Below are 57,671 nucleotides of genomic sequence, written 5' to 3' on the forward strand. Positions count from 1 at the left end.
GATCCGTTCGCCGGTATTGGAAGAACCTGTTGCTCTGATGCAGCAACGCAAAAAGACGATTCCATTTGGAATTGTTCGAAACAGACGTCATGCCTGCCTTGATAACATACTCTTTGACGGGCTCTCTATGTCGAATGTCCATCATTATCCTCCAGATCGAATGATACCTTGCCAGGGAAATCTACGCCGCCCTGTCGTGACACGACCCACTAAAACCAGATTGAATCGCCCCCAGTTCCCTAGACACCTCACAGCCTTAAAATGAGGCAACTATTGGAGGTGTTATGACCCGTCAGCGTTATCCAGAAACATTCAAAATAGAAGCCGTTAAACAAATCACCGAGCGCGGGCGGCCGGTGGCTGACGTTGCACGTGCCATCGGGGTATCCAGCCACAGCCTGTATGCATGGCTCAAGCAGTACGGTAAGCCTGCTGACCAGCAGATAGAAGAGTCTGCCTTGCAAGCCGAGATCCGCCGCCTGAAAACTGAACTGCGCCAGGTCACCGAGGAGCGCAATATTCTAAAGGAGGCCGCCGCGTACTTTGCCAGCGAGTCAAGGAAAGGTACGCGTTCATAACCTCCCGACTCGACCGGTACAGTGTCGTTACCCTGTGCCAGACCCTGGGGGTTCACCGAAGTGGCTTCTACGCGTGGTTGAAACAGCCCACATCGCCACGACAGCAGGAGGACGAACGACTGACCGGATTGGTCAAGCAATCCTGGCTGGAAAGTGGTGCTGTCTACGGTTATCGCAAGATCCATCGCGACCTTCGTGACGCAGGGGAAGCCTGCGGCAAGCACCGTGTGGCCAAATTAATGAAGCGGGAGGGACTGCGTTCGCAAACGGGCTATCAACGCCGCAAGGGGCATTATGGAGGCAAGAGCACGCAAGCTGCCCCAAACACGCTGGCACGTCAGTTTAAGGTGCCAGCCCCCAACATCACCTGGGTGACTGACATTACCTACATTCGCACTCAAGAAGGGTGGCTGTACCTGGCGGTGGTGCTCGACCTGTTCTCTCGCCAGATCGTCGGCTGGGCGATGAAGTCACGCATGACGGCAGACTTGGCGGTTGATGCGTTATTGATGGCCGTCTGGCGGCGCAAACCCAAGCAGCCGGTACTGGTGCATTCGGATCAGGGCAGCCAGTTTACCGGTGGTGAATGGCAAGACTTTCTGAAGGCCCACAACCTGAGTTGCAGTATGAGCCGACGGGGTAACTGTCACGACAACGCGGTCGCCGAGAGCTTCTTTCAGTTGCTCAAACGGGAGCGGATCAAGCGCAGGATTTACGCGACAAGAGACGAAGCCCGCAGCGATGTGTTTGATTATATCGAGATGTTTTACAACCCAATCAGGCGTCATGGTTCCAATGATGGGCTGTCGCCGGTAGAGTTTGAAAGGCAGTTTATTTTTCAGCAACAAAGTGTCTAGAAAACCAGGGGCGCTTCACTTTGGCGTCATTAAAAACCGTCAGCCTTATAACAAAAACTACAGCCAGGAATCTTGCTAACACAGACGGTATCTACGATTCGATAACGCCGGGGGATTATGGGTTCCCTCACCCTTGCCCTCTCCCAAGGGGAGAGGGGACAAAGACGCTGGGAGCGGCAACAAGCAGAAAATAGAAAGGGAGCCTATCAGGCTCCCTTTTTGCAGACATGGTCAATGGCATTTGACCAATGCCGCTCCTTATCGATTGGTCGCGGCCTTCATCCCTTCCACAAACTCTTTCAGGCGAGTGAGCATATGCTCCGGGTTCTGGTGGTGGGTCTCGATGATCTTCACCACGGCGGAGCCGGAGATGGCACCGGCGGCGCCAGCCTTGATGGCGTCACGTACCTGAGCCGGTTCGCTGATGCCAAAGCCGAGCAGGGCGGGGGGGGCGTTGAACTCGCGCAAGGTATTGATCAGCCCCTCCACCGGCATGCCGGCCTTGGTCTCGGCACCGGTCACGCCGGCGCGGCTCACCAGATAGGTGTAACCGGAGCCGAGCTCGGCAACGGCCTTGAGGGTCTCGGCATCGCCGTTGGGCGGGGCGATAAAGATGCTGTCGATGCCGAACTTGTCGGCGGCCGCCTTGTAGGGTTCGCACATCTGCACCGGCACGTCCGCCACCAGCACGGAGTCCACCCCTGCCTGCTGGCACTTCTCGTAGAAGCCGTCGATGTGGCGCACATAGACCAGGTTCGCGTAGACCAGGAGGCCAATGGGCAGCTGCGGGTACTTGGCGCGGATGCGGGCGAGCAGGCCGAAGCAGTCGTCCGGGGTGGTGTGGCTGGCAAAGGCACGCAGGGCGGCGCCCTGAATGGTGGGGCCGTCCGCCACCGGATCGGAGAAGGGAATGCCGAGTTCGAGGGCGTCGGCGCCCCCTTCGACCAGGGCATCGACGATGGCCAGGGACAATTCGGGGGTGGGGTCACCCAGCATCACGAAGGGCACGAAGGCGCCCTGATTGGCCTTGTCCAGACGGGAGAAGAGTTGTGCGTAGCGATTCATGACAAGGTTCCTTCTTTTTCAAAGATGTCGGCAACGGTGAAGATGTCTTTGTCGCCACGGCCGGAGAGGTTGACGATGAGCACCTGCTCTTTCTCGGGTTCGCTGCGGGCCATCTTGAGGGCATGGGCTAGGGCGTGGGAGGACTCCAGCGCCGGGATAATGCCTTCGGATTTGGCCAGCTCCTGGAAGGCGTCCAGCGCCTCCTTGTCGGTCACCGAGGGGTACTCGGCGCGGCCGATGGCGGCCAGGTGGGCGTGCTGGGGGCCGACGGAGGGGAAGTCGAGCCCCGCCGAGACGGAGTAGGACTCCTGGATCTGGCCCTGGTTGTCCTGCATCAGGTAGGAGTGCATGCCAAAGAAGACCCCCTTGCTGCCGTGACCGAGCGGTGCGCCGTGCTCGCCGCTCTCGATGCCGTGACCACCGGGCTCGACCCCGATAAGGCGCACGGAAGGCTCATCGATAAAGTCCGCAAACATGCCGATGGCATTGGAGCCGCCGCCAACGCAGGCGATCACCGCATCCGGCAGGCGCTCTTCTTTTTCGAAGCACTGGGCTTTGGCCTCTTCCCCGATCATCTTCTGGAACTCCCGCACGATGGTGGGGAAGGGGTGGGGGCCGGCGGCGGTGCCGAGCAGGTAGTGGGCGGTTTCATAGTTGGCAGCCCAGTCGCGCAGTGCCTCGTTGCAGGCATCTTTGAGGGTGCTGGAGCCGGAGTGCACCGGGATCACGGTGGCCCCCATCAGCTTCATGCGAAACACGTTGGGCTTCTGGCGCTCGCAATCCTTGGCCCCCATGTAGACCCGGCACTTGAGGCCGAGCAGGGCGCAGGCCAGCGCAGTGGCCACACCGTGCTGACCGGCGCCGGTCTCGGCGATGATCTCGTGCTTGCCCATGCGCTTGGCGAGCAGGGCCTGACCCAGCACCTGGTTGGTCTTGTGGGCGCCGCCGTGCAGCAGATCTTCACGCTTGAGGTAGAGGCGGGTCTTGGTGCCCTTGGTCAGATTGCGGGTCAGGGTGAGCTGCGTCGGGCGACCGGCGTACTCGGTCAGGAGCGCCTGAAACTCGGCGACGAAGGCCGGATCATCCTTGGCATCGACGAAGGCCTTCTCCAGCTGGAGCAGGGCGGGGATGAGGATCTGGGGCACATACATGCCGCCAAATTCACCAAAAAACGGATTGAGCAGGGTCATGGTTATCTTCCTTTACATTCTGCAATTGAGATCAGGTATGAGCCTTGTCGGGCTGAGGCGTATGGCTGGGGCACATACATGTCATCGACGACATTCACCGAAAAACGGGTTGAGCAGGGTCATACATTATTCCTTGTGCTTATGGGCAAACGCAGTTCATTAATTCGTTGAATGAGTCACGGGGGCGCTCACAGTTGGCGCAGGGCGCCAAAGGCGGCCGCCAGCTTGTGGGCATCCTTCCTGCCCGGGGCACTCTCCACCCCGGAGTTGAAATCAAGGCCGAGACAGCCCACCCGGGCGGCCTCGAGGGCGTTGTCGGGGTTGAGGCCCCCCGCCAGCATCAGCCGGGCTTTATCGAGGTGGGCCAGCAGGGTCCAGTCGAACGCCTGGCCGGTGCCGCCACTCTGGCTGCCAACTTTGGTATCAAGCAGCAGGCGATCCGCCGGGTAGTCGAGGGCGGGCAGGGGCTCGCCGCTTGTGACACCGATGGCCTTCCAGATCTGGCAGCCCGCCGGCAGCAGGGGGCGCAGGGTCTCGATATAGGCGGCATCTTCATCCCCGTGCAGTTGCACGGCGGCGAGCCCCAGTGCATCCACCGTCTTGGCGATGGTGGCGGGCTGGGCATTGCGAAACACCCCGACGTAAGAGAGCGGCGCGCCCGCCATCACGGCGCGGGCGGCGGGAATGTCCACGTAGCGCGGGCTTTTCGCCACAAAAATCAGGCCGCCGAACACGGCGCCCGCCTGATGGGCAGCAGCGGCGTCCTCGGGACGGGTCAGGCCGCACACCTTGTTCTGGCCGAGCACGAGCTTGCGCACCGCGGCCTCCAGATCCGGCTCCGCCATGAGGGAAGAGCCCACCAGGAAGCCCTTGGCGTGGTGGCGCAGGGCCGCCACCTGGGCGCGGTGGTTGATGCCGGATTCGCTGATCACCACCCGATCCCCCGGGATCCTGGCCGCCAGCTGCCGGGTGCGGGCGAGATCGACGCTCAAATCCCGCAGATCCCGGTTGTTGATGCCAATCACCGGGGCGCCGAGGTCGATGGCGCGGGTCAGCTCCTCCTCGTTGCTCACCTCGGTGAGCACCCCGAGGCCCAATTCTTTTGCGACCGCAAACAGGGCACGATACCCCTCGTCGGTGAGCACCGAGAGCATCAGGAGGATGGCGTCCGCTTGATAGTGGCGGGCCAGATAGACCTGATAGGGGTCAATCATGAAGTCCTTGCAGAGCACCGGCTGCTGGACGCGGCCGCGTACCCGGGGCAGGAAGGCGAAATCCCCCTGGAAGAACTTCTCGTCCGTCAGCACCGAGATGGCGGTGGCGTAGTGGCCATAGATGTCGGCGATGGCCTCCGGGCTGAAGTCATTCCGGATCAAGCCCTTGGAGGGGGAGGCCTTCTTGCACTCCAGAATGAAGCGGGTGGAGCCTTTGCGCAGATCCCCCTCGAAGTCCCGATCGCTCGGGGTCAGCGCGTCCTGGAAGCTCGCCAGGGGCTGGCTCTCCTTGCGGGCGGCGACCCACTCCTGCTTGGCCGCCACGATCTTGCCGAGAATGGTCTGGCTGATGGAGGCCATGTTCAGAAAGGCGTGGGGAGCAATGACATCTGACATCTCGTTATCCTTGCGAAGCTGGCTGTTGCCCGTCGGGCGTTCTGGGTGAGTGCCCCTGGGGCACGCTGTGGTGGTGGCTGACATCATGCCTCCTGATGGCTCAGGGTAGCGAGATCCCGGGCGAGGAGGGCGGCCTGGCCGCTTGCCAGCACCGCCAGCACCCGGGCGGCGGCCTGCCGAAAGTCCGGGGCCTCGCCCGCCATCACCAGGAGCGGCGCCACGTTGGCGGCGATGGCGGCGTTGTGGGCCGGGCTGCCGCGCCCTTCCAGGATGGCGGCGGTGATGGCGCGGTTCTCCTCGGGCTCACCGCCCTGGATGGCGCTGACCGGGTAGGTGTCGAGGCCAAAGTCCGCCGGGGTGAGCAAGTACTCGCGAATTTCGCCGTCGCGGATCTCCGCCACCTGGGTCGGGCCGTGGATGGCAATCTCGTCGAGACCGGCGCCGTGCACCACCATACCGGTTTTCAGGCCGAGTGCCAGCAGGGTTTCGGCGATGGGGCGCACCAGCTCGGGGGCATAGACCCCCATCAGCTGGAAGCTGGGACGAGCGGGGTTGATGAGCGGCCCCAGCACGTTGAACAGGGTGCGGGTCTTGAGGGCCTGGCGCACCGGCATGGCGTGGCGTACCCCGGCGTGGTACTGGGGGGCGAACAGGAAGCAGACCCCGAGCTCGTCCAGGCAGCGGCGGGCCTGGGCCGGGCTCATGTCGAGCTTGATGCCCATTTTGTCGAGCAGATCGCTCGACCCCGACTTGCTCGAGACCGAGCGGTTGCCGTGCTTGGCCACTTTCAGGCCGCAGGCGGCGGCCACCAGGGCCGAGGTGGTGGAGACGTTGATGGTGTTGAGGCCGTCTCCCCCGGTGCCGACGATGTCGCAGAAGGCATAGTCCGGGCGCGGGAAGTCGCGGGCTTCGGCCAAGAGCGCCTCGGCGGCGCCGGCGATCTCCTCCGGGGTCTCCCCCTTGATCTTGAGGGCGGTCAAAAGGCTCGCGAGCACGATGGGATCCACTTCACCACGAACCACCTGGCCGAAGGCGTCGCGGGCGGCGTCGCGGGTGAGAGACTGACCCTGATAGAGGGTGTTGAGATGTTGATGCATGGTCTCTTCCTTACCGCACGTGGCTTTCTGGACGGGTGACATGGGCGAGGGCCTGGGTGAGCAGGCGGGCCCCTTCGCTGGTCATGATGGATTCCGGGTGGAACTGGAAGCCCAGCACCCGCTCGTCACGCTGCTCGATGGCCATGGGCATGCCCTGATAGTGGGCAATCACCTGCAACTCTTGTGGCACATAGGTGGCCACCAGGGAGTGGTAGCGGGCCACCGGCAAGGGGCTCGGCAGCCCCGCGAAGGCGCCATGGCCGTTGTGCTCGATGAGGGAGCGCTTGCCGTGGACGATTTCCCCCGCCGCCCCGACGGTGCCGCCGTAGGCTTCGCACAGGGCCTGATGACCGAGGCAGATGCCGAGGATGGGCACCCGGCCCCGGGCCAGCTTGATGAGATCGATGAGGCAGCCCGCCTCATGGGGTGCGCCCGGCCCCGGGGAGAGCACCAGCACGGCGTCCCCTTCGCAGGCGTCGATCTCCTGCATGATGCGGCTCGCCGGCAGGCTGTTGCGGTAGATGCGCACCGGGTAGCCCAGGGTGCGGAACTGGTCGACGAGGTTGTAGGTAAACGAGTCGAAGTTGTCGAGCAGGAAGATGTTAGTCATGGGACTGCTCCTTCGAAGTGCGGAACTGGTCGGCCAAAGCGTTGTAAGTGAACGAATCGACGTTGTCGAGCAGGAAGATGTTAATCATGGCTCACGTCCTTGTGTTGTTCCTGCTGGGCGCTGAGGGCCTGCAGGGAGGTGCCATGGCTGGCAGCGATGGCGGCCAGCACGGCCGCCGCCTTGGCGCGGGTCTCGTCCGCCTCGGCCTGGGGTTTGGAGTCATAGACCACCCCGGCGCCGGCCTGGACATGGGCGACCCCCTCTTTCACGAAGGCGGAGCGGATGACGATGCAGGTGTCCATCTCCCCTGCGCCGTTCAGGTAACCCACGGCGCCGCCGTAGCTGCCGCGACGCTTGCCTTCCACCATGCGGATAAGCTCGCTGGCGCGCAGCTTGGGGGCACCGGTCAGGGTGCCCATGTTCATGCAGGCCTGGTAGGCGTGCAGGGCGTCAAGGTCGGCGCGAAGGGTGCCCACCACCCGGGAGACCAGGTGCATGACGTGGCTGTAGCGATCCACTTTCAGCAGATCCTTGACGTAGCGGGTACCGGGGGCGGAGATGCGGGCGATGTCGTTGCGGCCCAGATCCACCAGCATCAGGTGCTCGGCCACCTCTTTCTCGTCCTGACGCAGCTCCAGCTCGATGCGACCATCCAGATCCAGGTTGATGCTGCCGTCCGGGTTGAGGCCGCGGCGGCGGGTGCCGGCGATGGGGTACATCTCCACCTGGCGGCTGTTGGCGCAGAACTTGACCGCGCTCTCGGGGGAGGCCCCAAACAGGGTGAAGCCCTCGTCCTGCACGTAGAACATGTAGGGGCTGGGGTTGGTCTGCTTGAGGCGGCGATAGGCGGCGACGGGATCCGGGCAGGGGAGGGAGAAGCTGCGGGACGGCACCACCTGGAAGATGTCACCACGGCGGATGAAGCCCTTGAGCTTCTCGACCTCGGCGCAGAACTGCTTGTCCCCCTTGTCGACGGCCAGGGCGCCGGTCAGTGGCGCCGTGCCCTGCGGCGCAGGCAGCGGCTGCTGACAGGCCTGCTTGAAGGACTCGAGGCGAGCGGTCAGGCGGGCGTAGCGCGCGTCCAGCTGCTCATCCTCTTCGCCGCCGAACAGGCAGGCCACCAACTGGGTGCTCTGCTTGATGTGATCGATGGTGATCAGGGTCTCGGCCACATAGAAGCAGTAGTCAGGGCAGTCGTTGCTCCCCTCTGGCACCTCGGGCAAGTCTTCAAAGGAGGCGATGAGGTCGTAGGCGAAGCTGCCCGCCATGAAGAGGGCCTCTTTGCCCTGCGGGCATTGCAGTTCCCGCTGCAGGGTGCGCAGCACGTCCAGCACGCTGCTGCCCTTGAGGCGGCTGTCTTCGTCAAGTTCCCGATCGGACGCCGGGAAGTCGAGGTGCAGCTCGTCCGCCACCCAGGTCTGGGTGATGACGGCGGGCAGGCGTTGCTCCAGCAGGCGCAGCAGGGCGGCGCCGTTGTCGCCGAGGGGGCGCACCTGCACGGCGCGGCCGCGGCACTCGATGCGCAGGCAGGCGTCCACCAGCAGCAGGCTCTGGGTACCGGCCTTGGAGTCGATCTCCACCGATTCGAGCAGCAGGTTGTTGGGTCTGTCCTGGCAGAGTCGGGTATAGAGTGCCAGGGGGTCTGTCACATAGGGGGCATTGAGCCGGATGGTATCGAATTCGCCCAGGGGCAAACGGGTCTTGTTGCCTGTCATAATGCCTTCCCTTGCATGTGTTGTGTGTCACCGATGGTCATGGCGCTGTCTCTCTTGAAAATGGGTCGGGTTCGGGTCACGTCAGCGAGTTCGCCATCGCCATGTCAGTGTGCTTCTCTGAATTGTCGGTTTCATCACAGGTCCATTTGCCGGATAATAAAAAAGCCCGCTGGGGTCAGCGGGCTTTTTCTTTGGGTTCTTAACTTGCTGTCAGATTACAGGTACAGCAACGACCACACGCCCGCATGTCAGGGAGTGTGCCACCACCAGATGGTCAGGATGGAAGTCGCTTGCATGAGATTGAGTCCTGTAAAAAGATGTTTGCAATGAAGTGCCTACAGAAAACGATAAAGCCGCGGCCAAGTCAAGTCGCTTTTTTGCCGGCCTTTTCCAGGCAGGTCCCAAACAAGAGCGAAACACGCCGATGAGATTCGATCTTCATTGCCACACCACCGCCTCGGACGGGGTGCTGAGCCCCGCCGACCTGGTGCGCCGCGCCGCCGAAAAAGGGGTGGAGGTGTTAGCGGTCACTGACCACGATACCCTCGACGGGCTTGAGGAGGTGCGCCAGACCATCTTGGCCGACCAGTTGCCACTGCGCCTGGTGAGCGGGGTGGAGATCTCCACCGGGTGGGAGCATCACGAGATCCACATCGTGGCCCTTGGGGTGGACGAGAAAAATCCCCAGTTGCTCGCCTTTCTGGCAGGGCAGCGGGCTCGCCGGGAGGCGCGCGCCGAGGAGATCGGGCGTCGTCTGGAGAAGTGCCTCATCCCGGGCACCTATGAAGAGGCCAAGCAGCTCGCCGGTGACGCCGCCGTGACCCGGGCCCACTTTGCCCGGGTGCTGGTGGCGCGCGGGGTGGCCGACAATATGCAGAAGGTGTTCAAGAAGTACCTGAGCCGGGGCAACAAGGGCTATGTGCCCGCCGAGTGGCCCGGGATGGGGGAGGCCATCGAGGCCATCCACGCCGCAGGCGGGCTGGCGGTGCTGGCCCACCCGAGCCGCTACAATCTCACCGCCAAGTGGATCAAGCGGCTGCTGGTGGCCTTCAAGGCCGTCGGGGGGGATGCCATGGAGGTCTCCCTGCCCCAGCAGAGTCCACAGGAGCGGGCGAATCTCGGCCAGTGGGCCAGGGAGCACGATCTCTATATTTCGGTGGGGTCCGATTTTCACTTCCCCTCCAACTGGACCGAGCTTGGCCGCCACCTCTGGCTCCCCAAGGAGGGGATGCCGCTGTGGCTCGGTCACCCCGGTCATTTCGGGCTCACCCCCGAGGAGCATGCGGGCCTGCTGGCCAGCCGCTGACCCCCGGGCCGGCATCTTTGATGCAGGCGAGTCTGCGTCAAACAGGTTAAGGTAGTGTCATGGGCCAAGGGGCCCTTGACCATGAAGCGGGCAACGAGCGTGCCCCCTATCGCGAGAAGAGCATATGAGTCAGCATTTTTACGTACATCCCGACAATCCCCAGGTTCGCCTCATCAGCCAGGCGGTGCAGATCCTGCAAAACGGCGGCGTCATCGTCTATCCCACCGACTCCGGCTACGCCCTGGGCTGCCAGATGGGCAACAAGGATGCCCTGGAGCGCATCTGCCGCATCCGTCGCATCGAGCCGAACCACGACTTCACCCTGGTGTGCCGGGATCTCTCGGAGATCTCCACCTATGCCAAGGTGGACAACACCGCCTTCCGGCTGGTCAAGAACAACACCCCCGGACCCTACACCTTCATCTTCAAGGCCACCAAGGAGGTGCCGCGTCGCCTCATGAACGAGAAGAAGAAGACCATCGGCATCCGGGTCCCGGCCAACAACATCGCGCTGGCCTTGCTCGAGGCCCTCGGTGAGCCGCTGCTCTCCACCACCCTGATCCTGCCGGGCTCCGAGATGGCGGAGTTCGACCCCGAGGAGATTGCCGACAAGCTCGGCAAGCAGCTGGATCTGGTGGTCAACGGCGGGTATCTGGGCGAGCAGCCCACCACTGTGGTGGACTTCTCCGACGACGAGCCCGTGCTGCGTCGCCGCGGTGCCGGGGATCCGACGCCGTTTGAGTGATCTTGCCGACCCCGTGCCCGCGCTGACAACCCCCGCGGGCACGACGGGGGAGGCTTCCCTTCCCCCGCCCATCGCCACCGTGCTGGGGCAGCCCTACCATGAGCTGCCCCAGGACTTGTTCATCCCCCCCGATGCGCTTGAGGTGTTTCTCGACACCTTCGAGGGGCCGCTGGATCTCTTGCTCTACCTCATCCGGCGCCAGCAGCTCGACATCCTCAACCTGCCCATCCTGCAGATCACCGCCCAGTACATGGAGTACGTGGATCTGATGCAGGGTCTCAACCTCGAGCTGGCGGCGGAATACCTGCTGATGGCGGCCTGGCTCGCGGAGATAAAGTCCCGCCTGCTGCTGCCCAAGGCCCCGGAGCTGGAAGACGAGGAGGAGGGGGAAGACCCCCGCGTCACCCTCATTCGTCGCCTGCAGGAGTACGAGCGCTACAAGCTGGGGGCGGAGCGGGTCAATGCCCTGCCGAGGGTGGAGCGGGAGATCTTCGTCGCCGCCGCCATGGCGCCGGATTTTGGTGCCTTGAAGCCATTGGCGCCCGATGTTTCTCTGGTTGAACTCGCCCTTTACATGCAAAGTGTGGTAAAACGCGCGACTCATTTTGAACATCACCAGATCCGCCGCGAGCAGATCCCGACCCGGGTACGGATGGCGGAGATCCTCGCCATGCTCTCCCTGGGCCAGACCCTGCGCCTGGAGCAGGTGCTGCGGGCCGAGGAGGGGCGCATGGGAGTGCTGGTGACCTTCCTGGCCCTGCTGGAGCTGTGCAAGGAGCAATTGATCTGGATCTTGCAGGCGGAGCCCCTGGGCCCCATCCATTTTGCCCTGGCGAGTCAGGGGAAAGGGGAGGAGCATGAGCATCTACACTGAGCGAGGGGCGGCGTCAGGGGCGCGGACCCGGGAGGTCCACCGTGGCGCTGCCTGCTGAACGATTGAAGACCCTGATCGAGGCGGCGATCTTCGTGGCGGGGCGTCCCCTCACGGTGAGCGAAATCAAGGGCAGCGTGCTCTCGGACTACCCGGTCACCGGCCGCTATGTCCAGCTGCTGCTGGCAGAGCTCAGACAGGATTACAGCGAGCGGGGGGTCGAGCTCAAAGAGGTGGCCTCCGGCTGGCGTTTCCAGGCCCGCCAGGAGTATGCCGAGGAGCTGTCGCGCCTGTGGAGCGAGCGGGCTCCCCGTTATTCTCGCGCCGTGATGGAGACGCTGACGCTGATTGCCTATCGTCAGCCCATCACCCGGGCGGAGATAGAAGCCATCCGCGGGGTGGCGGTGTCGAGCCAGATCGTCAACACCCTCAAGGAGCGTGGCTGGGTGCGCAGCATCGGCCACAAGGAGGTGGCGGGTCGCCCCGAGCTGCTCGCCACCACCCGTGAATTTCTGGACTATTTCAACCTGCAGAGTCTGGAGCAGCTCCCCGAGCTGGATCCCGAGCTGCAGGCCCCCTTGTCGCTCATGCCGGGCGAGGGCGGTGACGGTCAGCCTCTGGCAGGCCGTGCTGAGCATGAACATGGTGGGGAGGCCAACGGGGCCGTCCCACAAGAGCCAAGGTTGTCCGCGATGTCGGCGGGCAGCGATCAACAATCAGGTAAACCCGATGAGTGAAAAACTGCAAAAAGTATTGGCCCGCGCGGGTCAAGGCTCCCGTCGTGAGATGGAGGCCCTGATCACCGCAGGTCGGGTCAGCGTGGATGGCAAGGTCGCCACGCTGGGGGATCGCGTCGAAGTGAACGCCGTGATCCGGGTGGATGGCCACCAGGTCAAGACCCGCGCCGCAGAGGAAGTGATCTGCCGCGTGCTGGCCTACCACAAGCCCGAAGGGGAGATGTGCACCCGCCACGATCCGGAAGGACGTCCCACCGTGTTTGATCGTCTGCCCAAGATGGATGGCGCCCGCTGGATTGCGGTGGGTCGTCTCGACGTCAACACCTCCGGTCTCTTGCTGTTCACCACCGACGGCGAGCTGGCGAACCGCCTGATGCACCCGAGCCACGAAGTGGAGCGGGAATACGCGGTGCGGGTCTTTGGCGAGATCACCGAAGCCATGCTGCAGCGCCTGCGCAAGGGCGTGCAGCTGGAAGACGGCATGGCCAAGTTCAACAAGATCAAGCCGGCCGGCGGTGAAGGGCTGAACCAGTGGTTCAACGTCACCCTGACCGAGGGCCGCAACCGGGAAGTGCGCCGCCTGTGGGAATCCCAGGAAGTGCAGGTGAGCCGCCTGATGCGTATCCGCTACGGCGACGTCAAGCTGGATCGCGGCATCCCCCGCGGCGGCTGGCAGGAGCTGAAACTCCCCGAGGTGAACTACCTGCGCGGCCTGGTCAACCTGCCCAACGAGACCGAATCCAAGGTCGATCTGCAGCAGGATGGCAAGAGCACCCGCCACAAGCAGGCCGCCCAGATCCGTCGCGCCGTGAAGCGCCACAAGGAGATGCAGGGCAAGGAGCCGCGCGCCCGTGCCACCACCGCCCGTCGCAAGCCGACCTCCTCCACCCGCAATTCCGGCACCGGCAGCAAGTAAGCCGCCGCCACGGGCCGCTCGCCCCGGATACGCACAAGCCCGCACTCCAAGGTGCGGGCTTTTTTGTGTTCCGGACATGTTCCCGGCCTGGTACGACAAAGAGGGCGGCGCAGGGGGCTTTTTCATTCCTTTTGCTAATGCATTTTTGTTTTCATCAATTTCTCTTTCTTTTTTCGACCCTGCCGAGGGAGCTGTTGCCCTGCCGGGACGGGATTGTTAGCCTTTCGCGCACAAAGACAGGAGAAACCAATGAGCAAGGTACTGGATGAGCTGCTGGCGTTGCTGGCGCTCGAAAAGATCGAGGAGGGCCTGTTTCGGGGCCAGAGCCAGGATCTCGGGTTGCGATCCGTGTTTGGCGGACAGGTGATGGGGCAGGCCTTGTCAGCCGCCAAGCAGACGGTGGCAAGCGACCGCCAGGTCCACAGTTTCCACTCCTACTTCCTGCGCCCCGGGGATGCCAACAAGCCCATCGTCTACGACGTGGAGAACATCCGCGACGGCCAGACAGTCTCCACCCGCCGGGTCAAGGCCATCCAGAATGGCAAGCCCATCTTCTACCTCAACGCCTCCTTCCAGGTGGAGGCCGAGGGCTTCGAGCATCAGACGAAGATGCCGGCCGGCATCACGCCCCCCGAGCAGCTCAAGAGCGAGCTGGAGCTGGTGCGTCCCTACGAGCAGATGATCCCGGCGGCCCTGCGGGACAAGATCCTGTGCGAGAAGCCCATCGAAATTCGCCCCGTGACCCTGGTGGACCCCATCCGCCCGGATGTTCACGAGCCCCTTCGCTACACCTGGTTCAAGGCCAATGGCCCGGTGCCGGACGATCAGCGGGTCCACAACTACCTGCTGGCCTATGCCTCCGACTTCCACTTCCTGTTCGCCGCCCTGCAGCCCCACGGGGTCTCCTACTGGGAGCCGGACATGCAGGTGGCCACCATCGATCACTCCATGTGGTTCCACCGGGAGTTCCGGCTGGACGACTGGCTGCTCTACGTGGTGGACAGCCCGAGCGCCAGCGGCGGTCGGGGTCTGGTGCGCGGCCAGTTCTTCACCCGGGATGGGGTATTGGTGGCGAGCACCATGCAGGAAGGGGTGATCCGTCGCCGGGGCTGAGACGCCCTCTTGCGCCAACGAAAAACGGGAGCCGATGGCTCCCGTTTTTTTATTGCCTGCGCTATCAGGCTGCGTCCTGCTCGGTGCTGAGTGCTGGCTCGCCCCGGGCGAAGCGGTCGGCCCACAGGGCGATGACGCCATCACCGGTGACGTTGCAGGCGGTGCCGAAGCTGTCCTGGGCCAGGTAGAGGGCGATCATCAGGGCGATGGAGGCCTCACCGAAGCCGAGCATGGAAGTGAGCAGGCCGAGCGCGGACATGACACCGCCACCCGGTGCGCCCGGCGCGGCAATCATGATGACGCCCAGCATCATGATGAAGGGCACCATGGTGCCGTAGCCCGGAATGGCCAGGTGTTCGGAGAGGAACATCACCGCCGTGGCGCAGGTCACCAGGGTGATGGTGGAGCCGCACAGGTGGATGGTGGCGCACAGGGGCACGGTGAAGTTGGCGATGCCGTCGCTCACGCCGTTGCGCTTGCTGGCTTGCAGGGCCACCGGAATGGTGGCGGCGCTGGACATGGTGCCAAGGGCGGTGAAGTAGGCGGGCAGCATGTTCTTGATGAGCATGACGGGGGAGCGCCCCTGGGCGAGGCCGGTGCCGACGAACAGGACGCAGAGCCAGATCCAGTGCATGACGATGGCCATCACCAGCACTACCCCGAAGGTCTTGAGGGTGGCGAAGACGGTGCCTTCCACCGTCATCTCGACGAAGACGCCGGCGATGTAGAAGGGGAGCAGGGGAATGATCACGCGTGCCAGCAGGCGGTCGATGATGTCACGGCCCTGATCGGCGACCCGGCGCAGGTCGGTGGCCTGGGTGGCGCTGATGCCGATGCCGAACACGAAGGCGGCGGCCAGGGCCGACATCACCCCGAACAGGGGCGGGATCTCGAGATTGATGTAGGAAGCGAGCTTGGTGGCAGCCTCGGCGGTGGGCTCGGCGGCCGTGGTCAGGTGCGGGATCAGGTGGCTCGCCACGGTGAAGGCGAACAGGCCCGCCAGTATGGTGGAGCAGTAGGAGAGCCCCACCGTCTTGCCCAGCAGCTTGCCGGAGTTCTTCGGCAGGCTGGCGATGCCGCTCATGATGAAAAAGAGGATGATGAGCGGGATGGTGAAGGTGATGAGCTGGCCTATCACCGTCTTGGCGGTGAACAGCACGCGGGCGACCCATTCGGGGGCATAGAGACCGAGCAGCAGGCCGGCGAGGATACCGGCAACCAGATTGAGAACGAGTTTCATGGGGGAATCCAGGTGTTGGTGTCTGATTTGTTATTTAATTTTGAATTTAATGCCGCTTTTTAACACAAACGCCGCATCTTGTCTGCTTTGTGGTGGTTAACTTAGGGTTAAATATTGTTAACGGGCTGAATGCCGTGAGGTGTCACTGTCCCCGGGGGCTTTCGCGGATCAGCGCCGCACCAGCAAGGCGTGCAGCCAGGGGCCGTTCACCTCATCTTCCCCCACCCAGCCATGGTGCAGGGTGAAGGGGAGGGGAGCGATCAGGCGTCGCAGCCCCGCCTCGTCGAGCCGGGTCTGCAGGGGATATTCCCCCGACCGTGGCAGCGGTTCGCCCTCCCCGTGGGGGAAGGAGGCGTAGAGGGGGCCCCCGGCCTTGAGCAGGGTGGCCAGATGACCGAGCGCCGGGGCTATCTCGTGTTCGGGCAGACAGGGGAGGGAGCCGCTGGCCCAGATGCCGTCATAGGGAACGACGCTTTGCATCTGCTCGAAGCGGCAGACCCGCACCGGCTGGCCACACAGGCGCGAGGCGGCGGCGGCCTGCGCCCGGCTCGCATCGAAGGCGGTCACGGTGAGGTCTTGCTGGCGAAAGAGGCGCAGATCCTCTCCTGCCCCGCAACCGGCCTCCAGCAGATGACGGCCGCTGCCCAGCAGGGCCAGGAAGAGGGCATGGGCGCCTGCCACGAGGGCGGGGCGAGGGGCGGCGTCGTGCGCCGGCGCGGGGGCGTGTGGCAAGGGTGTCGGGCTCATCGTGGTGGGGGGCGTTACTCTAGCAGGTTTGCCCCCGGCTGTTGAGCATTGGCGGGGGCGGCGCGTCTTGCAGACTCAGGGGTGGCGGCGAAGGGTGGGGCTCGCGATGAGGGTGAACAGGGTATCGAGGAGAAAGTCCGACTCCTCAATCAGATCGATGCGATCCGGGAAGTGCAGCCAGTTGATGATGTAGCCGTCCAGGGTGCAGTGGAGCAGGGTGGCGGCGCGGCGCAGATCCAGCCCCTCGGGCAGTTGGCCGCGACGCACGGCATTGGCCAGGGTGATCTCCAGATCCCGGAAGAAATTCATGGATTGCAGGTGCATGTGCTCGCGCATGACGGCGGCCTCTCCCTCCATGGATTCCAGATTGAACATGATGGTGAACATCTGCTGGTGGGCGGGCTCGGTGCTGATCTTGAGCATCACCTCCTTGAGAAAGCTGCGCAGCTTGCCCAGGGGATCCGCCTCCGCCTCGTCGACGCAGGCATCGAGCTGGTGGGAGAGGGGGGCACACAGCTCCTCCCACAGGGTGACGAACAGCTCTTCTTTATTCTTGAAGTGCCAGTAGATGGCGCCCCGGGTGAGGTCCGTCGCCTTGGCGATATCGGTCAGGCTGGTGCGTGCCAGCCCCTGTTGGCAGAAGAGATCCAGGGCCGTGCTCATGATGTTGCAGCGGGTTTGCTGCGCCTCTTCTTTGGTGCGTCTGGCCATTGACTCCGGTCCTGTTTAAAAGTGAAAAAAGTTTCTTACATACATTCATGAATGTATGTATATTGCCTCATCTTCGCCGTTTTACCAACAGGGGCCTTATAAACCCTGTGGTTTTGTCACTTCTTTTTGATTGAAACAGAGGTTCAGAGTCTTGATGCATAAACATATTCTCGCACGTTCGGTCGGCCTTGCCTTGCTGGCAAGCGGCCTGCTGGCTGGCTGTGGTGACAAGGACGGGGCCCAGCAGGCCATGGGGGAGATGCCTCCCGCCGCCGTGGACGTGGTCACCCTCCATACGGCCCCCCTGCAACTGTTGTCCGAGCTTACCGGCCGCACCGCCCCCCTGCGGGTGGCCGAGGTGCGTCCCCAGGTGAACGGCATCATCCTCAAGCGCCTGTTCACCGAGGGGAGCGACGTCAAGGCCGGTCAACTGCTCTATCAGATTGATCCCGCCGTCTATCAGGCCGAAGTGGCTTCCGCCAAGGCCAACCTCGCCAAGGCCGAGGCCAACGAGCGCAGCGCCCGCCTCAAGGCCCAGCGCTACGCCGAGCTGGTGAAGGTGAAAGCCATCAGCAGCCAGGAGTATGACGACGCCGACGCGGCCTGGAAACAGCAGCTGGCCGAGATCGGGGCCGCCAAGGCCGCATTGCAGACCGCCAACATCAACCTGGCCTACACCCGCATCACTGCCCCCATCAGCGGCCGCATCGGCAAGTCGGCGGTGACCGAGGGTGCCCTGGTGACCGCCCAGCAGGCGGACAGCCTCACCTCCATCTCCCAGCTCGATCCCATGTACGTGGACGTGCGCCAGTCCACCGCCGACCTGCTGCGCCTCAAGCGCCTGGTGGCCGAGGGCAAGCTGACCCAGGGGGAAAAGGACGGGGCCGGTGTCAGCTTCCAGCTGGAAGATGGCAGCCAGTATGGCGAGAAAGGGGCCCTCCAGTTCTCCGACGTGACCGTGGACGAGGCGACCGGCATGGTGACCCTGCGGGTGATCGTGCCCAACCCGGATCAACTGCTGCTGCCCGGCATGTTCATGCGCGCCACCTTGCAGGAGGGCGAGCGCCCGCAAGGCCTGCTGGTGCCCCAGACTGCCGTGACCCGCACCCCCAAGGGCGGTGCCACCGTCATGGTGGTGACGGCGGACAACAAGGTGGAACTGCGTGAAGTGCAGGTCGGCCGCATGTCCGGCGACAGCTGGGTGGTGGAGTCCGGTCTCAAGGCTGGCGAGAAGGTGATCGTCGCCGGTCTGCAGAAAGTCAAACCCGGGGTCGTGGTGGCGCCCACTGAACGTGCCGGCAACAGCGCACAACAGACCCCGGCAACCAAGCAGTAGGATGGAGTAGTCGCCTCATGGCACGTTTTTTCATAGATAGACCCATTTTCGCCTGGGTGATCGCCCTGGTGATCATGCTGGCCGGGGCCATGGCCATCATCGGCCTGCCGGTGGCCCAGTACCCGACCATCGCCCCGCCGGCGGTTGGCATCTCCGCCAGCTACCCGGGGGCCTCCGCCAAGACGGTGGAAGACTCGGTGACCCAGATCATCGAGCAGAACATGACCGGGCTGGATCACCTGCTCTACATGTCGGCGCAATCCGACTCGTCAGGGAACGTCAGCGTGACCCTCACCTTCAAGCCGGGTACGGATCCCGACATCGCCCAGGTGCAGGTGCAAAACAAGCTGCAACAGGCCATGTCGCTCCTGCCCCAAGAGGTGCAGCAACAGGGCGTGCGGGTCCAGAAGACCTCCAGCAGCTTCCTGATGGTGGCCGCCTTCATCTCCACCGACGGGTCCATGACCAACGATGACCTGGCGGATTACGTGGTGGCCAACATCAAGGAGCCCCTGAGCCGGCTGGATGGTGTGGGTGACATCACCTTGTTCGGCAGCCAGTACTCCATGCGTGTCTGGCTGGATCCTCACAAGCTCAATCGGGTGCAGATGACCCCGGGAGACGTGCAGGCCGCCATCAAGGCCCAGAACGCCCAGGTTGCCTTCGGCAAGCTGGGGGGCACCCCTGCGGTGAGCGATCAGCAATTCACCGCCACCATCATGGGCCAGACCCGTCTCTCCACCGTGGAGGAGTTCAACAACATTCTGCTGCGGGTGAACCAGGATGGCTCCAAGGTGCTGCTCAAGGACGTGGCACGGGTCGAGCTCGCCGGCGAAAGCTACGATGCCTCCGCGCTCTACAACGGCCAGGCCACGGCGGCGGTAGCCATCAAGCTGGCAACCGGTGCCAACGCCCTGGACACCGCCGAGCATGTCCGGACCAAGCTGGGTGAGCTCTCCGACTACTTCCCGGCCAACATGGAGATCGTCTACCCCTACGACACCACGCCCTTCGTGAAGATCTCCATCGAGGAGGTGGTGCAGACGCTGATCGAGGCGATCTTCCTGGTGTTCTGCGTCATGTATCTGTTCCTGCAGAACTTCCGGGCGACCCTGATCCCGACCATAGCGGTGCCCGTGGTGCTGCTCGGTACCTTTGGTGTCATGGCGGCCTTCGGCTTCTCCATCAACACCCTGACCATGTTCGGTCTGGTGCTCGCCATCGGCCTGCTGGTGGATGACGCCATCGTAGTGGTGGAGAACGTGGAGCGGCTGATGAGCGAGGAGGGGCTCTCCCCGCTTGAAGCGACCCGCAAGTCCATGACCCAGATCACCGGCGCCCTGGTGGGCATCGCCCTGGTGCTGTCTGCCGTGTTCGTGCCCATGGCCTTCTTCGGCGGCTCGACCGGCGCCATCTATCGCCAGTTCTCCCTCACCATCGTCTCGGCCATGGTGCTCTCTGTGCTGGTGGCCCTGATCCTGACCCCGGCGCTCTGTGCCACCCTGCTCAAACCCATGAAACACGGGGAGTTCGGTGCCCAGCGCGGCTTCTTCGGCTGGTTCAACCGCTTCTTCGACACCAATGCCAACCGTTACCAGAACGGCGTGCGCAAGGTGATCAAGCAGGGGACCCGTTACAGCATCATCTACCTGGCCATGCTGGCGGTGCTGGCGGTGCTCTTCATGCGCCTGCCCACCTCCTTCCTGCCGGAAGAGGATCAGGGGGTCATCATGTCCATGGTGCAGCTGCCGGTGGGGGCCACCAAGGAGCGTACCGAGGTGGTGCTGGCCGACATGCGCGACTACTTCCTCGAGAACGAGAAGGACAACGTCGATTCGGTGCTGACGGTGGCGGGCTTCAGCTTCGCCGGTAGCGGCCAGAACAGCGGCATGGCCTTCATCAAGTTGAAGGACTGGAGCGAGCGTCAAGGGGAGGAGCGCAGCGCCAACGCCATCATAGGCCGCGCCATGGGCTATCTGTTCAGCATCAAGGAGGCGCAGGTGTTCGCCTTCAACCTGCCTCCCATCCCGGAACTCGGCACGGCCACCGGCTTCGACTTCTTCCTGCAGGACCGCGGTGGTCTGGGGCACGAGAAGCTGATGCAGGCCCGTAACCAGCTGCTCGGCATGGCGGCGCAGGATCCCAACCTGGTGCGGGTACGCCCGAACGGGATGGAAGACACCCCCCAGCTCGACATCAAGATAGATTACGAGAAGGCGCTGGCCCAGGGGCTCTCCATCAGCGACATCAACAACACCCTGTCGGCGGCCTGGGGCTCCTCCTATGTGAACGACTTCGTCGACAGAGGCCGGGTCAAGAAGGTCTATCTGCAGGCGGATGCCCCCTTCCGGATGAACCCGGAGGATCTGAAGCTCTGGTACGTGCGCAACAGCGCGGGCCAGATGGTGCCCTTCTCCGCCTTCGCAAGCACCGAGTGGAGCTTCGGCTCGCCCCGTCTTGAGCGTTACAACGGCGTCTCCGCCATGGAGATAGTCGGTGAAGCGGCGCCGGGCAAGAGTACCGGTGACGCCATGGCTGCCATAGAGCAGATGGTGAAGCAGCTGCCGGAAGGCATCGGCATCGAGTGGACAGGGCTCTCCTTCCAGGAGCGTCAGGCAGGCTCCCAGGCGCCGGCGCTCTACGCCATCTCACTGCTGGTGGTCTTCCTCTGTCTGGCGGCCCTCTACGAGAGCTGGAGCATTCCGTTCTCTGTCATGCTGGTGGTGCCGCTCGGGGTACTGGGCGCCATTTTGGCGGCCACCCTGCGGGGCCTGGAGAATGACGTCTACTTCCAGGTGGGCCTGCTCACCACTATCGGGCTCTCGGCCAAGAACGCCATCCTCATCGTGGAGTTCGCCAAGGAGCTCCACGACAAGGGGATGAAGCTCGGCGATGCGGTGGTGGAAGCCTCCCGCCAGCGTCTGCGTCCGATCCTGATGACCTCCCTCGCCTTCATCCTCGGCGTCTTGCCGCTGGTGATAAGCACTGGTGCCGGCGCCAGCAGCCGCAACGCCATCGGCACCGGCGTCATGGGGGGGATGATCACGGCCACAGTGCTCGCCATCTTCTTCGTGCCGCTCTTCTTCGTGCTGGTGATGCGTTACTTCACCAAGCAGAGTTCAGCCGAGGAGCGCGCCGCGCTGACCAAGGAGACCCAACATGACTAAGACCCTGGTCGCCCTGAGTGTGACGCTGCTGCTGGGGGCCTGCTCCATGGCCCCCGACTACCAGCGCCCCGAGCTGCCCCAAGGCGCCTCCTGGCAAGCTGACCTGGCCGCCAAGGGGGAACTTGCCCCCTGGCGCCAGCAGTTCCAGGACCCGGCCCTGCAGACGCTGATCGGCACCGCCCTTGAGAGCAACCGGGATCTGCGCCTGGCAGCCCTCAACGTCGAGGCCTACGAGACGAAATACCGTATCCAGCGGGCGGCCCAGTTGCCGACCCTGGCCGCCAGTGGCAGCGGTACCCGCCAGCAGGGATCCGATGATCTCAGTAGTACGGGGCAGGGCACCATCAGCAGCCAGTATGGCGCCAACATCGGCATCACCGCCTATGAGCTGGATCTGTTTGGCCGGATCCAGAGCCTGAAAGATCAGGCCCTTGAGACCTATCTGGCGCAAATCGAGACCCAGCGCAGCACCCAGATTGCGCTGGTGGCCTCGGTGGCCAATGCCTACTTCACCTTGCTGGCGGATCAGGAGTTGCTGGCCCTGAGCCAGGCGACCCTCGCCACCGAGCAGGAGAGCTATGCCCTGACCGAGCACAAATACCGCCTGGGCGCCGCCTCCGAGATGGAGCTGGCCCAGGGACGCACGGCACTGGAAAACGCCAAGGTCAGCCAGGCGCAATACCAGCGTCTGGTGAAGCAGGACAGAAACGGTCTGGCCCTGCTGCTTGGCACCGATATCCCGGTGCTGGCGGCACAACCGGCTACCCTGGCCGAGGTGAAACTGGCGCCGATCCCGGTGGGGGCTCCCTCCAGCCTGTTGCAGCAACGCCCGGACATCCTGGCGGCGGAACACAACCTGAAGGCGGCCAACGCCAACATAGGGGCGGCCCGCGCCGCGTTCTTCCCGACCATCTCGCTCACCGCGACGGCGGGCACCGCCAGCAACCAGCTGAGTGGTCTGTTTGACGGCGGCACCGGCACTTGGACCTTCATGCCCCAGATCAATCTGCCCATCTTCGACGGCGGCAAGCGCGTTGCGGATCTGGACGTGGCCGAGGTGGGGACCAGGCAGGCGGTGGCCAGCTACGAGAAGAGCATCCAGACCGCCTTCAAGGAGGTCGCGGACACCCTCGGTGCCCAGGCGGACTACGCGCAGCAGTTGCAGGCGCAACAGGCACTGGTGGATGCCAACCAGACCTACTTCAGGCTGGCGGAGGTGCGTTACGAGCAAGGGGTGGACAGCTACCTGACCCGCCTCGATGCCCAGCGCTCCCTGTTCAGCGCCAAGCAGGGGCTCATCAGCACCCGGCTCGCCCAGCTGAGTAACCAGGTCGCCCTCTACAAGGCCGTCGGTGGCGGCTGGCAGGCGCCGAAGGACGCAGAGCCGGCATCAGACCAACAGGATTGACCCCTCGGGGTTGACGTAAAAAGCATCAGGGGCGAACCACTAGGTTCGCCCCGTTTTTTATCTGTCATGTCGAGAAGCCAAATCGAGGTAGGTGACAAAGGTATGAAAGTGCTATTCACCTGACTGTTGTCCACAAGGGAGTGGTCATATGGCTTCAAACCGGATAACAAAACGGTATCCCTACCGTGTTATCTGGAGTCACCGTTGACCTGCAACGAGAAAATAGCACGCTGTAAACTCCGCTTGTTAAAGCTCGCCAAAGATCTCAATAACGTAAGCAAAGCCTGCAAGCTGATCGGCCGAGGGCTTGCTCGACAAACTGCCCGGCTGTAAAGGGCACATCCCAACCGGGTCGCTCCCGAGATTGAACAGGCCATCCTCGATAACTCTCTCACCAATCCAACCCAGTACCCGCTGTGGTCTGCACAAAGACGTGTCTGCAAAGCATCAACGTCAGTGCGGGCGATCTGAGTGGCGTATGACAACTTCACGACCTGCTTTCCAAGCTCGGCCGCTTGTTGTGCCTCGAGAAAACCCATCGGGAGTAGACGATGGAGCTCAATGATGAATAAGTTCGCCTGCTCTAGCGCTTCAGTCCTGAGTTTCGCGAACGCCAGATCGAAGTTAACTACATTGGGGAACTGGTGGCGTGCGATACCTTCATCGTCGGTGTACTCAAGGAGGACAAGGTGTATCTGGAAATCGTGCTGGACGGCTAAAACCGTCATGCCTGGGGACGGCACTATACCGGCAAGTTGCCGGTGACTTCGGTTCATGTGCTCAATGAAACGGTCCTGCCGTTCTTTGAAGCACATGAACCGTGTGTCTATCCCATCTCCTGTCAGATAACTGGCGCGCGTTCTGCGGACGCCCTGACCATCATCCCAACGAGCTGTTCTTGCAACTGGGGGATTGAACTCTGGACTAACACGGTACGCAGGCCACAGAGCAATGACTTTATCGAACGACTGCATCGTACCATGCTGGATGAACACTTCCTTATCAAGAGGCGGACGACCAAGCCGTAAGGTTCCGGAATGAGTCAGTGGGGCAGATTCAGACAGACTTACATCGCTACCTGGAGCGCTGCAACACCCAGCTGTCACATCTGGGTAGGATGTTGGAGGTACATACCTCCTATCGTATGTTCAAGAAGGGGCAAATGAATCGCCCCCAGTTCCCTAGACACCTCACAGCCTTAAAATGAGGCAACTATTGGAGGTGTTATGACCCGTCAGCGTTATCCAGAAACATTCAAAATAGAAGCCGTTAAACAAATCACCGAGCGCGGGCGGCCGGTGGCTGACGTTGCACGTGCCATCGGGGTATCCAGCCACAGCCTGTATGCATGGCTCAAGCAGTACGGTAAGCCTGCTGACCAGCAGATAGAAGAGTCTGCCTTGCAAGCCGAGATCCGCCGCCTGAAAACTGAACTGCGCCAGGTCACCGAGGAGCGCAATATTCTAAAGGAGGCCGCCGCGTACTTTGCCAGCGAGTCAAGGAAAGGTACGCGTTCATAACCTCCCGACTCGACCGGTACAGTGTCGTTACCCTGTGCCAGACCCTGGGGGTTCACCGAAGTGGCTTCTACGCGTGGTTGAAACAGCCCACATCGCCACGACAGCAGGAGGACGAACGACTGACCGGATTGGTCAAGCAATCCTGGCTGGAAAGTGGTGCTGTCTACGGTTATCGCAAGATCCATCGCGACCTTCGTGACGCAGGGGAAGCCTGCGGCAAGCACCGTGTGGCCAAATTAATGAAGCGGGAGGGACTGCGTTCGCAAACGGGCTATCAACGCCGCAAGGGGCATTATGGAGGCAAGAGCACGCAAGCTGCCCCAAACACGCTGGCACGTCAGTTTAAGGTGCCAGCCCCCAACATCACCTGGGTGACTGACATTACCTACATTCGCACTCAAGAAGGGTGGCTGTACCTGGCGGTGGTGCTCGACCTGTTCTCTCGCCAGATCGTCGGCTGGGCGATGAAGTCACGCATGACGGCAGACTTGGCGGTTGATGCGTTATTGATGGCCGTCTGGCGGCGCAAACCCAAGCAGCCGGTACTGGTGCATTCGGATCAGGGCAGCCAGTTTACCGGTGGTGAATGGCAAGACTTTCTGAAGGCCCACAACCTGAGTTGCAGTATGAGCCGACGGGGTAACTGTCACGACAACGCGGTCGCCGAGAGCTTCTTTCAGTTGCTCAAACGGGAGCGGATCAAGCGCAGGATTTACGCGACAAGAGACGAAGCCCGCAGCGATGTGTTTGATTATATCGAGATGTTTTACAACCCAATCAGGCGTCATGGTTCCAATGATGGGCTGTCGCCGGTAGAGTTTGAAAGGCAGTTTATTTTTCAGCAACAAAGTGTCTAGAAAACCAGGTGCGCTTCAACCGATGGATTAGTAAGAGTCCCTCTTTCCTGATCAACAGAACATCTCCCCTAAAGGACACCATGATGGTGTCCTTTTTGTTTATGCCGCTTTTCTTACAAAGACAAGGATTAACCATGCCATTACCACAACCGGGGGACCACCTCGTTTCACCCCGTGCCGGTTACCAGCACCATGGCCTCTACCTGGGGGATTATCAGGTCATCCACTACCAGGGGGTAAGTGCCGGAATACATTCCGGTCAGATAGCCATCACCACGCTTGCCGAGTTTGGCCAGGGGCGGGGTTACCGTATCCAGCACCATCGTTCGCGTGTTTTCAATCGGGAAGAGAGCATCGACCGTGCTTACTCCCGCCTTGGAGAGGCCCACTACAGCACGCTCCTTAACAACTGCGAACACTTCGTGCTTTGGTGCATCGAGGGCTTTCACTACAGCAAGCAGATTAACCAGCTCATTTCCACGGGGTGTATCGCACATCAGGCACTTCGCACAGTGACCCAGAAGCGCCCTCAGGTCGCCCTGTCTGGCATGGCCAGCAGCACGGTACCGACCCTGTCAGCGACTACCGCTGTGACCGCTGCAGTCGGTGCGTTACTGGGTACAACGGCTTCTTCGCTGGCGGGCCCCCTTGCAGCCACCTATGGCCTCTACCGCGCCTGGCGTTGGTTCAGGGATTAACGCTTCTCACATTCGATACAAGAAGGACACATCATTATGATTATGCCATTTCACTTGGCAGGAATGTCTCTGCCGATTTCTCCTAAGCTACCTGGTTTACTGCGCAGCGTTGTGCGAGAGCAACGGCTCGACCTCAACAACCTCTCGACCCTAACCTTCAACTTTCGCAGTCCCGATTACAGTGCCGAAACCGGTGGTGTCCACCCTGTCGAGCTACGGCTTATTCGGGGATTGCACGGCTGGGTCTTCGATTACATCACCGACTTTAGCTATCAGGGGCTCGGCCAGGATGCGGAGCTCTGCAAGGAGCTTGACTTCAACTGCTCCTGTAACGAGCACTATCTGCGGGGCTGGGGACCACTGGACGGCGTGGAAGCACGCGAACTGTTCGCTCTGTGGCAGAGCAATTTCATTGACTACGGCCAGTTGGGGTATTTCACCGTCATCGTGAGTGGGGATTAGGAGGTGTGTGATGACTAAAGAACTGCCGCTGACCCACTACTCGCGCCATTGGTTGGGACTGGTCGCCGCCAAAGCCAAACTGCAGCCGACTCGCCGGGGCGAGCGCTGGTTGCTGCATCTGACTCCTGGTAGCCCGAACGCCCGCACCGTCACCCTGCATCTACGTTGGTCTGGCATGCAGTGGCAACTTCTCTCCCTCACCAATGCTGAGGACTGGCGCACCATGAGCCAGCCGATAGATGAAATATGTGTGGATCCCACGCGCCGCTGTTTCTGGCGTAGCCAGGCAGGGCCCGTCCCGTTCTCTGATCAGCCCCGTGTACTGGGAGACTTTCTGAGCAACCTGCAGCGCACCTGTATCCATCACGGCTATTGCGTGGAGAGTGACCCCTTACCTCAAGAGGAGGTCGATGATGCCTAAAAAACCGATAGCCATTGATCCTGAGGTCATCAATCGGGAGGGAGAGACGCAGGTTGTAAGTGATAGTGGCCTAACCATTCAGTGCTACAGCGTATATCTGTGGTCGTGGAAGCCTGCTGCCTTGCTCTGGCTAGCCTGCTGAACGTGTGTTGGCCCCAGAGTAGCTGATGCCGGCGAAGAGTACGCCAGCGTCGAGAGCCGGAGCTATTCCCAAAGCCACCTGATCTCCCCTAGGTGTGCCCCAATTACCTCTCTTTAACCCCGACATGCTATTTGCGTGTCGGGGTTTTTGTTTATTTGGAGAAACCCATAATGCGTTACCACAAACTCAAGGCTGGGGAATTCCCTGGCACCTATGTCGTTACCGAACCTGTGACCGAGCAAGACCTGCTGCATATGGCCAACCAGGTTGCCCGCAAGCGACTTGCCAAAGGTTCTGCAATCACCTCTCACCAGATGGCAGCTCAACGATTGCAAACCCTGCTTCAAGGACGAGAGCGGGAGACCTTTGCCGTGCTGTTTCTTGATAATCAACATCGCGTTATTGCCCTGGAGGAGTTGTTTCACGGGACCTTGACTGCTGCCAGTGTGCATCCAAGAGAAGTAGTCAAGAGAGCCTTGGCGCTTAACAGTGCAGCTATCCTCTGCTCCCACAATCATCCCTCTGGTTACCCGGAGCCCAGCCTTTCGGATAAGCAAATCACGGACGTCCTGCGCAATGCCCTTGCGCTAGTGGATGTCCGCCTACTTGACCACCTGGTGATTGGCGCCGAAGGGGTCGTCTCCATGGCTGAGCGTGGAATGCTGTAATCCATGTTCCCCCGATTCATCCCTTCTGGGTTTACATCAAACATCAAAGGAGCTCAGTATGATTGAGTTCATCGACAGCTTTAGTCAGGCCGCCGTGGCGGAAGCTATGTGTGTACATCCTGGGCTGGCAAAGCTCATCGCCCAGCAGTTGATGCTGCCAGGTTTCGCCTATGCCCACGATATCGAAGGGCGGCGTATCGGTAATCTGTTGGTCGCGCCCAACCCGGTGCTGTACAAGACCATGCTCTTTGTCAGTCCACGTGACATGCGTGAGCACCTGCCACGAGAGATTAGCTTTGCCCGCTTTCGTTGCCCCTGTAATGCAGCGGGCCAACCGGTCGGCGAGTGGCAACGGGTGATTGTCGGGGCCTACGTCAACCATGGCAGCAATGATGCGCCAGATTGGAGTAGTCACACATGAGCATGACAACGTCCACAGCACCACTAATGGCGCCAGAGCTCACTATTACCATGCTCTGAGCCCATATCGATGAGCGCATCGCGCTGGAGCTGACCCAAAAGATCGACACGTAGTTGGCAGGACAGGTGCGTTCCGGCGTGCTGGCCCTGGATAACTGGGATGGAACAAATCTGGTTCTTCCCCGCATCGTGACCACTGCGCTACAGGAAGCTGCCGTCGAGCGGGTGATTTGGCACCGCCACCAACGCTGCTATCAGTGAGACGTCAACCGCCTCAAGCAATGGTTGTAGGCCGTCAGTCCACATTCGACTGGTCTTGAGAGGATGACAAGAGTCTTCCCTCGATAATTGATGTCACCCCCCAAGAGCCCTTGTGTTCACTTCTGTCACCACCCCTAATACAACCAACCACAACCCCATTCAGCCCCTCACATCGAGGGGCTGTTTGCATTTGAAGGAAGCCCAACCATGCATGACATGAGTGATTACAACACCCTGTCCGCCCGACAGATCACCACTGCCATCGGCCAGCTCAACCACAACACCGCGCCGAAGATAATGAGCCACCTGGCATTACGGGCTAAGCAGCCACTCCCGCTTGGTAATGGCCGCAGCCGAGCCAAGGCCCTCACACTCTTGCGCCGGGTCAAGAAGGCTCTGAAGGTAGGGCGTATCTCGCTTGAGCTCACCGGAACGGGTTGCCACATCGACCGGGGGAGCCATCAGGCTGACCGTTACTACTACGACCGGACGCTGTTGGCCCAGGGCTGGCAGCAATACGACACCGATGAAGACGCTTGGTACTTCGGTATCTGGATTCACACGGAAAAGCTGGAGACGTTTACCTACGCGGAGGGGGATACCAGTCATGTGATTGCACCGAACGTCGAGGCGTTTAGCGCTGAATTGGCGCGGCTCTACCTGTACCACCCTCAGGCACCGGCGTTTATCAGCATCGACCCGCAAGCGGGCGTTGTAACCCGCCACTTTGAACGCAAGCCGGAGGTGTGAAATGAATCGCCCTGGCTTCTTTAGACACCTTGTGTTTCTAATCGCCAGACAGTTTCCTTGCGAATTGGCAATTACATCCTCCAGCCCAAACTGTAATCCCATAGGACTCGTCCCTCTCGAACTCACCACGTAATGTCATCAATAGTATAAAGGTCGCGCCTGCACTGCAGGCGCGACCTTTCACATCCACGGGCCCTATTGGACAGAACCGGTGCTTACTTGGCGGCCAAGCGCTCCTTGGCCAACTTCGTGCCCTCAGCCAAGGCCTGTAGCTTGCGCTGAGCCACGTCACGCGGCATGGGCGCCATGCCGCAGTTCGTGCAGGGGAATAACCGCTCCTTTGGCACGAATTGCAGGGCTTGGCCGATAGCATCAGCAACTTCTTCGGGCGTTTCGACTACGTCTGTGGCCACATCGATCACGCCAACCAGCACATCCTTGCCCTCCAGTAATTTCAGCAGTTCGAGGGGCACGTGCGAGTGCATGCATTCCAAACTCACCTGGTCGATGCTGCTTTTGGCCAGCGCAGGAAACACCGTCTCGTACTGGCGCCATTCATCGCCCAGGGTATTCTTCCAGTCAGTATTGGCCTGGATACCGTAGCCATAGCAGATGTGTACCACTGTCTTACAGTGCAGACCCTGCGCCGCACGCTCGAGCGCCCGAACGCCCCAATCGGCTACGTCCTTCATGTAGACATTGAAGGCTGGCTCGTCGAACTGGATAATGTCCACACCGTCGGCCTGCAGTGCCAGGGCCTCCTGGTTAAGTAATTCGGCGAAAGCAAAGGCCATCTTGGCCTTGTCTCCGTAGAAGCGGTCTGCCACCGTGTCGACGATGGTCATCGGGCCAGGCAGGGTAAACTTCAGCTTCTTCTTGGTGTGCGCTCGAGCCAGTTGGGCCTCGAAGGCATGTACGCGGCCCTTCAGGCGCAAGTCGGAAACCACCTGCGGCACCATTGCATCGTAACGGTTGTCACGGATGCCCATCTTCACTTTGTGCTCGAAGTCAATGCCCTCGACCTGTTCCAGAAAGCCATGCACGAAGTGCTGGCGCGATTGCTCTCCATCGCACACGATATCCAGCCCAGCGTCTTCCTGGGCCTTGATCCATAGCAGAGTTGCGTCGGCTTTGGCCTGCAGGAGTGCATCACCCTTAGCCGCCCATTGGGGCCAGAGCTTGTTGGTTTCAGCTAGCCAGGCCGGTTTGGGCAGGCTACCAGTGATGGAAGTTTCAAACATAATGTGTTCCTTCAAGGCAAATGCCGGTCAGATCAGTACGTGGATTCGGCGACCCATTGTTCAAGGACGTCTTGGTGCGGTTTGATGAAGTACTCTTCAGTGAACTTGCCCTGTTTGACAGCCAACTGGCTTCGTTCCTCTCGGTCATAGACGATTTGCGTCAGCGAGTAGTCCTCGGACTTCAGACTTGGTTGATAGAGCTGTCCTGCCACCGAGTTGGCGTTATAGATCTCGGGGCGGTAGATCCTCTGGAACGTTTCCATCGTGCTGATGGTTCCGATCAGTTCGAGATCGGTATAGTCGCTCAGCAGGTCGCCAAAAAAGTAGAAAGCCAATGGAGCCACGCTCTTGGGCGGCATGAAAAAGCGAACCTGCATCCCCATTTTTGCAAAGTACAGATCGGTCGATGACAGCTCGTTTTGCTGGTACTCAACGCCGAGGATAGGGTGATGATTGGTCGTGCGCTGGTAAGTTTTGCTGGTCGCTGCACTCAGGCAAATGACTGGAAGCTTGCTAAATCGTTCTTGATAGGTGCCGGAGTTGACGAAAAGCTTGAACAGCTTGCCATGCAGCACGCCGAAATCGTCGGGGATGCTGAACTCCGCCCGTGCAGCATTGTACTCAGGCAGCACGACGCTGAAGTCGTAATCGCGAACATACGACGAGAAATTGTTGCCCACGATGCCATCAATGCGCCGGTTCAACTTCGTGTCGATGATGTGGGTCTTCAGGATCTCGATCAGCGGAAACGCAGTGCTGGTCTGCATGCCACTGTACATCTCAACAGAGATGATCTCGAGTTCAACCGCGTAGCGATTACCCGTGGGATTGTCCCAATGCGCCAGGTCATTGAAACGGTTGTTGATCATCTTCAGGGTTTTGCGCAAGTTTTGTTGGCGGCCCTCTCCACGCGCCAGATTGGCGAAATTTGTGGTGAGGCGAGTTCCGTCCAATGGTTGATAGCTTTCATCGAAAGTGATGCTATTGAGGCTGAATGTGAAGTCTTGGCTCATGACGCTTCCCTGTAATGATTATTGCAATTAAGGACGATGGTTTTTCAGACTGTTAGCATGCACTCGGCTGCAGAGTGTCTGGCATTGCGCGTTAGCTCAAGCAAGGGCAAAGCCCGTTGAACCGTCAGCCTGGCCCGCTCGATCAATGCCTGGTCGCTCAGGTCGCGCTCCACGAAGTCCTTGTCGGTGGCATAGACACCTAATGGCAAAGTACGTGCCTGGAAAAAACTGAACAGTGGTCTCATCTGATGGTCGATCACCAACGCGTGGCGTTGACTGCCGCCAGTAGCGGCTAGTAACACGGGCTTGTCGATCAGGGTGTCTTGTCCTATGAGGTCGAAGAAGTGTTTGAACAGCCCTGTGTACGAGCCACGGAAAACTGGGGTGGCGACCACCAGAACATCGGCCTCCTCGACCACGGCCAGCGCCTGCTCTACGGCATCCGTCACCTGAGCGCGCCAGACTGACCCCGTGAGCTGCGGTGCTAGCAGCCCCAAATCGACCAGTTTCGGCTGACACAGCACCTGCTCGGCAATCAGGTCAAGCAGGTACTGTGCCAAACTTGCAGATTTGGAGGGGCTTTGAAGTGCACCTGAAACAGCTACTACGCGGAGTGGACGTGTTAGTTTGGTGTTCATATCAGTCGACCAGGACGACACCGCTTGGCTAGCGTCCCCGACGTTCGGGAGATTCGAATTTTTAGACGGGACCATGGCTGCTCCGACGAATACATAGAATTGATGACGGTGATTGTGCCGACCCGAGACAATGAATTAAAATGGTTTTAATTCACACATCTATGAGTAGAATTCATTGAATGCTTGAGCGCATCCATCTCAACATCGTTCAGCAGGTCGAAAAGCAAGGATCGCTGACAGCCGCCGCGGGGGTACTGAATGTCACTCAGTCAGCTTTGAGCCACAGCATGAAAAAGCTCGAGCAACAGTTGGGTACCGACGTCTGGCTGCGCGAAGGCCGAAGCCTGCGTCTGACGCAGGCAGGTCAGTACCTGCTGGCCGTGGCCAACCGTGTTCTACCCCAGTTTGATCTGGCCGAAGAGCGCCTTAGCCAGTTCGCGCAGGGCGAGCGTGGCACGCTGCGCATCGGCATGGAATGCCACCCTTGCTACCAATGGTTACTCAAGGTGGTTTCGCCCTACCTCACGGCTTGGCCGGACGTGGAGGTGGACGTGAAACAGAAGTTCCAGTTTGGCGGTATTGGCGCTCTGTTTGGCTACGAGATCGATCTGCTGGTAACCCCCGACCCGCTCTACAAACCGGGCCTTGATTACGAGTCTGTGTTCGATTATGAACAGGTGCTCGTCGTAGCCAAAGACCACTCCCTGGCTTCAGCCTCCTATGTGAAGCCCCAGCAACTGACTAGCGAAGTACTGATCAGCTACCCTGTGGACATCGAGCGCCTAGATATCTACAACCAGTTCCTACTACCGGCGGGTGTTACGCCCAAGCGCCACAAAACCATAGAAACCACCGACATCATGGTGCAGATGGTGGCCAGCGGCCGTGGCGTGGCAGCCTTGCCACGCTGGTTGGTCGACGAGTACGCCGTTAGGATGGGGGTGGTGCCCCTACGGCTGGGGCCGCACGGCATAGCCAAACAGATCTTCTTAGGCACTCGCGAGGCTGATACCAATATCGACTATGTGCGCGCCTTCATCGAACTGGCACACCAGCCAGCCCGGGCCATAGCCGACGCCACTTTCATTGCTCATCCTCAAAAAGATCAAGAATGACCCCTCCTAATCGAACGCAAGCCGCTTCCCCTACTAGGCGGTTTGAATCAATAGACACACTCAGGCATAACGGGCTCTGCTCGCTGCTAAGGCACAGGCTGGGCAATACCTGCGATGCCGCAGATCTGGCGCAAGATATTTACCTTCAGCTCATCAGGAAAGCGCATATTCCGTCGGCGGAGGAGTGTCGTCGCCACCTGATGCAGATTGCCAAAGGCAAGCTGATCGACCTTTATCGCCGGTGCACGCTGGAGGCACACTACTTCGAGCCTGCAAACCCACCAACCCAACCCGCAAGCCCCGGCGTTTATCAGCATCAACCCGGAGGCGGGCGCTGTGACCCACCATTTTGAAAGCAAATCGGAGGTGTGAAATGGCCATCACTGGGCAAACGTGCCTTTCCTCATTCACGGGAGGGATATAGGGACGTCGCTCACGCACATCCCAAGTTGCTACCGGATAGCACTGCTCAGCGGCTGGCTCACCGCTCGTTATGCAATACCTGAAAATAAGCCCAGCAGAACAGCCTGTGCCCAGATGGCCATAGACCGGCTGGTGGCCCAATACGGCTCGCTGCACCAGTTGGACCGTCTCAATTGCAAGCCGGTTATCAATGAGACAGCTGACTGCGCTCGTTGACGCCCCACCGTCTCGCTCATCCACAAACAGCATAAAGGGCCAACCCTTCCAGGCTAGCCAACTATGCAGCCAAGAAGGCGCCTGCCACTGGCGGCGTCGTTGACTTGCGTGACGCGCTGCGCTTGGGGGCCAAGTGGTGGCACAAGACATTAACAACGTGGCTGACTTTGTGGCTAACGATGCCAAGGGGTTACGCGCCCAATACTGCGTGGTGATCGTGCAGATCGTACAGGAGCTGCGTGGTTTGCCTTGCGCAGAGCTGACCGTTGAACCGGTGGCGAAGCAGCAGATCCTCTCGATCCGTTCCTTTGGGGAGCGCGTGACTGACCGCAGGGAAATGGTTCAAGCGTTGTCAGAATTTATGGCTCGCGCAGCCGATAAGCTGCGTGCCGAGGGGATGTGTTGCCAGCGGGTGCACCTGTTAGTGCGAACCAGCCCGTTTGACGAACGAGCGCCTTACTACAGTGAGCAGGCTGGCGTTCGGCTAGTCAGCCCTAGCGATGACACCCCGTTGTTGCTGCAACAAGTGGGTGTGTTGCTACCGCAGATTTGGCGCGACGGTTACCGTTATCAGAAAGGCGGGGTCATGCTGAGTGAGTTCACTCCCAAGGGGCAGCAACAGGCCGATCTGTTTGCTCCGTCTTCCGCTCAATCTGATGCGCTGATGGCTGTGATGGACCAGATCAAAGCCAAGGGATTGGGACGCGTAGGCTTGGCCAGTCAAGGCACGGGGTCCACCGATTGGATGATGCGCCAAGAGCACCTGAGCCCCTGTTACATCTCCCGCTGGGAGGACCTGCCAGTGGCTAGGTAAGTGGATACAGTTATGTTTCTGCTGTTTGCTCGATGTGGTACCACAAGCCCAAAAGCACAAAGGGGTAGCCTCGTAATGAAGCTAACTTTTTGTTTTATTTGGTGCCGGTAATAGGAGTCGAACCTACGACCTTCGCATTACGAATCCAGATTTAGCCAATTTCAGCCTGTTTCACCGTGTCTCATGGTAAGGTGTCAATAACCAATAAAATCATGAGATTACACACCATTTCTCGTATCGGGTTGTGTCATGAAATATCACCCTATACCATGTGATCTGTTGGGCCCAATGTTGGGCCATAAATGGGGTGAGGTATGAGCGGGAAAGCGTCCAAGGTGGCAATCCGGCAAGATAGAGAGATCCCTTCACTAGTGGTGGATGAAGGGAAGGCGGTTAAGCGAGTATCGGTTCACTCTCGCCACGGGGGCGGACTTCACATCGAGATCCGCGCCGATGGCCGCAAACGTTTTGTGTATCGCGCCAGAGTGGGCGGCAAACAGATGGATTATCAGATTGGATATTATCCAGCCATAACCTTAGCCGCTGCTCGTCTCGCTCATGCCGATGCGGTGGCGTTAGTTAAACAGGGTATAGACCCTAGACAAACTGCCAAGCAAGCAAAGGCTAAGAACATCGAGATGCCGACTCTTGGCGAAATTTACCGCGATTGGCTGGCGATGCGAGCCAAGTCAAAGCCCATAGGCCCGCGCACCCTGCGCGATTATGAGGGGACGTTCACCCGCCACATTGAATCGGCCATTGGCAATACCCGAGTGTGTGATCTCTCCCGTGCCGTACTGTATGAGCACTTCCGCCGAGTAGAGACCGCAGAGGGCGCACGCAAGGGGCTGATAGTCCTGAACCAGTGTCTTGATCATGCGGTGTTACAAGGTCACATCGAGATCAACCCAGCTCGCCTGCTCAAACCCGCCATGTTTGGCGCATCTATGCCCCCACCCCGTGAACGCTGGTTGGCCCGCGATGAATTGCGCCAGTTATGGGGAGCACTTGAACAAGCGACTGCTGGCGGCGGTTCTGTGGCTGCTGGTGGCCGTGGGATCGCGTCTAACGTAGTGCTATCGATTGCGGTGGCAAACTGCTTGCGTTTGATAACCCTGACCGCTGTACGCCGTTCTGAGGCTGTAGGGATGCGCTGGGAGCAGATTAACGGCGACCGCTGGACGATACCCGAAACCAAGAACGGACGCGCCCACGTTGTAACCCTGTGCCCGCTGGCGCTGGATATTATCGAGCAGCAAAAGGCGTTATCTAATGGCCCTTATGTGTTCGAATCCACCAGCAAGGCCGGACACCCGATCACAGGGGATGCTGTAACCAAAGCGCTAGAGCGTGTTCGCATCAAGTACCTTGCCGAGCTTGTACCATTCAGCCCGCACGACCTGCGCCGCAGTGTAGCAACTGGGGCCGCTGAATATCTGGATGCCCCCGAGCGCCTGATCGAGCTGATGCTAAACCACATCCCCAAAGACAGGCTAATCCGCACCTATCAGGTGGGCGGCATGGCCGAGAAATTGCGGGCGCTGTTTCTGCGCTGGGGGGATTTCATGGCAACCATAACGCAACCTAAGCAAGCCAAGTCGGATAACGTGGTCAGTGTAAAGTTTGGGGATCAGCGATGAGCCAGTCAGTAATCAGCCACCTACTGAAGGAACCATTGACCGCTGAAGAACTAAAAAAACATTGGTGGGATCTGGGCTGCTGTGAACTTGGTGCCGTGCCTGCCCGTTCCGGTGGCCTGATGGAGAACTGCGAAATTTTGGAGCTCTTACAGACAAGGGCATTGACCGCAATCAACAACCGAGGAGACACGATAGACAAATTCAGAGGAGATTGGAGAACAAAGCGAAAACAGCTAACACCTGAGCAGGCAAGATGGTGTGAAGTGAGTCTTTGTGTTCAGTTAGCTGAATTAGCACCCGATATGAGAACAGGCCACGAAAGTATGTGGAGAGTGGGGCATCAAGGCACCAGAGGGGTAAAGCCCAGTCATCAAACTGATCTCATCAATGATTGGCTTCGTGGCATAGTTAAAAACTATGAACGCTTGATAGAAAATGAAGAGCGGATTGGCTTGTCGATAATTTTGCATGGTGAGGAAAATGTTTATCCGAGCGAGATCGTCAATGCGGCCAAGTTACTCGCCAAGGTCAAGAAAACTGAGGAAAAGGAGCTTGATGAAAACACCAAAGCTTTGCTGACTTCAATAGAAGAGGCTAGGGCCAAATTTGCGGAATTTGGAATCGGTACACGTGGTAGTAAAGAAAGCGCCTGCTGGATTCTGCTGTTAGCCGATGCTTGGGAACTCGAACCCGATCAGATACGCAACACTGTAAGGTCGATTACTCGTCGCACTAAGGGACAAAAATAGCTGAACTATTGTCCCTCTGATTTTTACGAATTCTGTTTTCATAGCTCCGAAGCCACGGCAAGAGACCCGATGGCATTAGGAGATGTGTCATGCTAATCCCGATTTCAGAAGTAACCCGCCACCTTGGTGTTAGCCGTTCTACCGTCGAACGGCTGCGAAGAAGTCCCGATGCCCAATTCCCCCAACCGATCTACATCGGTCCCAACTCTATCAGATTCGACATGACAGAGCTTGAGCAGTGGATTTTCGCTCGTCGCCAAAAAAGGGGGTGAGCAATGAGCCTTTTGTTAAATGCCAAAAACTGCATTTTGCTGGGGCTACCAGAGCCCCGTAAGCAAGAGACCCAGCGGGAATACATAAGGCGGATTTTACTGGCGGGGCATTCAATCAACACCAGACAATGCCGCTTTATCGGCATCGGCAATCTTCACTCTGTGGTATCGGCGCTAGGCAAGCGGCGCTTTCCACTCCGAGTAGAGCACAAGCCCGCAATAGATCCCCGTTCTGGTGAGCTGTTACCCCAACCAGTGGATCACGTTTCCGCTGATTTTGCTGAGGTGGCCAGCATAGAAAACGCCCCGAGCGAACCCGAGGCGTAATCAATAACCTGCTGGTGGCCCTACTTTGGCGAGGACGGCCACCAGCACCATCGAGCATATCACCCATGATGAAAACCACCAACGGCAAGCCTTGCCGCCCGTTGCTGTGCCCGTTCGCTGGCCTGATACAGCGTGAAACTATTTACGCTAATTGGGACATGCTAATTGGGATCTATGAACAGGGTAAACCCCAGCATTGGTGCGGTTTGGCGGGGAGAGTAAAACCGGAAAATCGAGCGGTATTTTATAATATCTATGAGGGAAGAGACCTCTTTATGGGGGGTAATCAAACCAAGCTGGGGCTAGAACAGGGAACGGCCCCATGATGTTAGCTGATGGCCTGCCCAGTGCTGTTGCTGCCAAGGTAACAGGCAAAGCCAAGCGGAAGCAGGGCAAGCGCTATGGCCATGTAACCCACCAGTGCGTTTACCGTTATCAAGGTATCGAGTACCCGATCAACACCACGCCTGCGAGCGGCGGCTACACCAAACCACTGAGCGAGATGATCCGGCGGATAGTGGAAGCTGTTAGGCGTTATCGGCGGGTGCTGTTTGTTCGGCTCGACCTGAGCATGGGAGAGGGAGAAGCCACTAGCGAGCGCCTGAGCGCATTCCTAAAGCAAGCTGGCCGCTATGTAACGAGAGAGCACGGGACGCGATTAGAATACGTGTGGTGTCGTGAGCAGGAGAAAGCTAAGCGCCAGCACTACCATTTGGCCCTTCTCATAGACGGCGACAAGTTACGCCACCCCGCCCGATTGTATGAAGCATTGGCCGAGATCTGGCAGCGCAAAGGGGGGCGGTTATCCATTCCCGAGAACGGCTATCTGATGACTGACAGCCACAATATCACCGAGGCTGTTTACCGTATCTCATACCTTGCCAAGGAGCGGGGCAAAGGCTACCGACCGGATGGGGTGCGTGACTTCGGCTATTCACGGATTGGGCGGGGCATTCACTTTGAATGAGTTTGAACAGGCCCGCCCCCGTTGAGGAAAATTTGAGGGAGTTGAACAGGAATTGAAGAGGCCACGGCCAGACCACTTAAGGCTCTATCTATGACTTTTTAGCCAACCAGACTACAAAAATTGTGAGCAGTAAGCCACTCATCCACAGCAACCAGAAAGGGAAGAAGATGATCACGTACAACAGGCGGTAGATATTCCTAACGCTGTCGGCCTCAATTAATGCGCAAGTGAATCCAACTCCTGCCACTAAATACGCAGCCCAGAACATTACATCCAATTTTATCCATCCTTTTATCCGCTCACTCCTAACGCATCTGCACAAATAGTGTGGAGAAATCACTAAGTAGTAAGCCCAGAAAAGCCCCCCTTTACCAATCTGACATGAGCAAGTCGCGCCATCACTGCGACAAGATATTCTTGACCCACACGAAGGGGTAGCAAATCGCAAAGGAGGGTCATGGATTGTATTATGTTGGGCCCAGCGTTGGGCCAAATTACAAAAAAGCACAATGGGTTAGCTTCACCAACAAGCTAACCCATTGTTTTATATGGTGCCGATAAGGGGAATCGAACTCCTGACCTTCGCATTACGAATGAGAAAATGCGTGAACACACTCACATTAACCAATCTAATTTACACTATACAAAATATGACTTTAGGGCTAGCGTTGCTTTTATGGGCTAACACGGATATTGGCCTTATTTGTTAGCCGGTGTTAGCCCGGTGTTAGCCTGAAGGAGTTAGGCTGGAGCATGGTTAAGTTAAAATTCACCAAAACGGCACTACTGTCGCTAGCTCCGCCGGAGTCTGGAAAGCGCTCTACGGTATACGATACCGAAGTACAGAAGCTGGCGGTACGGCTCACCGCAGCGGGGTCTCGCACCTTCTACGTTGTAAAGCGTGCCGGAGCCTCGATTGCTTGGATCAAGCTCGGTTCTTTCCCCGAAATGACAGTCGAGCAAGCCCGTAACGAGGCGCAGAAGATTCTTGGTGAGTTCGCCGCCGGCGCAAACCCCGCCGCTGCTCGCCGGGCCATCAGGGAAGAGCCAAGTTTTGCCGAGATGTTCGAGCAGTTCTTGGTCGAGAAGCGCAAGCGCGATGGCACTCCCATCGGTGAGCGCACTAAGCGTGACTATCGCGACACCATGCGCATGTATCTGGAACCGATTAAGTCAAAGAAGTTGTCGCACGTCACTCGTGCAGATATCAAAGCGATCCACACCAAAACCACGAAAAAAAGTGCAGCCCAGGCCGACCGGGCGCTCGCCATCGTTTCGTCAGTGTTCAATTTCGCCGCCGACTTGGAGATATTCAGCGGTACCAATCCGGCTAGCCGCATTCAAAAAAATCCGGCACCTTCACGCGATCGTTTTGTTCAAGCGTCCGAACTACCATACCTTTTTACTGCAATCGACGAGTCGAGTCTCGCTGACTTCTTTTGGTTGTCGCTGCTGACAGGCGCCAGACGCTCCAACGTACAGGAGATGGCCTGGTGCGATATCGACCTTGATGCCCGCATCTGGCGGATCAATATGACCAAAAATGGCACGCCGCAGAATGTCCCTCTATCTCCCGAGGCCGTGGATATCCTCATCACCCGTAAGCGCAGAATCGGCCACACCTCTTTTGTGTTCCCTGGCGAGGGCAAGACTGGACATCTGGTCGAGCCAAAAAAGGCATGGTTGGCAATCCTGCGTCGCGCCAGTTTGCGCCGTTTACTCGACAACCTGGAGGCTCTTGGCAAGCTCACTGCTGAAGAGTGTCAACATGCTGAGCAGCAGATTGCCCAAGCACCCGTTGTTGCCGAGAGACGTTATCGTGCGGTGGCCGATGGGTTTGGAATAGACCCCGCGACCTATGATATGACCGACTTACGCATCCACGATCTGCGTCGCACCTTGGGGAGCTGGCAGGCCAAGACAGGTGCTTCGCTGGCGATCATCGGCAAGTCGCTTAACCACAAAACTCATCAGGCTACGGCAATCTACGCCCGTCTGGATCTTGACCCCGTGCGCCAGTCCGTTGAGACGGCAACAAGCGCCATGATGGACGCGGCTGGTATCAAGTCGCTCGTCGAAGGAAGGACGAGCAAACGCTGACAGTAATTTGCGGGTGAACGAGGGGAACAAGAAACCAAACGAATAGCGGGCAGCCTAGCCCGACGGGCGAATAGCAGAGTTCCCACCTGTCTGGCGGACCGATCTATCCAGTGGGGGTATCAGAGAGCGATAAATGGACAAACAAAGCTGGAAGCATGGTAAGGAGATTACTTCCGAGGAGGAATACAACGAACAAACAAGCGCATTGGCCGAGGAGCTTCAGAGGATCTACACCCCGTCCCAAGTGGCTGAGATTGCCGCGCAGCATATGATCTATGTAGACGTCCTGAACAGTAAGCCTCCTATGGATAAAGGGTTTCATAGCATTAATGAGCATTACCGCTCTCTGGCGGAGCAGAATCATCGACTTACATTGATGTTTCAGACTCTGGTGAGGAATGCGTCAGGCATTATAAAAATGGGTGTTGATGGCGCTCTACAGCGCGCATCGAAAAAGGCCACAGATAGCCGTTACGAAATCCCCCGAGAGAGGGTGGCAAAGGCCATGGAGGAATGGGAGGCAAGTCCTTTAATCAATAGGAGCGAGTTCGCTCGTCGTAAATGCGCTGACTATGGGGTCACGGAGCTCACTGTGAAGAAATGGATTACCAAATACGAGAAAGCCAAAAAATCGAAGGATTCAAATTCAGAGTAGATATGTGTGCTCTGCGCGCAGAGGATACACTCTGCGCACAGAGAGCTCTATCATCAAGGGTGTGCCAATTCCTAAGCTAACCGCGTCCTATCAATCTGAACGAGGTTAGTTTCATGCCTATCACTCATGCCGAAGATTTCTTCAACCTTAAGACTGAAATTGCCGTGCAAATTGCGGTGCAACTTGGTTTTAATCCCGACAACCCGCCCATCCACATCGATGACAAGCAGGCCGCTGAAGCCCTCGGTTTGAAGCCGGCCACTCTTGCCGTCTGGCGCTCTACCGGCCGCTACAACCTGCACTATCTCAAGGTCGGTCGTCTGGTGAAATACCGCATCAGCGATATTGCTGAGTTCCTCGCTAGCCGCACGTTCAATCACACCGGTGAGGTGCGCTAACATGCAGATGGCTACTTATTCTGAAGCGCTGAGGCACCGTGCGAGCAGTATTAACAGCACCATCTTCATTTTTCACCTTGCCCACCTGCTGGTATCTCAGCTGTTCGGCATCTATCGTTACCAGCCTACATTGCTTTTGACTGTGCTCGTCCCGATCAACTGCAACAAGCGCATTGACAGTGTGCAAAGCAGCAAAGGCTGTTATGTAATGAGCAAACAGAGTGATGCACAAGTAGCATTGAACGACGCCCAAAAAAAGAGCCGCCCTGATCCGGCGGCATCTTCGGTTTACTTGCCTGATGTTGGTCAGTTTTTGAAAGCTGACGTCAAGATCGTAGCACTTGTACAACCGCTGGCAAGCAAAAGCCAGCGTCGCGTAAAGTCGGGGAAAATTTGTAAAGACGCCATGCGCGGTCAGTTCGCTCTGCATGGCACTCTCCCCAGCACGCACAGTGTTCGCATCGAGAGTCTGCGCCGCCTTGAAGAAGCCCGTGAGAACGATGACGGCTTGACCTTGTTCGACCGCAAAGTCGCCGTTATGCGCGTGGTAGGAGGGGCAGTATGAGCACCTCCCTGCAAACCAAGGCCATCAACATCGAGGCCGCAGGCTATGCGCTGATCCCGATGGGCAGTAACGGCAACCCGCAACCCTACGCCAAGGGCCAGAAGTACCCTGCCAGCATGGTAAGCCGTGACGCTGACCGCTTCGGCGTCCGTCTGGACGGTGTGATCCTGCTGGACTACGACGGTAACAAGCGTGCCGACGTCATAGATATCTTCGAGCTGTGGGGCGAGTTGTTCCCCGGCATCGAGATCACGGACGAGGACGTTTACGGTGAGGCGATCCAATGGCGCGAGGTGGAGGGCGAGGTCGACGGTTCATTTCACTGGCTGTTTCGCCTGCCGGAAGGTTTCGACGTTTCCACTATTCGCCAGTGTATCAATGACGCATGGCCGGGCTTGGACGTTAAAACCGGCAACCAGTTGATTTATATCAAGGCCGACAAGACATTGCCGGGCGATACGTTCCCGCCCCTCTCCACCCTGCCGGAAGCTCCCACGGCCCTGCTGGAGCGTATGAAACCAACCGCACCGGCCCGCACCGAATTTGCCCCTGTGGCCCTGACTAGTGAAACCACCAAGTACGGTGCCGCCGCATTGGCTGGCGCTCTGGATGCCCTCGCCAACGCTCCCCATGGCCACCGTAACGAGATCCTGAACCGGGAGACCATGAAGGTCACGCAACTGGTAGCCGGCGGGGAGATCGCCGCCAATGACGCAGCCGAGCTGAAGCGTGCCGCGCTGGCGTCAGGCATGGGCCACACCGAGGTGGTTGCCACCATGAAGAGCGGCATGACCAAGGGTATGAAAGAGCCTCGCAAGGCGCCTGCGCGCCGGCAGGAAGTGTCCGCCATGGTTGTTCGACCAGTTGCCAACGACGAGTGCGAGCAGGAGCAACCCCGCAAGACTCGCTTCCCTCTGGTGTCCGGTTATGCCGGATTTGATGCCCTGCATCGCTTTCTGGTAAAGGGCCTGTTGCCGACGAATAGCACCTGTTCCATCTACGGGCCGTCGGGTAGCTTCAAATCGTTTGTGGCTGTGTCCCTTGGCTGCCATGTGGCGACCGGTAAGCCCTGGGATGGCCGGAAAGTAGAGATGGGTGCCGTGCTCTACATCGTGGGTGAGGGCGGAGTGGGTGTGCCGCGCCGGATTCGTGCTTGGGCCGACGAATATAATAACGGGCACGACGTTCCCAACTTCTACCGGATCGACATGCCGGTATTCATGGCCGATCCCGTTCAAGTTGCCGAACTGGAACTTGCCGCCCACCAGGTGAAGGAGGAGACGGGCTTGCCCGTTCACTTGATCGTAGTGGATACAATTGCTCGCTGTTTTGGTGCTGGAGACGAGAACCGCGCCGCTGATATGGGGGGATTCATCGCCGGGTGCGACCAGATCAAAGTGAGGACTGGGGCTACTGTGTTGATGGTTCACCACACTGGCAAGAACGAAAACAACGGTGCAAGGGGGAGCAGCGCCCTCCGTGCTGCACTCGATGTGGAACTGTTTGTAAAACGTGAAGGTGGCGACTCCCAAGCCGTCACGCTGACTTGCACCAAGATGAAGGACGGTGAGGAGCCAGCCAGGAGAGCCTATGACCTTAAGAACCGTGTGATTACCTATGACGACGATGGAGACGAGGTGACAAGCCTTGTTGTGCGAGATGCAGGCCGTGACCCTGTAGAGCCTGACGAGTTGGAGGGGGTTGGCAATCTGTCCGGGAATCACATAGCCCTGTATCAAGAAGTCAGAGACGCATGTGAGGTGGATGGCAAGGCTCTGTGGGGGAGTATCATTAAGCGCATGAAGAAGGCAGGAACATGGGACAGCAAGAAGGGCACGAGATGGCGCGATAAACTGGTTGATGACGGGCTGCTCATCTGGGATGCCGAAAAGAACATAGTTTCGATGCCGGTCAGGCCAGAGTAAGAAAGTGGGGGCGCGTGGGGGTAGCTCTACTGCGCCCCCACTTTTTTTGTATATGTAAGAAAAATGGGGGTGAAAGGGGTAATTCGGCCTGCAGCTACCATAAACAGTGGGCTGTAGCTGCCCCCGCTAGTAAATTTTAATGGTGTGGGTGGGGGCGAATAAAAGTGGGGGTGAGGTGGGGGCTGGTGAAGGTGGTTGCTTCTGTACTGTCTGGATGAACCACACCATCAAGAAGTGGCATTGCCAGACTCATCACCGTCGGCGTGGCGTGGCTGCCACTACCGAGATAGCACCATAGAGACAGCACATATGCTCAGGGGGGGGAGAAGCGCGAGAAGTTGAAAGGGGGAAAGGTGGATTGGCTTATCGCCGCATATTCAGGCATCGATTTTTTGGTCCACCCCTGTAGAGCTGGATTCCAACCTGCACCTTTGCAAATACTGGTCGCCTATGACCAATTCCCCTATGCATACAACAGATTATCCAGACTGGCACAGTATCGAACTCGCGTACTGTGCTGGGCGCCAGAGTGTGCGCCAGATAGCGATAGAGCACAGCATTTCACATACCGCCATTAACAAGCGGGTCAAGACGCACAAATGGTCAAGAATCACAACACCTGATAACGCTACCTCATCTTCAAGTATGCCTACTGCTCCTATAAGTGGCGCTGGACATGTGAATGCCACAACTCAGGTTATGATCCCAGTTTGCACTCCTCAGGTTTCCACTGTGGAAACCAATACGTCGAATACCAAATCGGTAACTAGAGGTCGTCGGAGTGCATACACGAACGAGTTGGGGGAGGCCATATGCAGCGCCATTGCTGATGGGATGAGTCTACGCGCAGTGCTTGCTCGTCCAGGTATGCCGTCCAAATCCATGGTGATGCGCTGGTTGGCTGATGAACGCTACATAGAATTTAGGGACCAGTACGCGTGCGCGCGCGAGGATCTGGCCGACAAACTGGCCGACGAGATCCTCCAGATTGCCGATGACGGCAGCAATGACACCTTCCTCGACGCCAACGGGAACGTAAAAGTTAACCATGATGTGATTGCTCGTGCCCGCCTGCAGATCGATGCTCGTAAATGGCTGGCTTCAAAGCTGGCTCCCAAGAAGTACGGCGATGGAGGGCAGCGAGAAAATTCTGGCATTAACCACGGGAGTATGCAGGTGAAATCGACAGTCACGTTTGTGAATCCACCCAACTGCGACGAAGATGGCGAGGTTTATAAGGATGACTGATTTTGTAACATTGAATGAAAGTCCCAAAGCCATCGTGGCAATCTTGTTCGGGACGAAGGGGTCGGAGGTTCGAATCCTCTCACACCGACCAAATTCAACAAGGGCTTAGCTTCGGTTAGGCCCTTGTGCTTTTCCGGCCCCTCAGTTCTGTGGGGCATTTGTGGGGCATTTGTGGGGCATTTTGATTTGCAGCCCTGTTTACCACATCTGTAATCGCCAGTTCTTGGCTCCTCATCAGCAGTTTCCCCCTTCAGGGAAACGTGCTAACTATTTCCTTTCATACAGATTGCCCGACCTTGCTGTGGGTCTCATATGAGTGGCTCGCTTCAATGTCTTTGAATATCAAGATTCGACGGCAGGAAAAGGATCAACAGATATGCAGGGCCAGGATCGGCAGTGCCAGGAATTTTACCAAACTCTCTTTGCTGGATATGTGGAGCAGTTTGCCCCATTCGCCGCACTTGATGAGTGCCTTCACGACTTTCTGGATCAACGCCCGAGCGGCAAATATACCACTCGCAATCGTGCTGCCGGGCTAGCTGCCGCGACCTTCTGGTGGGCACCAATCAATCTTGAAGGTGCTCAGCTGGCAAGCTTGGCGCTGGGGCGTATTCTACATTTTGAGGACGCTATCAGCACTGCGTTGCTGGATCATCTGGCAGTTAGTCATCCAGATGTGTTGCGTTGGGCGATTCGTTACTCGAAGCTGTTTACGCGCACAGATTCACCGCTCTGGCGGCATCTCCGAGACGGTCTCGGCAGCGAAGATTGGTGCGAGTTTTTTGGAGTATGTGATCGGCTACTTGAGCAACTCGAACCCTTCGACGAAGTTATTGCTCTGGCTGAGTCCCACCTGAAGTCGCTTTCGCTGCTTGAGTTTCTGTCCTATTTGAGCGTGCTTGCTTTTGAGCGGCTGGGCGAAGTTAAGGATAGTGAAACATCTACCGGGGATTGGGATGTCTATGAACGGATCATCCTGCGCAAACTGTCAAACTGCTCCGAGCGCGATTTTCGATTGACCGAGGAAGCGCTTGGGCTCTCTCTCAAGCGTCATTTGTCGCCAATTCTTTTTCCACAGCCAGGTGTAGGGCGAGAGTCCGCAGCCAATCTCGAATCGCTCGCCTTGCTGATTGTCGCCATGCGCGAGCGTATCGACTACGAGGGCTCCATCAATTGGTTCTGTTTTGACAGTGAATGCGGTTACCAGCTCAATCCGGGACAGTCGGTCATCTTCAACAAAACCGATGCGGGTTCACGGCGCTGGCAGCGTACCGAGCGCAAAAGCCGGTTGCTATGGCACTACTGGATGTATCGCGCGATTGACCAGTTCTCAGTTTCGGAAATGGCTGGCAAGATCATCGGTAAACCGGAAAACCACGAGGCGAATCAGATTGCCTACATCAAGGCCATCCGCAGTCAGCTTTACCTGCAGACGATTTTCGGTCTGGGTGAGCGGGTCAGACTCAACGATGGAACTGAGATAGCCCTACATCACGCTGTATTGGCCAGTGAGTTGACGACTGTTTTTTTCGAGCAGGAGTTTCTTCAGCCATTTCTTCGCTATATGGATGACTCAGGTGTAGTTGCAAATGCACTTGGTCGATTGGCTCTTGAAGGGCTTGTGCAAGGCGAAAACCGCTTCCCTATAACCTGGTCGGAGCCGAAAGAAAAGATCCGTCGCATTTGTGGTTGGACCGTCAGCCCTGAACATCCCGAGGGCGACGCCGAAGCGGCCGGTGCCATCCTGAAGTTCTGGACCAGTGACCTGCTGGCACTATCCGAGCAGATGAGGCAGACACCTAACATGCCGGCCCCACGACTGTACGAGCGCCCGTTCTACAAGATCGGACGCTACAGCTTTCAGTTTCCCTGGGTTGCCGGTCAACAGAACAACCTGACCGCAGTAGTGAATAACCTGCGTCGAGTTGATCAACGCCGGCCTGCTTTACGCAGCGAAACGGAGCGTATTGAACACACCCTCGCCGAAACACTCAGGCAGAGAGGATTCCGCGTCGTCGTGGGCTACCAACCACCATTGAGTGATAAGCGCGATGTCGGTGAGGTTGACCTGATCTGTCACTTGGATGGGGTAATGTTGCTGTTGGAGGTCAAGTCGGGGTTCATCCGTTCAACTGACCATGAAGTCTGGCTGCATCGAACCAATACCCTGCGCAAGGCGGCGAGGCAGTTAAAGCGCAAACACCCGGTTGTGCTTCAGGCCTTGCTAAATGATCATGGTTTGCGTTCGGAACTTTGTCTGAGTGAATTCAATCCGCTGCCAACCCTGCATGCCTGGATTGTCGATACTTCGATTGAGTTTGATGGTGAGATCGTTGATGGCTTCCACGTCGTCTCCCGCGAGATCATGGAAATCGCCTTGCGCGATGAAAAGCATTATCTGCAGTCGCTTGAGCAGATAGATGAGGTTGAGGAGGAGACACTGTATGCCGAGGGATTCAGTGCCCAAGCTCTTGTTCGGTTGATCGAATCCGATGGGGTTTGGCGTGATGTGCTTTAGGCCCCGACCATTTGACATGAAGCAGAAATGGATAACGAGCAACTTAACTAATTAGGCTAGAACTGCCCTGGTCATTTTGCCACTTTGTAGTGGCTCGCAACGTGTACTTTTTGAGCTACTGAATCAGCCCTTCAAAAGATATGGCTCAAATCTGTTGTTTTTCCTATGAGCCACGCCTACATTTAGAGCCATAGATAATGAGCTAACTATAGGGGACATATCGTGGCTGTCATCGGGTATCTCAGGGTCAGTACGGGCGAGCAGAGCGTTGGTGCTCAGCGGCACAGCATTGAACAGACGCACAATGTCGAAACCTGGTTTACTGACGAGGGCGTATCGGGGGGTGTGAAGGCGCTACAGCGCCCTGGCTTCGCCGAGCTGTTCAAGTTCATACGCAAGGGAGACACACTGATCGTACCCGCTGTCGACCGCCTTGGGCGCAATACCATCGACGTGTTGAACACGGTTGAGGCACTGCAAGGCAAGGGGGTTTCAATCATCAGTTTGCGGGAAGGGTTTGACCTGTCCACGCCCATTGGCAAAGCCATGCTCACCATGTTGGCCGCTGTTGCGGAGCTGGAGCGCTCGAACATCAAAACCCGTCAGATGGCTGGGATCGTCAAGGCGAAGGCTGAGGGCAAGGTGCTCGGACGTGCAAAGGCAATTGACGATGCAGCAGTCTCTATTTGGCGCAAAGAGAACTCAGCGAGCATTAAAGCGACCGCAGAACACTTCGGGATCTCGCTTGCCAGCGTGAAGCGCGCTTGTCGGCCTTAAGGTCTAGCTGGTCATACCGGCTGAATCGCTATCGCAAGACGGCTAGCACCGGAAGTCAGGATCAAAGTACGCACCACATGACGGACACATCACGTTCGTGATCTGGTCCGCCAGTGTGCGGTGGTAGGTCAGGTCAGTGCCGTTCTTGAAGAGCGTTTCGCCGCAGCCGTAGCAGTGGGTGCGAACGGTCACCATCCCGCAATGGCTGCATTTCAGGGACCAATAGTCTCTGCTTATGCGAGTTTTCCGTTGGGCAATGTCGCCCAGTTCGTGTCGGGTGCCGCAGTTGATGCAGCAGCTCGTGCTGGTCCAGTTATCCACCTCCTCGGGGTTAGGGGGCGTTGGGAACACCGCTTGCATCCCCATGGCGATCAAGCGCCGCAGGTTGTGCTGCGTACCACCTCTTTGCTCGCCAGCTGCGAGTTGGATGCTCCCGGTACGGTGCCTCGTGGGCTCATTCTGCCCATAGTCGCAGTGCTGCCCCCACACGAGCGGTGATGTCGGCTCCAATATTGTATTCGCCTGCGGCTGCAAGATAAACACGCGATCCTTTTCACCGCCATAGCCCTTTCCGTCGACCAACTCGGTGAGCAAGTCGGCAAGTTCTCCTTGTCGCCAGCGGGTGCGGAATTTGGCGTCCATGACGATGGCACCTGCATCAACTGCATCTGCAGCATCAAAGCGCAAGCGGAAGTCCGGTCGTTTGCCGTTTTTCAGCACTGGCTGGATTTCCAAGATGGCCGAGACGCCAACGTCCTGCCTACGGAACAGCAAGCTCGCACTGTCGGGTCGCCCGGTCACCGCCCGGATCACCACCTCTTGCCAGCCGGGACTCGGCTCGAAGGCAAAATCCTCAATGAGGACGCCAATGATCTTCACCAGACACCAGCGTTCATAAACGGCACTGGCATGTAGGATGCTGATTCGATTGAGCTCGTCAAGCGACTCACCTCCAATGCCCGCGCGCTCTGCAAGTTCGCGTACCCGGGTGAAAGCCTTGAGAACCGCTGCGTAGTCGGGGCTCAGAACATAGCGCATGCCCATCGGAAATGTCGACTGCGGTTGGACGCCGAGCGAATGCCAATGGGCGTCCTGTTGACGCAATGCAGCCTGAGTAGACGCGAGTTCAGAGACTGCATTTTTTGCCTGTCCGGCCAACTTCCGATACGTATCAGCCCGTAATGCTGCGGTGCGAGACTCGCGCTGCATCTCTGCGCGTTCGGTAGGAGAAAGTTCGTATTGCCATCCGTGGCTCTCGAGGCGCGTCCTCGTGTGAAGTTTGGCTTCAATCGCTTGACGGTCTGGATCAACAGCCAATACACCAAAAAAAGTCACATGCCGGTACTGCTTCCCTTTCGCGTTTTGTTTAAGGGCGATGGAAGGCCTACCCGTCAACGTGTACAGCTTACAGAAGTTCTGCGCAGCAACCACGAGATTACCCAATGCCTCGGGAAGGCGGACGACGTTGTAGTGGACGCCCATTTTGTCGTCATATGCGCTGCGTCCCTTAGGTTTCTCATAGAAGAACTCGTCGTCCCTGACCCCATATCTTTTGCTGATCTCGATTCGATAGTCTTGAAAGTCACCGCTCTGTTCGTCTGGGTCGATGTCTGACCACGCGGCCAGCCGGTCCAACTTTTCGGTCAGTTCCGCGAGTTGGCGATCAAACACCTCTGGATTCACTTGGCGGCTGTGGGTCGTTTCGTAGGCCACGCCGCGTTCTTCCTCGAAACGCGCGCGTTCCGCGAGGCGGGCGGCCTGCTGCTGTGCCGCTTGGTCGGCAGACAATGCGATCCGATCGCAAACCTGCACCATGTGTCGCAGATAGCGGTTGTCCGCGGTCTCCGCAGTCTCCTCACTCGCGCGCCCCACAAGGCGCGGCCTGGAGGGATGTCGGGCATGCTGTCGAAAACTTGCTGTATTGGGGCGCAAACGCGACCGACTGGTCTCGACTAAGATCTCGCGCAGAGCCCGTGCGGGGTGCGCACTTACCCGGGCAGCAGCAGAGGCAAAATCCGAGAGCGCTGCTGGGAGTTCGTCTCCGAAGACGTCACTGGCTCCTGCAGTAGTTGCTGTGCCCGAGCCAAGCACCAGCCATATCAGGTCGTTTTTGAAGTCCTGCAGGTATTCGTCGAGTTGTGCCCGGCCAAGGCCGGTGGTCAGGTTCTCGATTAGCAAGCGCTGATCATCAATGCGAACTTCAAAGCGGCCCATCGTACGATGCAACTCGCTGAGGTGTCGTTGCTGGACTACATCCCAGCCATCGTCCTGCACCCACCAGACACTACCTGCGCCATCTTCCACCGCAAGCATGGAATGCTCTTGGCTTTGCGCATCGACGAAGACCGGCTTGCTCTGGTACAGCCGGCCGCTCAGCCGCAGCCCGAGCCAGGGGTGAAAGTCATGGAAGATCTGAGTTTCGACCCTCAGCACGTCGTCGAGACCAAGCACGACATCTAGCGGATCCGGTGAGACCTCGACGCGTCGTGCGCGCCCGCGATCCAACCACTCCACGCCAAGGTAGTGGGCTTCGATCTCGGGTCGCATTAACGCAACCAGTAATTGGCGATGTTGTTGTTGCTGTCGGCCGCAGCGATGACCTGGTCCAGCGCATCCACACTGGATTCGGATACCGCTTGGTGATCCATCCCTTCCAAGCTCCCAGCCACCTCGGCGCGCAGCTCGAGCAATATGTCGCGGCGTGACTTCCCATTGCCTGCGGTTCGACCCAAATCCAGCATCAGTTTGGGAAGCACCTTATGTAGCATGATGTTGTTGAGGGCCGCCCTACGCTCGATACCGGTTGCATACGCTTGGCGAAGATAGTGTAGCGACTGGCGAATTGCCCGCAGCCCGAACTCGATGCCCAGCGGGTCCAGGTAGCGGCGAGCGAGGTCGGCAAGAAGGGCTGCGTCCGGATTATGTCGGTCAAAAGGAGGGTAGTCCTCCCTTGTGCCAAGCTCCTCTGTGCCCAGTCGCACAGGAAGCTGGAGATCTGCGTCGAATGTTTGAACCTCTACCTCCACCGCGTCCCAGTCGATGAGCACCGGGTTGCGAAAGCGTAGCACGTGCACGCGATCGAGTACCTTGGGCGAAAGGTAGTGTGTAGTCTCGTCGATGTTGACAGTGCCGATGATCCGCACGTTTGCAGGGAGGTGCAGCGTGGTGGGCGTGCGCGTGGCTGCTGCCAGCGAGCGCCGCAACCTTGCGTGGTGCAACAGAACCGATTCTGCGTCCTTAAAGCCACCCAGACGATGGAGCAATGCATTGGCCTCTTCGTTCTTCAGCATCTCTTCCACTGTCGAAGCATCAGACAGGCCGACACGGGAACGTACTTCGGCCTCGATGGACAAGAAGATTCCGTTCTCCACTACCGCATGGCGCTCCTCGTCAGAGGTGTAGAGCTGGATTTGCGGGTTACCCTTGCGGGTTTCAAGCAAGCTGAGAAAGTCTGCGAAGTAGTGTTCGACTCGAGCAAGATTCATCTCATCGAGGCAGATGAAGTGAGGCACGTCCGGCTCGGCTTGCGCTGCCTGTAGGGCCAAAAGAAAGGGCGTAGGCTGGTAGCTGCGCTCAATGGGGTTGTAGTAGCCGAGCAGATCCTCCGGTCCCGTCCAATTGGGTTTGACCGGGATCACCGTGCAGCGGCCGCTGATGGACTCAGCAACAGTTCGCACCAGACTAGTCTTACCTGCACCCGAATCTCCGGCCAATACAATGACATCGTGCGTTCTCAAAAGCGCCAGGAAGTCGCGTAGCTGAGCTTGGGTAAAGAGCATGCCGGTCTGCCACAGACGTGCCTGCACAAAGGGAGCCAACCGGGCAAAATCCGCACCAAGAAGCTCTTGGAAGTCGTGGCTCGGTTGTTCGTTCTTTGTGTCGCCGGGAGGTAGAAGCGCCAGCAGGTCGACTTCGTCCAAGATGCCAAGTGCGACCAAGCGGCGCCCTTTGTCTGCTATGAGGTCGGAGAGTCGGTTTAAGCGGTCCTTCATTGCATGTATCTCATTCGTGATTCGTTCTTTGCGCTCGGCCGCATGCACACTTTCAGCATGCGCACTGCGGCGCATTTCTTCAATGGCCTGACGGAGTGAATTCTTGGAATCTTCTAGTCTGGAAAGCTCGTCAGTCTGACGCGAAAGTTCTACGGCATTCTGGTTTTTAATTTCGGCCAACTTCGCTTCGGAGTGGGCAAGCAATTCCTGTTGTTGGGTTTGAATGGCGACGAAGGCCGCTTCGGAAATGCGGCGAACGGAATCTCGACCACTGACCGTGACGCCCCATCCAGTTGGTATATCGTGCAGCGGGCGCAGGCTTCCTCTGCGGACCACACAGCCATAGGGGTTCTTGTGTTTGTTCCGATGTTCAACTGGTGAAAGTTGAAGCTCTGCAATCATCCAAGGCTGCCTAGATACATTAAAACGACCAGCCTCGGGAGGCGGCACGAACGCACTTGCTGCGACGGAATCCAAACCAGGGTAAAGCAATCCGACACCAGTTTCAGGGTGCTCTAGTCCCTCGAGAAAATACAGGAGCCTTTCGTCAGTTACTTTCTTTGACTGTAACTGCCCTATTACAACGATTGGTGCGTCCGGTGCGATGCGCCAAGCCGCGCGCAATTCATCGAGAAGCGCCCTCTCTTGCGCTGCAGCCTCAATGGATGTCTCGTGCAGTTCGTTCGGAGCGACATCTGCCCCCCTGTTTTGTACTCTCAAATTTTGTCCTTGTTAAGGAAGATGCGAACACGTGGGGGCAATTGCCTCGATAGTGGCTCAGACAGATTTATATAATGTCAAAAATCTCAAAAAGCATCATTTTACAACAAGAATCAGCAGTATTGCTGGTCGAGTGAGAGCCTAGCAAACCAGCGCATGGACCATCTAGATGGACGACCAAACTATCAAGCAGTGTCATCGCCAGACTCACCATGGTCGCAGGGGACGTGGTTTTCACCTTAGTCATCCCCTCATATGAGCCAAGCGTGGCGCGGCTTCCAGAGAAACTACCTCATTTTTGAATAGGCAATACCAATAGGCAGCAAAACAAGTAAAACCCAGGCTCTATGCGGCTTGCAGAGGTTGTGTGGGGGTTCAATGAAATAGTGGATATTCACAATTGCTTCGAACGATGCTGTCATCGTGTACTTAAAATGAGGGGATTCCTAAGGGTTTTCACTACAACAACATCGCCATCGAGACGGCTCTGATGCTCAAGGGCGTGTTCAAGTTATCCAAAAAAATCACATGTGCTACGAAAATGTTTTAAAAAACAGGCGTAACTGACATCATTGCTAACAAATCGAAAGAAAAACAGAATACACCGAATGCGCAGTGATTTAGATATTGGTGACGACTTTGACCAGTGGATCGACTCGATTTGTAGGCCAAGGGCATCCTAAATTTTCTGTAGAAACCCGGGGCGGGAGGACTAGGTGGCGGAAGAGAAACAACGTAGTGGTACAGGGCTTCCAGATTGGACCTCGAAGGACGAACGTAAGGGACTGGACCATTTGGCGATGCAGAACGCCTGTATTCAGATTTACCAATCATTGTTGCCTGGCATCAGCAATGTGACGCTTCGCATTCGCTACTACGGTTTTTTCGCGTGGCTCACTCTGCACTACGCCGTCCACGTACGTAACACTAATGCGGATGTCTGGCGCCAGTTCTTACGCCGCGCTGAAGCACTGTATGCGCTTGTCACGACGCGGGCCCATCTAAATTTCCGTACTTCGGAAAACCAAGGTGTTGCCGGCAATACCTGGGCAGAAGGGGTGCTGCGCGAGGAGCGCCCAGAAGGGCGCATTGAGTTTCATCAGAGCACGGATCGGGGCAGCGCGCCGCAGTACCTCAAGCAGGCCTTTGGGGTCTTTGGCGCGGCTTACGGCTCGCAGTTGCAAGCCTCTGGCGTGCTCACAACGGTGGATAACCATCCAATCCCAGTGGTCAGCGAGGCAGGTAAGACGCTGGCTGCAGCGTTCGAAGCGTCCGTCGGGGAAGTGGGATTGCTCTTTCTGGCGGCTGCCGAAAATGGAGTGGTGACCTTAGCCGAGCTTGACCACATGAGGGCGATGGGCCCTGAACACATTCTGAAAGATGGTCCGGAGCGTGAGTGTTATGAAGCTCTCCTTTTTGGACACATCCATCCGGACTGGGATTCTGCGGGTTCGCGCAGTCAAACCCTGCGTCTCATCCTGCAAGTGGCCCGCGCCAATGGCCTCAATGTGAACGAAAAGGATGTCCGGTGGGCGCTCTACGCGGGATGTAATGTCAGGGGCGAAGAGTTGGTTTACAAAAAAGGCTCTGACTCCTTACACCGCTATGGCTGGCGAGTGTACCAAGCTAATGATTTGCTGCATGTGGTCTATGAAGCGCTGCTCAAACTCTCCCTGGACGAGGCAAGTCTCTATCCTGCGGGGCTGCCGCTTGCATCGCTCATCGCACAGGTTACCGCTCGTCTTCAACGCTCCCTTGCCGCTGACTGGCCGGCAGCGACTTGGGCTGAGCTACTCGATATAGTGCCCCTTGTTGCTAACGCTGCTTCGGAACAGGACGCCCTGTCGGAGCGAAAGTTGAGTGACTTCCTTGTGGCTTCCAGTTCCTCCGAGGCTTTAGCAGAGGATGAATTTGCGTCCCATGCTCTCCTCCTACTGGCTGTCCTGCACAAGCGTCTGGACGCTGAGCTCGAGGACATCGGTGAAAAGTACCCGGTACTTGTACAAGGTGGGGGCACGCAGACGATTCTGACCGAGTTCAAGTTCCTAAGAGACGCCGCACATCAACCCCTGAAAGAGATGCTCTTGCGATTGCTGAAAAGCCGGGTGATTGAGCGACACATGTGGGTAGCGCTACAGAAGTTTCGTGGCCGTGGCGAGTACACATTTTTGTTGGAGTCAGACGACGGCAGGTTACGCAAGCGCATGATGACGCTGCCCACATTGACCACTCCTCGACTGCACTCGGCAATTGCATTTCTTGAAGACATTCACTTGCTTGGAGATAGCGGCCCGACCGAAGCAGGACTCGCCCTACTGGAGGCCACTTGAAGCTCTTTGACGCTTTTACCGAGAAAGGGTACCACACCAGTCTCATCTCGACCTTCAGTCTGGATTTTGATGCGTTCGAGTCGATTGTCCTGGCGCGGTTGCGCGAGGCGGGCTCCAACAACAACATTTTGATTGCGGACGCCCGGATGCTAAGCCAGGCGCTCGGTGAGGAGGGCCGTCCTCCCCGGTTTGCTGGCCGGCGTTACTCGGTCGCCGGTGTGCTACCTGAAGGAGTCTTTCACTCCAAGCTCGTCGTGCAGTTAGGCAAGAAGGCAGGACGCTTGCTGGTGGCCTCGGCGAACATGACGGCCGCAGGCCTTGCTGGCAACCTCGAGGCCGTCGGTGAGGTGACAGCTGGCGACGACAACCCGCGTGCCGCAGCGTTGCTGCGCGCAGCCTTTGACTACCTCGTGCGATTCCTGCCTGAAGATTCGGTCTCGCGTCGGCAGGCCAATTGGGCGCTTCAACGGACCCCGTGGCTGCCCCCATCGGTGTCAGGCGATGCGAGCACGATTTTCGAAGATGGCACGACACTAGCCCTCTTGTGCAGTGGCCCCGGAAGTGGCATTGGCGCACGCTTCATGGAACGCGTCGGTGCGCGTCGCGTGACGCGGCTCATTGCCATCAGTCCCTATTGGGACTCGACATTGCGAGCACTCGGTGAACTGCGCAGTGCCTTGCAGCCGGAACAAACCTCGGTGGTGATCCAACCAAAGACCGAGCAGTTCCCGGGTTCCCATTGGCCAAAGGATGCAACCGTTCAAGCCCATGACGCGAGGGCAATCCGCGGAGTGGTGGCAGGTCGTTTCGTACATGCCAAGGTACTCATTGCGCAGACGCTTGAGGCTGACTGCGTGTTGTTCGGCAGTGCGAACTGTACGGTTGCGGCCTTGGGGATTGCTGGGGTGGCGGGCATCAATGAGGAAGCCTGTCTTTATCGTGAGCTAGCGCCTGGAGAAGCGCTCTCGCTGCTCGGACTTGCCGATGTACTGCAAGCACCTGCCAGCTTTGATGTCCAGGCGCTCAATGTCACCCCCATCCCTGAATTACCTATGGATGTCCTCGTGCGCCAATTGCCCGGGCGTATGGAGCTCTCGGGCTCGGTGCTCAAATGGTGGCCGCCAGCTGGCGTTGCTGTCGCGGAAGCTCGAATATTCCTCTTCGATTCGCTGAGGGCTCCTATTGATGCGCAACCCGTGCGCATAGGCCAGGAACAAAGCCCTGTCCGATTCCATTTTGAGGCTATCAAAACGCCCCATTTCGCCAGAGTGGTTGCGACTGACTTCGAATCTTCCTTGATGGTGATTGCCGCTGAGGCGGCTATTCAGGAAGCCCAACGTCGGCAAGCGGGTCGCGCAATTGAGAAGCACCTAGCGTTTCTTGACGATGACTCAGCAGAAGAGGGGCTCTGGCTTCTTGAGAGCATCAAAGAGCTCGCGCGCCTTGAGAGCGAGCAGCACGCGTCTCCCGAGCGCATACGTTCACATGAGACTCCTGGAAAAGTAAGGGATTCCAGTCCCGCAGGGGTCATCCTTACCTTCGATGAATTCATGAAAGGTCGAGCTACACACGAGATGCCTCAGGGCCGAAGCAGTAGCCACCTGTCAGCGACACACCAAGAGTCCGTTCGCAGTTTCCTAAACGCGTTGATTGGCTCACGTGCATCATTCTTGGAAGAAGAGGCAGAATTTGATGCGGCCCACTTGAGCAACCCGGACGTCGAGGAGCCTGACGATGACCCGGGCAGCGGACAAGCTCCTGCCCCTCGAACAACCAAGGAAGATGAAGCGGATAAAGCACAGTTGCGGCT

The 57,671-nt window shown here is 58.4% G+C and carries 50 protein-coding genes and 3 pseudogenes (2 of these 53 only partly in view); 38 read left to right on the plus strand and 15 right to left on the minus strand.

Annotated elements, in window-relative coordinates:
• Positions 1 to 142: the start of a DUF6678 family protein gene (locus I6L48_RS10705; protein ID WP_103260459.1), read on the minus strand. The gene continues 317 nt to the left of window position 1, outside the view; the window shows 142 of its 459 coding nt (coding positions 1-142); the start codon lies at positions 140 to 142; its stop codon lies beyond the left edge, outside the window.
• Positions 143 to 284: 142 nt separating this feature from the next.
• Here I6L48_RS10705 and I6L48_RS10710 point away from each other — a divergent pair.
• A protein-coding gene (locus I6L48_RS10710; RefSeq protein WP_111736006.1) for an IS3 family transposase occupies positions 285 to 1,435 on the plus strand; the annotation gives its coding sequence in 2 pieces (ribosomal slippage) (positions 285 to 522 and positions 522 to 1,435; 1,152 coding nt in all).
• A 258-nt stretch (positions 1,436 to 1,693) separates the two neighbouring features.
• Here I6L48_RS10710 and trpA read toward each other — a convergent pair.
• The 6 genes from trpA to I6L48_RS10740 form a co-directional block, all read right to left on the minus strand.
• Complete coding sequence (trpA, locus tag I6L48_RS10715) at positions 1,694 to 2,500, minus strand: tryptophan synthase subunit alpha (protein WP_039039197.1); 807 nt, start codon at positions 2,498 to 2,500, stop codon at positions 1,694 to 1,696.
• Complete coding sequence (gene trpB, locus I6L48_RS10720; protein ID WP_216987181.1) at positions 2,497 to 3,690, minus strand: tryptophan synthase subunit beta; 1,194 nt, start codon at positions 3,688 to 3,690, stop codon at positions 2,497 to 2,499. Before trpB ends, trpA begins: the two co-directional genes overlap by 4 nt.
• A 188-nt stretch (positions 3,691 to 3,878) precedes the next feature.
• Positions 3,879 to 5,384 (minus strand): bifunctional indole-3-glycerol-phosphate synthase TrpC/phosphoribosylanthranilate isomerase TrpF, encoded by a 1,506-nt coding sequence (gene trpCF, locus I6L48_RS10725; RefSeq protein ID WP_216987182.1) that lies wholly within the window; start codon positions 5,382 to 5,384, stop codon positions 3,879 to 3,881.
• Entirely contained in the window at positions 5,384 to 6,397 is a 1,014-nt protein-coding gene (trpD, locus tag I6L48_RS10730; protein ID WP_010673697.1) for an anthranilate phosphoribosyltransferase, read from the minus strand. The genes trpCF and trpD overlap by 1 nt, the downstream gene beginning before the upstream one ends.
• A gap of 10 nt (positions 6,398 to 6,407) precedes the next feature.
• Positions 6,408 to 7,007, minus strand: coding sequence for an aminodeoxychorismate/anthranilate synthase component II (locus tag I6L48_RS10735; RefSeq protein WP_039039194.1), 600 nt, complete (start codon positions 7,005 to 7,007; stop codon positions 6,408 to 6,410).
• 80 nt (positions 7,008 to 7,087) lie between these two features.
• The gene (locus I6L48_RS10740) at positions 7,088 to 8,722 is read right to left on the minus strand and encodes an anthranilate synthase component 1 (protein ID WP_216987183.1); all 1,635 of its coding nucleotides are present in this window, start codon (positions 8,720 to 8,722) and stop codon (positions 7,088 to 7,090) included.
• 424 nt (positions 8,723 to 9,146) lie between these two features.
• Here I6L48_RS10740 and I6L48_RS10745 point away from each other — a divergent pair, with 424 nt between their 5' ends.
• The 6 genes from I6L48_RS10745 to tesB all read left to right on the plus strand — a co-directional run bounded on the left by I6L48_RS10745 (position 9,147) and on the right by tesB (position 14,410).
• Positions 9,147 to 10,028, plus strand: coding sequence for a PHP domain-containing protein (locus I6L48_RS10745; protein ID WP_111896898.1), 882 nt, complete (start codon positions 9,147 to 9,149; stop codon positions 10,026 to 10,028).
• 124 nt (positions 10,029 to 10,152) lie between these two features.
• Positions 10,153 to 10,773 (plus strand): L-threonylcarbamoyladenylate synthase, encoded by a 621-nt coding sequence (locus I6L48_RS10750; protein WP_010673702.1) that lies wholly within the window; start codon positions 10,153 to 10,155, stop codon positions 10,771 to 10,773.
• Entirely contained in the window at positions 10,766 to 11,647 is an 882-nt protein-coding gene (locus I6L48_RS10755; RefSeq protein ID WP_010673703.1) for a ScpA family protein, read from the plus strand. The genes I6L48_RS10750 and I6L48_RS10755 overlap by 8 nt, the downstream gene beginning before the upstream one ends.
• A 41-nt stretch (positions 11,648 to 11,688) precedes the next feature.
• Positions 11,689 to 12,381: an SMC-Scp complex subunit ScpB gene (scpB, locus tag I6L48_RS10760; RefSeq protein WP_043155571.1), complete on the plus strand. Its 693-nt coding sequence runs from the start codon at positions 11,689 to 11,691 to the stop codon at positions 12,379 to 12,381.
• Complete coding sequence (gene rluB / locus I6L48_RS10765) at positions 12,374 to 13,297, plus strand: 23S rRNA pseudouridine(2605) synthase RluB (RefSeq protein WP_039039190.1); 924 nt, start codon at positions 12,374 to 12,376, stop codon at positions 13,295 to 13,297. The genes scpB and rluB overlap by 8 nt, the downstream gene beginning before the upstream one ends.
• A 249-nt stretch (positions 13,298 to 13,546) precedes the next feature.
• Positions 13,547 to 14,410, plus strand: coding sequence for an acyl-CoA thioesterase II (gene tesB, locus I6L48_RS10770; protein WP_103260450.1), 864 nt, complete (start codon positions 13,547 to 13,549; stop codon positions 14,408 to 14,410).
• A 64-nt stretch (positions 14,411 to 14,474) separates the two neighbouring features.
• Here the strand turns inward: tesB and I6L48_RS10775 are convergent, their stop codons facing one another.
• The 3 genes from I6L48_RS10775 to I6L48_RS10785 form a co-directional block, all read right to left on the minus strand.
• On the minus strand, positions 14,475 to 15,650 hold the full coding sequence (locus I6L48_RS10775; protein WP_042014198.1) for a dicarboxylate/amino acid:cation symporter: 1,176 nt from the start codon (positions 15,648 to 15,650) through the stop codon (positions 14,475 to 14,477).
• Between the two features lie 168 nt (positions 15,651 to 15,818).
• The gene (locus I6L48_RS10780; protein ID WP_223918245.1) at positions 15,819 to 16,382 is read right to left on the minus strand and encodes a bifunctional 2-polyprenyl-6-hydroxyphenol methylase/3-demethylubiquinol 3-O-methyltransferase UbiG; all 564 of its coding nucleotides are present in this window, start codon (positions 16,380 to 16,382) and stop codon (positions 15,819 to 15,821) included.
• Positions 16,383 to 16,472: 90 nt separating this feature from the next.
• On the minus strand, positions 16,473 to 17,108 hold the full coding sequence (locus I6L48_RS10785) for a TetR family transcriptional regulator (protein WP_041213205.1): 636 nt from the start codon (positions 17,106 to 17,108) through the stop codon (positions 16,473 to 16,475).
• 154 nt (positions 17,109 to 17,262) lie between these two features.
• Here I6L48_RS10785 and I6L48_RS10790 point away from each other — a divergent pair, with 154 nt between their 5' ends.
• The 11 genes and pseudogenes from I6L48_RS10790 (at position 17,263) to I6L48_RS10840 (ending at position 29,218) form a co-directional block, all read left to right on the plus strand.
• Entirely contained in the window at positions 17,263 to 18,444 is a 1,182-nt protein-coding gene (locus I6L48_RS10790) for an efflux RND transporter periplasmic adaptor subunit (RefSeq protein WP_010673710.1), read from the plus strand.
• Positions 18,445 to 18,461: 17 nt separating this feature from the next.
• Complete coding sequence (locus tag I6L48_RS10795; RefSeq protein WP_216987184.1) at positions 18,462 to 21,611, plus strand: efflux RND transporter permease subunit; 3,150 nt, start codon at positions 18,462 to 18,464, stop codon at positions 21,609 to 21,611.
• Positions 21,604 to 23,019, plus strand: a complete 1,416-nt coding sequence (locus tag I6L48_RS10800) for an efflux transporter outer membrane subunit (protein WP_216987185.1) — start codon at positions 21,604 to 21,606, stop codon at positions 23,017 to 23,019. The genes I6L48_RS10795 and I6L48_RS10800 overlap by 8 nt, the downstream gene beginning before the upstream one ends.
• 204 nt (positions 23,020 to 23,223) lie before the next feature.
• Positions 23,224 to 24,226, plus strand: a pseudogene (locus I6L48_RS10805) (IS481 family transposase).
• A gap of 19 nt (positions 24,227 to 24,245) precedes the next feature.
• Positions 24,246 to 25,396 (plus strand): IS3 family transposase gene (locus I6L48_RS10810; protein WP_111736006.1). Its coding sequence is split into 2 segments (ribosomal slippage): positions 24,246 to 24,483 and positions 24,483 to 25,396, totalling 1,152 coding nucleotides; the frame shifts between segments, so codons are not numbered across the junction.
• A 134-nt stretch (positions 25,397 to 25,530) separates the two neighbouring features.
• Positions 25,531 to 26,094 (plus strand): lecithin retinol acyltransferase family protein, encoded by a 564-nt coding sequence (locus I6L48_RS10815; RefSeq protein WP_216987186.1) that lies wholly within the window; start codon positions 25,531 to 25,533, stop codon positions 26,092 to 26,094.
• Positions 26,095 to 26,130: 36 nt separating this feature from the next.
• Positions 26,131 to 26,556, plus strand: coding sequence for a DUF2787 family protein (locus tag I6L48_RS10820; protein ID WP_216987187.1), 426 nt, complete (start codon positions 26,131 to 26,133; stop codon positions 26,554 to 26,556).
• Between the two features lie 10 nt (positions 26,557 to 26,566).
• The gene (locus I6L48_RS10825) at positions 26,567 to 26,977 is read left to right on the plus strand and encodes a hypothetical protein (RefSeq protein WP_216987188.1); all 411 of its coding nucleotides are present in this window, start codon (positions 26,567 to 26,569) and stop codon (positions 26,975 to 26,977) included.
• 312 nt (positions 26,978 to 27,289) lie between these two features.
• Positions 27,290 to 27,787: a DNA repair protein RadC gene (gene radC / locus I6L48_RS10830; RefSeq protein ID WP_010673722.1), complete on the plus strand. Its 498-nt coding sequence runs from the start codon at positions 27,290 to 27,292 to the stop codon at positions 27,785 to 27,787.
• A 58-nt stretch (positions 27,788 to 27,845) separates the two neighbouring features.
• Positions 27,846 to 28,208: a hypothetical protein gene (locus I6L48_RS10835; RefSeq protein WP_053288301.1), complete on the plus strand. Its 363-nt coding sequence runs from the start codon at positions 27,846 to 27,848 to the stop codon at positions 28,206 to 28,208.
• 467 nt (positions 28,209 to 28,675) lie between these two features.
• Complete coding sequence (locus I6L48_RS10840; protein WP_216987189.1) at positions 28,676 to 29,218, plus strand: hypothetical protein; 543 nt, start codon at positions 28,676 to 28,678, stop codon at positions 29,216 to 29,218.
• 215 nt (positions 29,219 to 29,433) lie between these two features.
• Here I6L48_RS10840 and I6L48_RS10845 read toward each other — a convergent pair whose 3' ends face one another.
• The 3 genes from I6L48_RS10845 to msuE are packed head-to-tail and all read right to left on the minus strand — an operon-like array spanning position 29,434 to position 32,110.
• On the minus strand, positions 29,434 to 30,459 hold the full coding sequence (locus tag I6L48_RS10845) for a methionine synthase (RefSeq protein WP_182975915.1): 1,026 nt from the start codon (positions 30,457 to 30,459) through the stop codon (positions 29,434 to 29,436).
• A gap of 32 nt (positions 30,460 to 30,491) precedes the next feature.
• Positions 30,492 to 31,472 (minus strand): DUF1852 domain-containing protein, encoded by a 981-nt coding sequence (locus tag I6L48_RS10850; protein WP_039041232.1) that lies wholly within the window; start codon positions 31,470 to 31,472, stop codon positions 30,492 to 30,494.
• A gap of 44 nt (positions 31,473 to 31,516) precedes the next feature.
• Positions 31,517 to 32,110 carry an FMN reductase gene (gene msuE / locus I6L48_RS10855; protein ID WP_052258931.1) on the minus strand — a complete coding sequence of 198 codons (594 nt, stop codon included), beginning with the start codon at positions 32,108 to 32,110 and terminating at the stop codon, positions 31,517 to 31,519.
• Between the two features lie 179 nt (positions 32,111 to 32,289).
• Between msuE and I6L48_RS10860 the strand changes: the two genes are divergently transcribed.
• The 18 genes and pseudogenes from I6L48_RS10860 (at position 32,290) to I6L48_RS10940 (ending at position 48,819) form a co-directional block, all read left to right on the plus strand.
• Positions 32,290 to 33,225 (plus strand): LysR family transcriptional regulator, encoded by a 936-nt coding sequence (locus I6L48_RS10860; protein ID WP_039041234.1) that lies wholly within the window; start codon positions 32,290 to 32,292, stop codon positions 33,223 to 33,225.
• Positions 33,222 to 33,597 (plus strand): annotated as a pseudogene (locus I6L48_RS10865) (sigma factor). The gene I6L48_RS10860 and the pseudogene I6L48_RS10865 overlap by 4 nt, the downstream one beginning before the upstream one ends.
• 403 nt (positions 33,598 to 34,000) lie before the next feature.
• Positions 34,001 to 34,678 (plus strand): DUF4113 domain-containing protein, encoded by a 678-nt coding sequence (locus tag I6L48_RS10870; protein ID WP_254203207.1) that lies wholly within the window; start codon positions 34,001 to 34,003, stop codon positions 34,676 to 34,678.
• 314 nt (positions 34,679 to 34,992) lie between these two features.
• Complete coding sequence (locus I6L48_RS10875; RefSeq protein ID WP_216987190.1) at positions 34,993 to 36,318, plus strand: site-specific integrase; 1,326 nt, start codon at positions 34,993 to 34,995, stop codon at positions 36,316 to 36,318.
• On the plus strand, positions 36,315 to 37,067 hold the full coding sequence (locus I6L48_RS10880; protein WP_216987191.1) for a hypothetical protein: 753 nt from the start codon (positions 36,315 to 36,317) through the stop codon (positions 37,065 to 37,067). The genes I6L48_RS10875 and I6L48_RS10880 overlap by 4 nt, the downstream gene beginning before the upstream one ends.
• A gap of 89 nt (positions 37,068 to 37,156) precedes the next feature.
• Positions 37,157 to 37,339 carry an AlpA family transcriptional regulator gene (locus tag I6L48_RS20965; RefSeq protein WP_216987192.1) on the plus strand — a complete coding sequence of 61 codons (183 nt, stop codon included), beginning with the start codon at positions 37,157 to 37,159 and terminating at the stop codon, positions 37,337 to 37,339.
• A gap of 3 nt (positions 37,340 to 37,342) precedes the next feature.
• A complete protein-coding gene (locus tag I6L48_RS10890; protein ID WP_216987193.1) occupies positions 37,343 to 37,666 on the plus strand; it encodes a hypothetical protein in 324 nt (107 codons plus the stop codon).
• Between the two features lie 65 nt (positions 37,667 to 37,731).
• Positions 37,732 to 37,992: a hypothetical protein gene (locus I6L48_RS10895; RefSeq protein ID WP_111900804.1), complete on the plus strand. Its 261-nt coding sequence runs from the start codon at positions 37,732 to 37,734 to the stop codon at positions 37,990 to 37,992.
• The gene (locus tag I6L48_RS10900; RefSeq protein WP_216987194.1) at positions 37,989 to 38,633 is read left to right on the plus strand and encodes an inovirus-type Gp2 protein; all 645 of its coding nucleotides are present in this window, start codon (positions 37,989 to 37,991) and stop codon (positions 38,631 to 38,633) included. Before I6L48_RS10895 ends, I6L48_RS10900 begins: the two co-directional genes overlap by 4 nt.
• Before the next feature lie 753 nt (positions 38,634 to 39,386).
• Positions 39,387 to 40,733, plus strand: coding sequence for a tyrosine-type recombinase/integrase (locus I6L48_RS10905; RefSeq protein ID WP_216987195.1), 1,347 nt, complete (start codon positions 39,387 to 39,389; stop codon positions 40,731 to 40,733).
• A 133-nt stretch (positions 40,734 to 40,866) separates the two neighbouring features.
• Entirely contained in the window at positions 40,867 to 41,388 is a 522-nt protein-coding gene (locus tag I6L48_RS10910) for a hypothetical protein (protein ID WP_216987196.1), read from the plus strand.
• A 113-nt stretch (positions 41,389 to 41,501) separates the two neighbouring features.
• Positions 41,502 to 41,786, plus strand: coding sequence for a helix-turn-helix domain-containing protein (locus I6L48_RS10915; RefSeq protein ID WP_216987197.1), 285 nt, complete (start codon positions 41,502 to 41,504; stop codon positions 41,784 to 41,786).
• Between the two features lies 1 nt (position 41,787).
• Positions 41,788 to 42,351: a hypothetical protein gene (locus I6L48_RS10920; protein ID WP_216987198.1), complete on the plus strand. Its 564-nt coding sequence runs from the start codon at positions 41,788 to 41,790 to the stop codon at positions 42,349 to 42,351.
• A complete protein-coding gene (locus I6L48_RS10925) occupies positions 42,348 to 44,276 on the plus strand; it encodes a helicase RepA family protein (RefSeq protein WP_216987199.1) in 1,929 nt (642 codons plus the stop codon). The genes I6L48_RS10920 and I6L48_RS10925 overlap by 4 nt, the downstream gene beginning before the upstream one ends.
• A gap of 205 nt (positions 44,277 to 44,481) precedes the next feature.
• Positions 44,482 to 44,594 (plus strand): annotated as a pseudogene (locus I6L48_RS20790) (IS5/IS1182 family transposase); the annotation flags it as partial.
• Between the two features lie 414 nt (positions 44,595 to 45,008).
• Positions 45,009 to 45,524, plus strand: a complete 516-nt coding sequence (locus tag I6L48_RS10930) for a terminase (RefSeq protein ID WP_254203208.1) — start codon at positions 45,009 to 45,011, stop codon at positions 45,522 to 45,524.
• A 316-nt stretch (positions 45,525 to 45,840) separates the two neighbouring features.
• On the plus strand, positions 45,841 to 48,042 hold the full coding sequence (locus tag I6L48_RS10935) for an NERD domain-containing protein (protein ID WP_254203209.1): 2,202 nt from the start codon (positions 45,841 to 45,843) through the stop codon (positions 48,040 to 48,042).
• Between the two features lie 222 nt (positions 48,043 to 48,264).
• Entirely contained in the window at positions 48,265 to 48,819 is a 555-nt protein-coding gene (locus I6L48_RS10940; RefSeq protein WP_216987200.1) for a recombinase family protein, read from the plus strand.
• Positions 48,820 to 48,861: 42 nt separating this feature from the next.
• Here the strand turns inward: I6L48_RS10940 and I6L48_RS10945 are convergent, their stop codons facing one another.
• Positions 48,862 to 51,366, minus strand: coding sequence for a hypothetical protein (locus I6L48_RS10945; protein ID WP_216987201.1), 2,505 nt, complete (start codon positions 51,364 to 51,366; stop codon positions 48,862 to 48,864).
• On the minus strand, positions 51,366 to 53,531 hold the full coding sequence (locus I6L48_RS10950; protein ID WP_216987202.1) for an McrB family protein: 2,166 nt from the start codon (positions 53,529 to 53,531) through the stop codon (positions 51,366 to 51,368). The genes I6L48_RS10945 and I6L48_RS10950 overlap by 1 nt, the downstream gene beginning before the upstream one ends.
• 716 nt (positions 53,532 to 54,247) lie before the next feature.
• Between I6L48_RS10950 and I6L48_RS10955 the strand changes: the two genes are divergently transcribed.
• Together I6L48_RS10955 and I6L48_RS10960 are read left to right on the plus strand one after the other, a co-directional pair.
• Positions 54,248 to 55,861 (plus strand): hypothetical protein, encoded by a 1,614-nt coding sequence (locus I6L48_RS10955; protein WP_171268793.1) that lies wholly within the window; start codon positions 54,248 to 54,250, stop codon positions 55,859 to 55,861.
• Positions 55,858 to 57,671 carry the 5' portion of a hypothetical protein gene (locus I6L48_RS10960; RefSeq protein ID WP_216987203.1) on the plus strand. The gene runs 694 nt beyond the window's last position, so the window shows 1,814 of its 2,508 coding nt (coding positions 1-1,814); its start codon is at positions 55,858 to 55,860; its stop codon lies off the right edge, out of view. The genes I6L48_RS10955 and I6L48_RS10960 overlap by 4 nt, the downstream gene beginning before the upstream one ends.

This window comes from Aeromonas sp. FDAARGOS 1418, assembly GCF_019048585.1.
Taxonomy (GTDB): domain Bacteria; phylum Pseudomonadota; class Gammaproteobacteria; order Enterobacterales; family Aeromonadaceae; genus Aeromonas; species Aeromonas caviae.

Coding starts and splice junctions, on each gene's coding strand:
- I6L48_RS10835 (WP_053288301.1), top strand. CDS start 27,846: ATGATTGAGTTCATCGACAGCTTTAGTCAGGCCGCCGTGGCGGAAGCT.
- I6L48_RS10895 (WP_111900804.1), top strand. CDS start 37,732: ATGATGAAAACCACCAACGGCAAGCCTTGCCGCCCGTTGCTGTGCCCG.
- I6L48_RS10875 (WP_216987190.1), top strand. CDS start 34,993: ATGAGCGGGAAAGCGTCCAAGGTGGCAATCCGGCAAGATAGAGAGATC.
- rluB (WP_039039190.1), top strand. CDS start 12,374: ATGAGTGAAAAACTGCAAAAAGTATTGGCCCGCGCGGGTCAAGGCTCC.
- I6L48_RS10795 (WP_216987184.1), top strand. CDS start 18,462: ATGGCACGTTTTTTCATAGATAGACCCATTTTCGCCTGGGTGATCGCC.
- msuE (WP_052258931.1), bottom strand. CDS start 32,110: ATGAACACCAAACTAACACGTCCACTCCGCGTAGTAGCTGTTTCAGGT.
- I6L48_RS10850 (WP_039041232.1), bottom strand. CDS start 31,472: ATGAGCCAAGACTTCACATTCAGCCTCAATAGCATCACTTTCGATGAA.
- I6L48_RS10800 (WP_216987185.1), top strand. CDS start 21,604: ATGACTAAGACCCTGGTCGCCCTGAGTGTGACGCTGCTGCTGGGGGCC.
- I6L48_RS10745 (WP_111896898.1), top strand. CDS start 9,147: ATGAGATTCGATCTTCATTGCCACACCACCGCCTCGGACGGGGTGCTG.
- I6L48_RS10815 (WP_216987186.1), top strand. CDS start 25,531: ATGCCATTACCACAACCGGGGGACCACCTCGTTTCACCCCGTGCCGGT.
- I6L48_RS10775 (WP_042014198.1), bottom strand. CDS start 15,650: ATGAAACTCGTTCTCAATCTGGTTGCCGGTATCCTCGCCGGCCTGCTG.
- I6L48_RS10880 (WP_216987191.1), top strand. CDS start 36,315: ATGAGCCAGTCAGTAATCAGCCACCTACTGAAGGAACCATTGACCGCT.
- I6L48_RS10790 (WP_010673710.1), top strand. CDS start 17,263: ATGCATAAACATATTCTCGCACGTTCGGTCGGCCTTGCCTTGCTGGCA.
- I6L48_RS10825 (WP_216987188.1), top strand. CDS start 26,567: ATGACTAAAGAACTGCCGCTGACCCACTACTCGCGCCATTGGTTGGGA.
- I6L48_RS10945 (WP_216987201.1), bottom strand. CDS start 51,366: ATGCGACCCGAGATCGAAGCCCACTACCTTGGCGTGGAGTGGTTGGAT.
- I6L48_RS10910 (WP_216987196.1), top strand. CDS start 40,867: ATGGACAAACAAAGCTGGAAGCATGGTAAGGAGATTACTTCCGAGGAG.
- trpA (WP_039039197.1), bottom strand. CDS start 2,500: ATGAATCGCTACGCACAACTCTTCTCCCGTCTGGACAAGGCCAATCAG.
- I6L48_RS10840 (WP_216987189.1), top strand. CDS start 28,676: ATGCATGACATGAGTGATTACAACACCCTGTCCGCCCGACAGATCACC.
- I6L48_RS10860 (WP_039041234.1), top strand. CDS start 32,290: ATGCTTGAGCGCATCCATCTCAACATCGTTCAGCAGGTCGAAAAGCAA.
- I6L48_RS10785 (WP_041213205.1), bottom strand. CDS start 17,108: ATGGCCAGACGCACCAAAGAAGAGGCGCAGCAAACCCGCTGCAACATC.
- I6L48_RS10890 (WP_216987193.1), top strand. CDS start 37,343: ATGAGCCTTTTGTTAAATGCCAAAAACTGCATTTTGCTGGGGCTACCA.
- I6L48_RS10920 (WP_216987198.1), top strand. CDS start 41,788: ATGCAGATGGCTACTTATTCTGAAGCGCTGAGGCACCGTGCGAGCAGT.
- tesB (WP_103260450.1), top strand. CDS start 13,547: ATGAGCAAGGTACTGGATGAGCTGCTGGCGTTGCTGGCGCTCGAAAAG.
- I6L48_RS10845 (WP_182975915.1), bottom strand. CDS start 30,459: ATGTTTGAAACTTCCATCACTGGTAGCCTGCCCAAACCGGCCTGGCTA.
- trpD (WP_010673697.1), bottom strand. CDS start 6,397: ATGCATCAACATCTCAACACCCTCTATCAGGGTCAGTCTCTCACCCGC.
- trpCF (WP_216987182.1), bottom strand. CDS start 5,384: ATGTCAGCCACCACCACAGCGTGCCCCAGGGGCACTCACCCAGAACGC.
- I6L48_RS10820 (WP_216987187.1), top strand. CDS start 26,131: ATGATTATGCCATTTCACTTGGCAGGAATGTCTCTGCCGATTTCTCCT.
- trpB (WP_216987181.1), bottom strand. CDS start 3,690: ATGACCCTGCTCAATCCGTTTTTTGGTGAATTTGGCGGCATGTATGTG.
- I6L48_RS10925 (WP_216987199.1), top strand. CDS start 42,348: ATGAGCACCTCCCTGCAAACCAAGGCCATCAACATCGAGGCCGCAGGC.
- I6L48_RS10905 (WP_216987195.1), top strand. CDS start 39,387: ATGGTTAAGTTAAAATTCACCAAAACGGCACTACTGTCGCTAGCTCCG.
- radC (WP_010673722.1), top strand. CDS start 27,290: ATGCGTTACCACAAACTCAAGGCTGGGGAATTCCCTGGCACCTATGTC.
- I6L48_RS10750 (WP_010673702.1), top strand. CDS start 10,153: ATGAGTCAGCATTTTTACGTACATCCCGACAATCCCCAGGTTCGCCTC.
- I6L48_RS20965 (WP_216987192.1), top strand. CDS start 37,157: ATGCTAATCCCGATTTCAGAAGTAACCCGCCACCTTGGTGTTAGCCGT.
- I6L48_RS10915 (WP_216987197.1), top strand. CDS start 41,502: ATGCCTATCACTCATGCCGAAGATTTCTTCAACCTTAAGACTGAAATT.
- I6L48_RS10735 (WP_039039194.1), bottom strand. CDS start 7,007: ATGACTAACATCTTCCTGCTCGACAACTTCGACTCGTTTACCTACAAC.
- I6L48_RS10900 (WP_216987194.1), top strand. CDS start 37,989: ATGATGTTAGCTGATGGCCTGCCCAGTGCTGTTGCTGCCAAGGTAACA.
- I6L48_RS10740 (WP_216987183.1), bottom strand. CDS start 8,722: ATGACAGGCAACAAGACCCGTTTGCCCCTGGGCGAATTCGATACCATC.